We start from the raw sequence: 56,404 nt of genomic DNA, 5'->3' as shown, positions 1-56,404 counted from the left end.
GCTGCTCATGGAACAGGACCTGATCATGCGCCGCGCGCATCCCACGGACCGCCGTAAGTCGCTGGTCGAGCTGTCGGACGCTGGGCGGGCCGTGCTCGAAGCAGAGCGGGGCCGCCGGGCCGGATGGCTCGCGCGGGCTATCGAAGCCGAACTCACGGATGAGGAGCGGGCAGTCTTGGCCCGAAGCACCGCCCTGTTGGAACGACTCGCCACCCATTAGTCCAGGGAAAGGTCTCCCGATCGTCTGGACTGCCGGTAATGCTCGGCGTTGTTAATGTGCCCGCCATGAGTTCAGGGCACCCGCCCCGTAACGTTTGGCGACGAGCCTCCGAGACGGGAAAGAGCCCGCACGAGAGGTATCAGCAGGAGGTCGCAGCACTGCGAGCAAGCTCCTTGCGGCTGTTCCGCAGCGCCCTCGCGAACGTAGCGATCTTCTTCGCCCTCGTCTCCGGGTTCCTGATCTTTTCGGGCGATGTAACGCCCACGACGCTGATTCCGATGGCGTTGAGTGTCGTCGGTGGCGCCTTCGGGATCACCACCTACCTGGTGCGCGATCAACCCGTGCTCGCCCGTCGCCTGCTCGTCGCCGCGCTTGTCTTCACCGGGCTTGGGCTGGCCGGCATGATCCTGGTGCGAGTGGTGGCCGAAGCATGAGCCTCGCCGTCGGGGCCGAGCAGTTGCTGGCCCACAGGCACCGACACGTCGTACTCGCCCAGCGAGCGGGATCACGTCAGGTTCTTGACTCGTCAAATTTCCGCGCGTAAATTTTACATGCGTCAATACGTTCCGCTCGAAAGTAGGTGAAGCTTGTTGAAGTCCCTCGCTGTCGCCGCAGCCGTCGCAGGCGTGCTGGCCACCGCTTCTCCCGCCTCGGCGGCGGCAAACTCTGAAGCAGGTTACGGAATCTGGCCGCCCGGGAACTGCACGCAGGGCACGTTCTGCGGTTGGGCCAACACGGATCACCCGCCGGAGGGTCCCACCGCGCCTCAGTCCCTGGTGACCACCACAGACTGGTCCGGCAACGTCACGGTGTTCAACTTCTACAACTACACCTCCCGCAACGTCGACATCACCTGGACCGCCACGTGGTCCGGGACGGTCTACACCGGCACCCTCTGCGCCACCTCTGGTGACGGTCACCTGTACGTGCCCGTGACCGTGACGAGGGTGGTCTTCCACACGCGCAACTGCTACTGATCTTCCCCTCGGCGAATCCGATACCCATGTCCTACTGACCCCTGTGCGGAGGGGGCTGTCTCACCCACGGCCGGTGCTGTCTCGCCAACGGAGACCTCTACTGCCAATGCCTTGACCAGAGAGGTGCCGTTGGCGAGACAGCCCGAGGCAGCCCCCATCCGTACTGAATTTCGATGAGATTGTCCGAGCAAGCGACTGACTAATGAAGGTCATGTTTCTCGGCCGTGCCCGATGTGGAGGGTGACGAGCGCGGCGGCGACGACCATTCCGATCCGCCACGGGTTGAGGCTGACGTTGCGCAGCGGTCTGAACGTCACTCGGCACCGCCCGATGGTTTGAGCCACCGTTTCGGCTGCTTTTCCGAGCGGGTCAGCTCAGGTCAGGTCGAAAGCGGCGAGTGTCGCGTCGAGCGCCGCGATCTGGGCGGCCGGTGGATAGCCGTCCGGATCGGCGGACGCGAGCGCGGCGGCGCCCTCCGCCATGGCGATCAGGGCGAAGGTCGTCGTCGCCACCTGCCGGTCGGTCCAGTCGGGCGCGACGGCGGCGACAAGTCCGGAGATCCGGTCGCGCCAGGCCTGGTTGTTGGCGCGGTGCTGGGCGGTCAACTCGTCGTCGCCGACGGATGCGGCCAGGAAACCCACCCAGACAACGCTCTCGGTGGCGGTCTCCTCGTCGAGCGCGAGCCCTTGCGCGAGTACGGCACGGAGCGCGGCTGCCGGATCTGCCGCGTCCGACTCGATGGCCTCCACCCGGGCGCGGGTCCGTTCGTGCAACAGTTGGCGGGCGTGCAGGAGCAGGGCGCGGCGGTTCGGAAACCGGTGCATGACGAGCCCGGTGGTGCAGCCCGCAGCGGCGGCGACCGCCCGGATCGTGAGTCGCTCGATCCCGTGCCGGGCCAGGACGTCCCAGACCCCTCGGGACAGTTGCGCCTCCTGCGCCGGTCGATCAGCCCTCCGTGACATCAGTCCCACTCCCAAATCGTTCCGCTGCACCGGTAACATCCGTTACGGTAACAGGCGTTACCGCTGCGGTGCGCGGCGGCTGCGAGCCGATCCGGGATGGAGAAGAAGATGCGGGAAACCGAGCGGTGGATCATCGAGGCGCGGCCGTGGCACGACCCGGCCGGCACCGAGCTACGGATGCGGCAGCGGGCCGAGCTCGACGCCCGCTACGGCTGCGACGACCACGAGCCCGGGACACCGCCGTCGGAGGCCGACATCGACCTCTTCATCGTCGCGGCCGATCCGATCACCACCGAGGCCGTCGGCTGCGGCGCACTGCGCCGGCTGGACGCCACGACCGCCGAGATCAAGCGCATGTACGTCGAACCGCACGTCCGCGGCAGCGGTGTGGCGACCAGTCTGCTACGTGCCCTGGAGTCGGCTGCGGCCGAGCAGGGGTGCACGACGCTCCGGCTGGAGACCGGGACTGCTCAGCCGGACGCGCAGCGCTTCTATCGCCGGGAGGGCTACCAGGAGATCCCACAGTTCGGCGACTACATCGGCTCGACAGTGTCGATCTGCTACGAGCGGAAGCTCGGCTGACCACCACCACCTGAACACTCCCGACCGCAGCCAACCTGCTCGACCGGACGCCCCTGCCTATTCCGGGCCGGATCGATCTCCATGCGTTCAATAGACCTCCAGTTGCCGTCCAGTCCGTATTGCGAGCCTGACCCGCACACGTACCTCGGTTTACGGAGGGCAGCATGAAGCGGACAGGCAGGGTACGGAGTACAACGTCGTCGGTGGCGGGAGGCGCGGCGGCTTCCTCGACGAGGACGGGTCCGGCGGTCGAGGGGGACGCCCGACTCGATGCGGCCGGCACGATCGATCAGTCCGGACCGGACCTCAGGAGGTCACGCCGAGGGCGACGCAGGAGCGGGACACTGGTCCTGGCCATGGCACTGGCGGTGGCTGGGACACTCGGATACGCCGGACCAGCCCACGCCGGCACGCCCGGAGTCGACGGTGCGCCGAGTGCGCCGAGTCTGCCGGCCAGGCCGGCGGTGGCCGCCCCTGGAGTCTCCGGGCTGGCGCCGGACACCGCCATCCGGTCCGCTGGTCGGCGCTCCGTCGCGTCCGTACCGAGTGGCACCGGGATCACCCTCGGAGCGCCGAAGGCCGGGCCGGCCCCGCGCAGGGTCACCGGTGCCCAGGACGAGCCGCTGACCTGTGTGCCGTACATCAGCCGGCAGGTGACGCTCAACGGCACCGCCCTGGCCCGGGTCGACTACCTGGCGGAGATCGTCTGCAACTTCTACCTCGCGGGCGCCGGCCAGGCGTACCTGATCGAGCGGACCAGCGGCGCCAGGTACAACGGTTCGGTCGTCGCCGCCGCAGCACCCTTCGCCTTCTCCTCTTACTACTACGGCTACAGCCTCGGCGCGGTGCTGATCGACGGTCGCGTCTACGACGGCGCACGCCAGTTGGAAATCGGCTTCGACCTGGCACTTCAGACCAACGGGATTCCGTGGGGCGGCTGCTTCGCACTGCCCGCCGGGCAGCGCTATCTGTCCCCGTGCTACGGGCTGGGCACGCCCACCCTGTCGGTCTCGCTCGGGTCGGGAGTGTTCAGCACGGGCCTGCCGGCCTACAACCCGGCGGCCGCGATCCGGGACATCCCGGCGATCGACCTGCTCACCTTCCACGTCGGCGGGCAGTCGGATCCGGCGTCGACCGCCCGGCAGAACATCGTGGACACGGCGGCCGGGCTGCCGGCCAGTACCAGCGACTTCAGCCATGTCGGCAGGACCAGTGTGAACCTCGACCTGGACATGCTGCGGGGCATTCTCAGCCTGCATCTCACGAACGGCTTCAACTTCCGGGTGACCGCGATCGCGGGTAGCAGGCACGGGGCGAACTCCCGGCACTACGCCGGCAAGGCGTTCGACGTCGACACGATCAACGGTACCCGGGTCACCAGCACCAACCCGTTCAACCAGGCGTTCAAGGACGCCTGCCGGGCCTATGGCGCGACGGAGGTGCTGGGGCCGGGGGATGACGCCGACCACGCCACGCACATCCACTGCGCCTGGCCCCGGTAACTCGCCCCCGGCCACCCTCGGGAGATCGGTGCGGAGGACCGTCACGGCCCTCCGCACCGCCGGCGCCGGCCGACCACGCTACGGCTTGCGGCCGACCGCGCAGTACTGGTCGATGACGTGTGTCGGGGTGCTCGGATCCGGCCGCCACTCGTTCACCGACACCACGCCGGGCTCGACCAGTTCGAGACCGTCGAAGAGGCGGGCGATCCGTTCGGGGCTGCGCAGGTGGTATCGCGGGTTCGCCGAGATGTTCCAGATCCGTACGGCCTCGGTGTTCGCCTCGCTGGTGTCGCTGCCGTCGTACATCGCGAGGTAGCTGCCGGACGGCAGGGCACCCATGATCTCGTCGATGATCGACTTGGCCTCGTCGTCACTCTCGACGTGCCCGAGGATCCCCATCAGGAACAGCGCCACCGGCTTGGTCAGGTCGAGGGTCCTGGCCGCCTCGTGCAGGATCGTCCGGGTGTCCCGCAGGTCGGCGTCGATGTAGTCGGTGACACCCTCCGGACTGCTGGCGAGCAGGGCCCGGGCGTGCACCAGCACGAGGGCGTCGTTGTCGACGTAGACGATCCGGGCGTCCGGCGCGATCGACTGGGCCACCTGGTGCGTGTTGTCGGCGGTGGGTAGCCCGGTCCCGATGTCGAGGAACTGCCGTACGCCGGCCTCGCCGACGAGGTACCGCACCGCGCGGACCAGGTACGCCCGGGACAGCCGGGCGCTCTCGGCGAGTTGCGGCAGGGCCTGGATGATCTCGTCGCCGACCGCGCGGTCCACGGCGAAGTTGTCCTTGCCGCCCAACAGGTAGTTCCAGATCCGGGCCGTCTGCGGGACGGTCGTGTCCATCTTGGATGGTGTCTGCTCGCCTGTTGTCGCCGAAGTCTCTGTCACAGCCCCATCTTTCGATTCGAGTGCGAACGACGCCGTCGCGGGTCGGCACCAGGATAGCCGGGAGAACACCCCAGGCTGAGTGTGCCGGACCCGCCCCGAGCGCAACGTCCTGCCGCGCGGGGCGGGTCCGGGTCGTGGATCAGCGCCCGTGCCAGGTCACGGACGCGTACCGGCACCCCTGCCGGGCAGTGCGAAGGAGTAGAAGGTGGTGCTGGTGGCGCCGAGTCGCTGGTACCCGTTGCCCCAGTACAGCCTGCCGTCGACGATGGCCGGCCCGGCGTTCGACGCCCCCGCGCCCTGGTACTCCCAGAGCACCTCGCCGTCGTCGGCGTCCAGGGCGTACATGTAGCCGTTCAGCGAGCCGTAGTAGACCACGCCGTTCGCGGTCGTCGCCGGGCCGACCGCCAGGCCGCCGTGCGGTTCCGGTACCTGCCAGAGGATCTCCCCGGTCGCCACGTCCAGTGCGCCGAACGAGCTGTGGTCAATGGTTCGGCCGTCGGGCAGCTGGTACGGCTCCCGGTCGTAGTTGGTCTCGGCGAAGAAGATCCGTTCGCCGTCGTTGGCGGTGCCCCACTCGATGCCGCCGAGCACCGAACCCGGCCCGACCGACGCGCTCCAGATGATCTCCCCGGTCAGCGCGTCGAGCATCCAGAACTCGCCGCTCTTCTGTCCGGCCCCCACCGCCTTGCGCGGTCGCCCGTTCGGGCCGGGGATGGTGAAGAGGTGGGTGCCGTCGCTGGTGTCGTGGTCCGGGCCCGGGTTGGGGCAGTTGTTCGGCGGGAAGCCGGGGATGCAGGCGAGGTTCCACTCGTCGAACCGGGGCGGCCCGGTCGACCACCTGATTTTGCCCGTCGCCATGTCCATCGCGACTATCGAGTCCTTGGCGTTCCACGGCGGCAGGCACTCCTGCGGTGTGCCACCGTTCTCCTGGCACTCCCGGGCCGAGGCGGGGATCGAGTAGTTCTGTCCGGTGCCGACGTAGACGGTGCGGCTTCCCGGGTCGATGGTCGGGGTGCTGCCCCAGACCGACGCGCCGGAGAAGACGTCGCCGCCCGCACCCTGGTCCGGCAGGGTGTGGCTCTTCCACCGGATTTTCCCGGTGGCCGCGTTGACCGCCACCAGGCTGCCCCGGAAGGTGCAGCAGTCGTAGGCCGGGTCGCCGGCGTTGAGGAACTCCAGCGAGGAGACGCCCTGGTAGAGCACGCCCCGGTGGATGGCCGGCGACGAGGTGAGAATCGCGTCCGGGTGGGCGTCCATCGCGGCACTCCAGCGCAGCTCGCCGGTCTCGGTGTCGATCGCCAGCAGCCGGGCGCCGGCCTGGGTGCCGAGGTACACGGTGTTGCCGGCCACCACCGGGGAGGTCCGGGAGAAGGTGCCGGCGACTCCGGCGAGTTCGGCGACCGACCGGGACCAGATCACCTCCCCGGTCGCGGCGTCGACCTTCCAGAAGGTGCCGCCCCAGTCCGGGAAGTAGACGGCCCCGTCGACCACGGCGGGGGTGGCCGAGACGTCGCCGTCGGTGGTGACGCTCCAGGCGACCTCCAGGCCGCCGACCGTCGAGGGGGAGAGTTTCCGCTCGTCCGGGTTCGACCTGGTGTTGCGGATGTCGTGGCCACCCATGGACCACGACGCGTCGTGCCGGGCGCTCGCCGGTGGCGCGTGGCTGACGGGTACGAGTGCCACCACGCACGCCACGGCCAGCGCGGACGCGGTGGTGATCCGTCGAACGTCGCTCATCGCAGATCCCCTTACGAGTGAGACATATCCATAAAGACATATCTCAATAAGGCGATCGGCTCAAGTCCGTCCGTGCGCCGTGGTCCCGTCCGGCACCATCCGCTCGTGGACGTTTTCCGGGCGGGGATCGGCGAGAGTCGGGTTCAGGTGCTGCGCAGCACGACGGAGCCGGCCGGGATCTCGTGGCTGCCGGAGTCGACTCCGACGGTGGTGCTGCCCGGGCGTCCGTGCAGCTCCACGGCGCGGACGGTGGCGCGGATCGTCCCGCCGTCCGGCGTCCGGATCGCCACCGCGTCGCCGACCGCGAGGGGACCGCCGCTGTGCCGGCCCGAGAGCATCAGCAGGTTCCGGCTGTCGATGCGGTGCACCGCCTCCACCCGCAGCTCCGCCCCGGTCGGCCGGCGTCGCTCTGCCGGGCCGACCGTGGCGATGTCGTAACCGTCCGGGTACGTCTTCGCCCGCAAGCCGCCGTCGAGGTACGGCCGCTCGCGTGGTGCCGCCGCGTGCCGCAGGTACCTCGCACGTCCGGCGAGCCCGCCGGCCAGTAATGCTCGGGCCCACCACGGCGGCGGGGTCACCGAGAGCGCCTTCCGCAGTGGTGGGTCGAGCAACGCGTCGGCGACCCGCCCACCGATCGTCACCAGCGGCTTCGGCAGGTCGGCAAGCAGTCCCTTGGTCGCGGTGATGAGCCGCTGGGCGGCCGGAGTGGGTGCGAACCGTTCGGCCTCGAACCTGTCGTACCAGCTCGCGTAGCTCGCCAGATCCGGTGGAATGGCGCGGATGTTCATCCGTCGGCCGAGCTCGGCATGGAAGTGGTAGATCGCGGTGCGCTCGTGGCAGCAGAGCGGGCGCCAGGCGTACCGGTCGAGCCACCGGGTACCGACGAAGACGAAGGTACCGAGCACGTACAGGTAGTCGTCGTTGTCGATGGCGTACCTGCGGTGCAACTGGTTCAGTCGACGGGTGGCCGCCCGACCCAGCGGGTGGTCGAGGCCGTGCTCGATCAGGGTGTACATCAGGATGCCGGTGTCGTCGGCGCGGCGCTCGGTCCGGGAGGTGGTCTCGCCGGTCGCGGCCAGCAGTTCGGCGATCGACGGCACGGCGAAGGTACGCCAGAAGGCCAGCAGCAGCCCCATCCGGACGTCGAACGGGAACTCCCACAGCGCCGTGGTCCGATAGATCTCGTGGCAGTCCCGCACCGGGTCGAGTTCGCGGATCTGGCGAAGCCTGTCGAATCGGCCGGGCCGGTGCAGCATCCCGTCAGCTCCGGGCCGTCAGCTCCGCACCGGCGTACCCGGGGCGGCGGGCGCGGTGGTCACCGGTGGCAGGCGGCGCAGCGCCGACGAGACCTGGCCGAGAAACTCCAGGTCACCGGCGAGGTCGGCGCCGTCGTCCGTCGGCCCGGGGCGGCTCTCCCGGGCCGGCGTGGCGGCCGGGGGCACCGACCGCTGGTCCAGGTTGGCCGCGCGCAGCAGGGCGAGCGCGTCCCGGATCCGGATCGCCTCGCCTGTCGCGGCGGCCGTCCTGGCACCGCGACCGCCGCGACCAGCACCACCGAGACCGGAGCTGGGACTACCGGGATCGTCGGCGCCGGGACCGGCCGGCGGGGGAGTCGCGTCGGCCGGGGCCAGGTAGGGCGCGAGTGCGAGCCGGCCGTCGCGGATCTCGATGACCCGGCGGTAGAGCGCGAAGTCGAGATCGCGCAGCATCCGCAGGTCGGCCCGGCGGGACGCGGGCGGGTCGAGGGCGATCTCCGGCATCGCCTGGTACATGGCGTGCCAGAGCGGATAGAGCCGAAGGTAGGTGCGGGCCCGGTCCAACCTGTCCGCGGCGGCGGAGAGCCGCGGCCCCCAGGACGGAATCGTGAAGCCGATCGTGATCACCAGCGCCCCGAGGCAGGCGCAGAGGGTACCGAGGTTGCTCAGGGTGGTCAGCCTCGTGCCGAACCAGGCGGCGACGACGTACCCGCCCTTGCCCAGGCAGTAGCCGAGCGCGACGATCGAACCGGCCGCGACCAGCCGCAGGCCCCGGCGCAGCCACGGGCGGCCGTCGGTCCGGGCGACCCGGTTGGCGAACTGGAGGCTGCGCCAGGCGGCAACACCGAGGCCGACCGCGAAGGCGGAGACGTAGACCAGCAGGAACGTGCCGCCGACCGGGCGCGGACCGTAGACGTCGTCGAAGTCGCTCGGCGCCTCGACGGTGGCGCCGCTGTTGGCGAAGAGCACCGCCATCGCGACCAGCACCAGGCCGTAGAAGACGGCGAGCACCCTGGCCCGGGGCAGCGCCTCGGCCGGCGGCATGTGCCAGAGCATGAGCATGATCAGCGCGGTGACGCTGTATCCGACGATGCAGGAGTAGACCAGCAGCGAGGCGAGATTCGGTACCCCGAAGAAGCGGTTCACCGCCGAGTAGACGGCGGGTACGGACATGGTGAAGCCGGCTGCGGGCAGGGCGATGCAGAGGGTGAGCACCCACAGATTGAGGTTGCGGGGATTGCGGGCGAGTGCCACCACCTTGTAACCCACCGCGATCCACGCCACAGTCGCGCAGAAGAGGAAGGCGCCGCTCTTACCGTCCATCCGGCAACACTCTAGTGCTCCAGCGACTGGCCGAGCCGCTCGACCACCGGGTCGCTGGGGGTACGCGGCGCGGCCGGGCGCCACAGCCCGGCCCGCTGCCCGAGCAGCGAGGCGAGCATCTCGGCCTCCTGCTCCTCCTGGCTGCTGTAGTTGGTCCGGGCGAACATCGCCCGTACCACGCCTGGGTCGAGGTGCCGGAAGAGTTGCCGGCTGCCCTGCACGTCGTCGAGCAGGTGCAGCCGGTGCTCCAGCAGCAGGTGTGCCAGTTCGTGCAGGGCGATGTGCACCTGCTGCACCCCGGTCGCGGCGGAGGTCACCACCAGGTAGTCGGCGGTGTCGGTCGAGACGCAGAGCCCGCACGGCGCGCCGGGCGGCAGGTCGAACGCGATCAGGTGGACCGGACGCCCCCGATCGGCGCCGAAGTCGCTGATGAAGGTGTCGAGGTCGAAGGGATCCGGTACCCGGATGCCGCGTGCCAGTTGCTCACAGCGCCGGCGTACCTGCCGTAGCGTCATGGGCCCACCGTCCCTCTGCGCGGCGTGTTGTCGCCAGATCGCGACCCGCATTCACGCGCCATCATCCGCGTCCGGCCTGCCCTGTTCAAGGACGCGAATCACCCCGAGCAGTTCGGTCAGGGCATTGATGGCGGACTGTGCCTCCGGGATGACGGAGTTGCGCAGCGCCACGGTGCGGGCGCGTACCTGCTGCAACGCGGCGGCGAGGTCGAGTTCCCTGTCGACGTCGGCCGCCAGCTGGTCACTGGTGAAGTATTCCACCGGTACGCCGAAGAATTTCGCCAGCGCCCGGAGGTGGCTGAGGTTCGGGTCGCGCTTCTTTCCGGTACGCAACTGCCCGATGTAGGTGTGCGAGATCGACTCGCCCTGTGCGGTTATCGCCTCCGCCACCTCGCGCAGGCTGTACGCGCTGCCGTCGGGCTTGCGGATCCGGTCGAAGAGCCGGTCCAACCGGTCGGCCAGGGCCCCTGGACTGCGGAACTCGCCCGCCTCCTCCACCATCTGGCCTCCTCCGAAACTGGGTTCAGACGTTTACAGCATGCCATAGGGGTGTCCACACGTGTTGACGCGATCGCCTGCCTTGTGCCTATCATCGCTGCGAACGCGTGGCCGGCATCCAACGGGACAGGTGCCGGGACGCGTGGGTACGGGGAGGTGCCGTCGTCCAACGGGGGAGACGGGATCCGGTGTTTCTGCACCGGAGCCCGTCGTACGGACGGCATCCGCGGACCGCGCGCTGGGGGCGGTGGGTCCGTGAGCCCGACGGTCGACGTCGGGTGCCCGGCCGAGCAGGGGTTCGGCCGGGCACCCGACGTCAGATCCGCGGGTGCCTGACGTCAGATCCGGACCGGACGGACCCGCCGGCCCGGAGGTCGGACGCGGGCACGGGCGTGCCCGGTGCGCCGGAATTCCTCTGGCGCACCGGGCGTCGGGGGCGGATCTCGTCGGGACGGATCTCGTTGCTGCCGTCAACCTGCGGGAGCCGGCCGTCGGCGTGCGGCGACTGTCAACGTGCGGCGACTGTCAGCTGGCGGTGCAGGTGGGTGAGATCCCGGTACCGCTGCCGGTGCCCTGGAAGCCGAACTCGGTCGACTGTCCGGCGGCTATCCGGCCGTTGTAGCTGACGTTGGTGAAGGTGACCGCGCCGCTGTTGCCGCTGCGGTTGGCGTTCCAGGCGTTGGTGACGCTCGCGCCGGATGGCAGGTTCATTCCGACCGACCAGCCGTTGGTGCCGGACGAGCCGGCGGTGACCCGTACCGTGGCGACGAATCCGCCGGTCCAGGAGTTCAGCGAGACCGTGGCGGTGCAGCCGCCCGGCCCCTGCGTCGGCGGGTTCGTCGGCGGATTGGTGGGCGGGTTCGTCGGCGGGTTCGTGGGCGGGTTGGTCGGGGGGTTCGTGGGCGGGTTGGTCGGGTTGGTGCCGTCGGGTGCGACGGCTCGACCGGTGGTCGGGGAGATCATCCCGGGGCAGAGGTTGCGGTTGGCCAGGTTGGTGACGATCTGCGGCACGGCGTTGATGGTGCTCTGGTAGCCGTCGTGCATCAGGATGACGCCGCCGTCGGTGAGGTTGTTGGCGGCCTGGACGATCTGGGCCGTGCTGGCGCCGTTCCAGTCCTGGGAGTCCACGCTCCAGAGCACCTCGGTAAGGCCGAACTGGGCCTGCACCGAGCGCAGCGTGGCGTTGGTCTCGCCGTACGGCGGCCGGAACAGCCTCGGCGCGGTTCCGGTGGCCTGCTGGATGGCCTGCTGGGTCTGGCTGATCTCCGAGGTCATCTGTGCGGTGCTGAGCTGGGTCATGTGCGGGTGCGTCCAACTGTGGTTGCCGATCCACATCCCGGCCTGCTGCTGGGCGCGTACCAGTGCGGGGTTCTGCTGGGCCCGCTGGCCGATGTTGAAGAACGTGGCCCTGGCGCCGGCCGAGCGCAGTGCGTTGAGCAGCGCGTTCGTGGTGCTCGTGTTCGGACCGTCATCGTAGGTGAGCGCCACGTAGCCGTTGCAGGCGGCGGCGGCGACCGGTGGGGCGGCGATCGTGACCGCGGCGGCGCCGGCCGCGACGGCCAGGGCGGCGGCGGCGAGCATGGCGTACAGGCGGCCTCTCGGCCGGGAACGCGGACGGGGCATGAGGGCTCCTCGCTGGGGTGGCGGGTCGACTGTCGGTGGCGGTGCTGGCGCTGAAATATTTCAAGGCGTCGATCGAAATATATTCAACGGTGCCAGTCGATGTCTAGCCGCGCGGCGAGGACGCGCGAGCCGGGGTACCGGTGTGGGCAGCCGGGTGTAGAGAACTCTTGCCGGACGGGGCGATGGATGGTGGTGGGCCGTCGTGGACGGCCCGGATCAGCGGACGGCTCGGGCCGCCAGGCGGGGGAGACCGACCGGGGTACCGTCGCGGAGGATCGCCTCGGCCTCCGCCCCGCTGACCGGGCCAGCGAAGAGATAGCCCTGACCGTGGTGGCAGCCGAAGCGCCGCAACTGCTCCCGCTGCGCGACGGTCTCGATCCCCTCGGCCACCAACTCCAGCCCCAGGTTGAGCCCCATCGAGACGATCGAGCGGACCAGCTCACGGCTCTTGCCGTCGGTCGCCAGCGGTGCCACGAAGGATCGATCGATCTTGAACGCGTCGATCGTCAGGTGGTGCAACGCCTGCAACGAGGAGTACCCGGTGCCGAAGTCGTCGATGTGCAGCTGTACGCCCAGCTCGTGCAGTGCGGCCAGTTTCGTCCGCGCCGCCGGTACGTCGTGCACGATGACACCCTCGGTGATCTCGATGATCAGGGCCGCCGGGTCCAGCCCCGCCGCCCGCAGGCTCTCCTCGATGTCCTCCAGCAGGCGGGTGTGCCAGAACTGCCGGTTGGAGACGTTGACACTCATCCGCAGCCCCTCCGGTGCGGAGCCGCCCGCCCGCCAGGCGCCGAGTTGCCGGCACGCCTCGGCCAGCGCCCACCGGCCGATCAGCGGCATCAGCCCGCTCTCCTCGGCGATCGGCAGGAACTCGCCCGGTGCCACAAGTCCGCGTACCGGATGCCGCCAGCGCATCAGCGCCTCGAACGCGTGGGTACGCCCGTCGGTCAGCCGTACGATCGGCTGGTAGCGCAGTTCGAAGCCGCCGGTCTCCAGCGCCCGGCGCAGCTCCGCCTCGGTGCGCAGCCGTCCGACGACCCGATCGTGCATGGCGACGTCGAACACCGCGTGCGAGCCCTTGCGCTGCCACTTCGCCGAGTACATCGCGGTGTCGGCGTCCCGGATGACGTCCTCGGCGTGCTGGTAGCCGGTGCTGCTGCGGGAGATGCCGATGCTGGCCGAGACGACGAACTCCTCCTCGCCGAGCCGGAACGGTACGTCCAGCGCACCTCGGATCCGTTCCGCCACCGCGACCGGGTCCTCGCCGTCGCAACGGTGCCGCAGCAGTACGGCGAACTCGTCCCCGCCGAACCGGGCGGCGACCTCCGCCTCCCGGGCGCTGGCCCGGATCCGTTCGGCGACCTGGACCAGCAGCCGGTCGCCGGCCAGGTGACCCAGGCTGTCATTGACCAGCTTGAAACCGTCGAGATCGAGCAGCAGCACCGAGTAGTGCCGTTCCGGGTGCCGGGCCTGGGCGGCGACGGCCGCCTGGAGCCGGTCCAGGAAGAGGGAGCGGTTGGCCAGCCCGGTCAGCGGATCGTAGAGGGCCGCGTGCCGGAGCAGGTCCTCCTGCTCACGCAGGGACTTCAGCACCGCGTCGTGGTCGAGGGCGATGGTCAGCAGGGCCGCCCACTGGTTCATCATCTCCCGGCCGCTGGCCACCTCCGCCTCGATCGGGCCGACGACGGCGAGCATCCCCCAGTCGCTGGCGCCGATCTGCAACGGTGCCACGTAGACCATCTGGTCGGCGTCCAGGTCGGCGAGATCGACCAGCTCGGCCGGCGGGAACGACCGGGGCGGTACCGGCCCGGCCGACATCGGTACCGGCCCACGGTCCCGTTCGAACATGCTGACCAGGTCGAGCGTCCGTTCGGTGTCGTCGTCGCCCCCGGCCTGAGGGCGCGACCAGAGCCCGAGGCAGCCGCCCCGGGCGTTGGTGTCCTGGATCCAGGCCAGCGCGCGGGGGTCCTTCTCGTGGCTGCGCAGCAGGTTCTTGCTGACCGTGTAGAGCGTCTTGAGGGTGGTCTGGAACTCGTTCTCCTCGATCCGGTGCGTCCGGGACCGGCTCTGCGCCAGCGTGACAACGATCTCCTCGGTGCCGGCCCGGACCCGTTCGGCACCGGCCCGGTCGTGCTGCCCGAGCCGGTGGGCCAGGCCCAACCCGTACCGCCGGATGGAGTCCATCATCCGGACCACGCCCTCCGGATGCCGGTGGCTCAGGGCCTGTAGCCCGACCAGGGCCTGGCGCAGGTCGACCAGATCCGGGCCCGGTGCGTCGTCCGCAGCCGCGGCGAGAGCGTCGGCGACCAGGGTGCCGGCCCGGGCGATGGTGGCCCGGCGGGGCGGATCGACCTGATCCGGCAGCGCCGCGACGAGTCGGGTGACCAGGTGTTCGGCGGTCGACAGCTCGGCGTCCGGCTTCGCCACCAGCGCCCCGGGCGCCAGCGGGTCGGCGCAGCCGCACGACTCGCGGGCCTGGAACGACGTCGGTACGGAGAAGGTGCCGGCCTCGATCTCCTCCCCGCGCGCGGCGCGGAGTGCGAGTTCGGCGGCGATCCGGCCCAGGGACTCGAAGCTCTGCCGCACCGTGGAGAGGCTCGGGGTGAAGTAGACGACCCCCTCCATATCGTCGAAGCCGACCACCGCCTGCTCGCGGGGCACCTCCACGCCGGCGTCCAGAAAGGTGCGGAGCAGCCCGATCGCGTTGAGGTCGTTTCCGGCGATCACCGCCGTGGACGGCAGCCCGGCGGCCAGCATCGCCCGACCGGCCCGCTCACCGCCGCTCTCCCGGTTGTCGCCGGTGTCGAAATGCAGATCGGTACGGGGGGTTATCCCACATTCCAGCAGGGCGTCGCGATATGCCTCGTAACGTTCGCGCAGATCCCGCAGTTCCAGGTATCCGGCGAAAGCGATCTCCCGGTGGCCGTGTTCGACCAGGTGCAGGACCGCCTCGCGTACCCCGCCACGGTTGTCCGGAAGTACGACCGGGCAGGTGACGCCGGGCATCGAGTCACTGATCATGATCACGGGTTTGCCGGCGCGCTGGATCGAGGTCAGGTATCCCGGCGACGCCGAGTTCAGGATCACCACGAACGCGGAGACGTGATCCCAGGCCACGAGGTGTGGAAAGTCCGGAGGTTCGGGCGGGTCGAAGTCGAATGTGCCGGCCCCGAGCGTCTGAATGGCGATCATCCGGCCACCCGCGAGGGCGGTCGTACGCGCGATTCCGCCGAGAATGCTGCCGAAATAGTCGCAACCGACAGACATGGTGAGTACGCCGATGGTGGGGCCATCGACCACGGCCATCACCTCCTGCACCAGTCCCGCCGCGCAGGTGGCGGGGCCGGGTCGAGTCCGGTGGAAAGGTGGCTTTCCGGCAGTTTTTCCGATCAACTTCCGGAAAATTTCAGATAACCGTCGAGGAGCCTACCGGATCATGTTCGGAGTCGTCGATACGTGCAAATCCGCCGCGCGAGATCGCGGAACTGTTCCATCAGCGCTGATCGATCCGCCAGGCGGCGGCCGTCAACGCCCTGGCCAGCTTCGGTTGGCACAGCACGGGGGTGCTGTCCACGTACTGGTCGATGCCGCCGAGCGGCGGCACCCCGGCGATCTCGGGGTCGGTGATCCGGGCCAGCAGGGCGTCCGTGAACCGGTCGGCGCCGATCACCGGGTACGGCCGGTCGTGGAAGTACCGCCGGGTCGCCTCCACCGGTTCGGCCAGGCCGAGCCGGTTCTGCCACGCCCCGGCCGCCTCGTAGGCGGTGCAGAGCGCCGCCTGCCGCGCCTCCGCGTCCCCGGTCAACGCCCCCTCCAACGCGGTGGCGATGGTCGACGCCTCAGCCCGCAGCACGGCCGTCGGCTCCGCTCCCGGCCCGTCGACAGTCGACGCCGTGGCCGGCACCGCGACCGTCGGCTCCCCGGCTGACGCGGTGGTCGTCGACCCCGTGGTGAGGTCGGCGAAGGCGCTGCCCAGCCACTTCCCGTACGGCGGATACCGTCGGCCCAGCAGCAGGCAGAGTCGCATTACGTCCCGGACGAGCCGGGCCGCCAGCACCCGACTGCCCGTTTCCGACCCGGCCTCGGCGGCCCGCCCGACGAACGGCTCCTCCTGGCCGATCCGGGCCCACTGGCAGGCCAGCAGATAGCGCCAGACGTCGTCCGGATACCAGCGCAGGCGCTCCCGCAGCACGGTCAGCTCGCCGGGGTCGTCCCGGAACACCGCCCCACCGGTCACCTCGGCCAGCAGCTGCGCCGGGGTGGCGAGCCAGTCGAAGGTCCGCACCCCGAGCCGGGGATCGAAGCCCAGTTGCCCGTCACACCAGGTGCCCAACTCGGTGACCTGCACCATGTGGTCCACCGGCCCGTCGGTCGCGGCCAGCACCCGGGACCGGCCGGCGGCCCGGACGAAGTGCGTCGGCCAGCCGCCGACCCGCTTCGGCAGCCGCTCGGCCAGCAGCGTGCTGATCCGCCCGGCGTACCGGTCGAGGTCGTCGGGAGTGAGGAAGAGGGTCAGCCGGGGACCCCAGTCGTGGTCGACCGAGCGCTCGGTGTCGAAGCCGAGCACCTCCGAACCCGGCCCGAGCCGGGCTGCCGCGTAACGCAGTTTCGGGTACGCCTCGGCGAGCAGCGGACGTACCGCCTCGGTGTAGAGGAGCTGGCACAGTCGCAGCCCAGGCGTGAACGGTCCCCACATCCGATCGACCGTACGGTCGGATGTTCCGGGTCGGCCAGCGAATTGTCGTCGCCGGTGGGTTGCATCCGGTACCGGGGTACCGGCTTACCGTCGAGGGATGGCAGACCCACGAGTCACGGTAGACGTACCCGATGTCCCGCCCGGCTGGGTCCCGGCGGCCTGCACGCTGCCGACGGCGGAGCAACCGGTCCGGCTCGCCGAGTTCGAGCAGATCCTCGGCACGGCCGTCCGCTCGGTGAGCCGGACCGGACCGACCCGGCTGCGGCTGGAGTTGACCCCGACCCCGCAGTTGGCGGCGCGGGTGGCCGACCTGATGGTGCGCGAGTCCGGCTGTTGTTCCTTCTTCACCTTCCAGCTCGGCGTGACCGACGGCCGGCTGTTGTGGGATGTCGGCGTGCCCGCCGGTCAGGTCGAGGTGCTCGATGCCCTGGCCGCCCGGGCGGTGCCGGACGGCGGGCAACGGGATGCCTGACGGACTCCGCCCGGGTCAGCTCGCCGCCGCGGCCGGGGTGAACCAGCAGACCCTGCGGTACTACGAGCGGCGCGGGCTGCTCGCCGAACCGGTACGCACCCTCGGCGGGCACCGGATCTACCCGGTGGAGGCGGTGACCCTGCTCCGGGCGATCAAGACGGCGCAGCGGCTCGGCTTCAGCCTGTCGGAGGTGGCCGAACTACTCGCCGCCAGCCATTCGACGGTGCGTCACAGGTCGGATTCGGTGCTGTCGGACCGGGCCCAGGCCAAGCTCGCCGAGGTGGAACAGCGGATCGCCGAGCTGACCGCCGTCGCGGAGGCTCTCCGTGAGGCGCTCGCAGCCGGTTGCGCCGACCTGGTCGAGTGCGCCGACAGTCCACACTGTCCGTTGCCCGCGAGCACCGGGGCGGGTGCCTGACCCCGATTGGCGGTCTGGTCGACGTCACCGGGCCGGAAACTGACGACGTTGCCCGGAATCTGCCCAGGCTGTTGCCCGGCTGGGGGGCAACCCGCGCAGGGCCGAGTGACTAGCGTCGATCAGGCTCCGGTTACTGGCCGGAGCCAGCCAAAAAACGGGGAGTAGTACATGCGTCCAAGTAGCACCTTGACCGCGTTCATCGCCGCATTGGCGTTGGTGGCCACGCCAGCGCCGCCGGCCGGGGCCGCAGCTCCGGCGGAACCGACCGCCGCCGCCGTTACTTATCGGGTACTGACCTGGAACGTCGCCGGATGGACCATGCACCGTGGTTCCACCACCAACGGTATGCCCACCGTCGTCGCCAACGCCGTGCGCAACGCCGACGTCGACTTCTTCGCACTGAACGAACTCTGCTTCGGGCAGCTGCACGCGGTGCAGGACGTGCTCCGCAGCCGGGGTTGGATGACGGATCCGACGAACTTCTCCCGCTTCGAGCCAACCAACAACGGCGCGGACGGAAGCTGCAACGGCTCGCAGAGCGGCATCGCCATCTTCAGTCGTACCCCGTTCGGCAACGCCAGCCGTTTCACCCTGCCGGACGACGGACGGGTCGAGAAGCGCAAACTGATCTGCGCACCGCCGGCAAACCGTCCCACTGTCAAGTTCTGCACGACCCACATCACGCACCTGAACACGGGTGACAACGGGGTTCCCCGGGTCAACCTGCTGCAACTGAACTACGTGCGGGACCGGGTGGAGGAATTCGAGGCGGCCGGCCACACCGTGATCATCGCCGGTGACTTCAACGCCCAGCCGAATTACCAGCGGGTCGACGCGTGGTATTCGAGCAGTCTGAACCACCCCAACAATGCGAACAACTCCGGCCACTACCGGGAGTTGGACGACACCGACAGCCGTTGTCCCGGTTACGGCGAGACCACCTCGCCGCGCGGCAACACCGAAGGACCCTGCGGTACGGGCAAGAAGCTCAACCTGATCTTCGTACGCGAGAACAAGATCGCTGGCGGGTACGACGCGGACAGCGTGGAGATCTCCAACGAGTGTGGCGGACCATGCTCCGACCACCGGCACCTGTGGGGCAGCGTCACCGTCCTCGCCTGACCACCGCCGACAGCCCGGCCCTTCGCGGTGCGGCCGTCCGTTCGCTGAGCGGCGGCCCACCGCGAAGGGCGGTTGGCTGGTGCCTCGTCTTTGCGGGTTGATCGGGTGATCCGGTGCTGCCGGGTATCTCTGGGCCGGTGATCTGACGTCGGGTCGGGTGCGGGGTGGGGATATGCGCCGGGGAGACTGTCGAGTTGCCCCGCTTGTGTGCCCACCCCTCCCGGGCTGCCCGAACCCCCGGGCCGCCCGGGCGGTCGACCCGAACCGCGGCAGGCCGTCGGCAACCCCGGCTTCCGTGCCCCGCTTGTGCACCCAGCTCGACAGTCTCCGCGCCGACCACCCCCGGCTCCGCCGCCGATCGCTCACGGATTGAAACCAAGGTGCCCCACACCTGAACGATTACCCCATCAACCTGCAAAGACGAGGCACTAGCTGGCGTCGAGGTAGCGCCATTGGCCGTCCTCGCGGCCGAACCGGCTGCGCTCGTGCAGCTCGCCGGGGCGGCCCGACTGCCGGTAGTGCGCCCGGAACTCGACGATTCCGGTGCTGTCCAGCAGGCCGCCTCGGTCGGTGTAGAGGATCTCGAGCCGGGTCCAGCGAAGCGCCGGGTCCAGCGTCAGTCGGGCCGGTCGGGTGTCCGGGTGCCAGGTCCGGAGCAGGTAGCCGGCGTCGCCGACCGCGTACGCGCTGAACCGCGAGCGCATCAACGCCTCGGCGGTCGCCGCGACCGTACCGCCCCGGTGCAGGGCACCGCAGCACTCCTCGTACCCCTCCGGGGCACCACACGGACACGACCGTGTGGTATCCGCACCGCCCGCCCGGCGGGTCTTGCGTTTCGCCACCGGGTGATTGTCGCCGTCCGGCCGGTACTGCCGCAGCCGGCCCGGCAATCCGTCGTCGACTGTCGATATCCTGCCCCGGTGAGCTACCCCGTTCCGAGTCGCCCGACCCGCGCCTTCTTCGTCGACGACATCCTCCACGGGCGGGTGAACCTGGACGCCTACCCGCTTCGCTACATCCGCCTCGGCTACCCGGGCAACTCCACCGCCCGGGTGATGTACGGCACCACCCCGGTGATCGTGGAGCTGCTGGACCGGATGTTCTCGGCGGTGGAACTCCTGGAGAGCCGGGGCTGGGAGCTGGTCCTCTTCGAGGAGGGCGGGCTCTGGGCGTACCTGCGCCGCCGGTACCAGCCGGTGTCCTGAACCGCGGGGTCGGGCAGTCGGGCCGTGACCGGGCGCTGCCGCCGAAGTCACGTCGGTCGAGCGATCTCTGTCACAGACACAGGCGTTTTTCGCTGTGAGGCTTGGCCGCGACCCTGTGGGCCGGCCGTTCCGTGCCGCCCGACCGCTCGACGGCCGTCCGGCCGCCGACGGGTCGCGCCGGGCGGGGTCGGATGGACAGGAAGTGTCGTTCGTGAAGGTACTGCCGGGCTGGGCCGCGACCGGACTGGCCCTGCTCGGAGGGTTGGGATCGGCTGCGCAGAGCCTGGCCAACGCCGAGATGGGCGAGCGGGCCGGTCATCCGATCATCGGTGCGCTGGTCAACAACGCCGGAGGACTCGCGCTGGTCCTGCTCGGCCTGCTCGTGCTGCCGTCGATGCGGTCCGGCCTCGCCATGCTGCCCCGGACCGGGCTGCCCTGGTGGATGTACCTGGGCGGGCTGTGCGGGGCGTTCTTCATCGTCTCGGCGACGTACATCGTGCCGGTGCTCGGGGTGGCGGTCTACACGATCGCCCAGGTGGCTGGGAACAGCGGCGGTGGGCTCGCCGTCGACCGGACCCGGCTGGCTCCGGCGGGGCGGATGGGCATCACCCGGCCCCGGGTGGCCGGCGCCCTGCTCGGGATCGCGGCGGTGGCGTTGGCCCAGTTCGGCCGGCCGGTCGGTGAACTGGCGGTGGGGCTGGTACTGCTCGGCGTCGTCTGTGGGGTACTGGTCGCCGTACAGGGGGCCTTGAACGGCCGGATCTCCACGGTCGCCAACCCGGCAGCCGCCACCACGGTCAACTTCGTGGTGAGCAGCGCGGCGATGGTGCCGGTGGCGGCGGTGACCGGCGCGCTGGCCCAGCTCGCCACCGCCGACTGGCCGGCCGAGTGGTACCTCTACGTCGGTGGTCCGCTCGGGGTCGCGATCACCGTCGCGGTGCTGGTCGGGATCCGCTCGATCGGACTGCTCCGCACCGGCCTGGCCCTGGTCGCCGGGCAGTTGGGCGGGGCGCTCCTGCTCGACCTGCGGCCCGGCGGACCCGGTGCGAGCCTCGCGGTGCTGGTCGGGGCGGTGCTGACCCTGCTCGCGGTGGTCGTCTCCGGCCGAACGGCCCGGGGCACCCCGGCGGCCACCTGACCCGTCCTCGGCCTGGCTCCGAGCGACTCAGCCCGGCTCGGAGTGCTCCCGACCAGGCTCGGAGCTGGCCGGTCGCCGTCGGGGTCGGTCGGGGCGACGAGTGCCGGCCGGAAACAGGGTGGCAGACTGGAGGGGTGATCCAATCCGCCGTCGCCCGTGATCGCGGCACCGTCTCCGTGCGCCCGCGACGCATCCGGGTGGTCTGCTGGATCCTGGCTCCCGCGCTGGTGCTGGCGTTCTCCCTGCTCAGTATCGGACTGCACGGCTCGACCGGGTCCGGGGCGGCCACCTTCCAGCGCGGTGACCAGCTCGCCATGGTCGGGCTGGGCGTGCTGGGCGCTTTCGTGGTGCTGCTCTTCACCCGGCCGAGGGTGGAGGCGGACGCCCGGGGGGTCCGGGTACGCAACGTCTTCGGCGGCTACGACCTGCCCTGGGACGTGGTAAGCGGGGTGCGCTTCGACCGGGCCTCGGCCTGGGCCAGCCTGGAACTGCACGACGACGAAATGATCCCCGTGCTGGCGCTGCAAGCGGTGGACCGGGAGCTGGCCGTGGACGGGGTACGCGCGCTGCGCGCCCTGCACGCCGAGCACCAGCGGTCACGACCGAACCCCGGGGACCAGCAGGCACGGGCGGGCGCCGGGCAGCAGGAGTCACGGCCGGGACAGCCGGAGCCCGAGGTCGCCGAGGGGCAGCAGACGGCCGACTGATCATCCGTCGAACACCCGCCGTCCCCGGCGTGCCCGTTTTGGCGTCCTCGGCCTGACCTGCTAGTCTTTACGAGTCGACCACTGTCTGGGTTCATCCACAGGCAGTCGTGAAGCGGAGCGCCTGCTCCCACCCGAGTCACCATCAACCGGTGGCCGGGTCCGGTCACCGGTCCGGCTTTTGCCGATCCGGGTGTGCGATCGTCGATCGCCACAGGCCGGTCGAGCAGGCCCTGGCATCTGCCGGGGCCTTTCTGCTTCTGGTCGAAGACGTTAGGACCGGCCACCGCTGACGCGCGGCCGGTGAGGATCACCACGAGGAGGCCCCATCAGCGTCGAGCCACGCGTGAACGAGCAGATCCGGGCACGTGAGGTCCGACTGGTCGGCCCTGAGGGCGAGCAGGTGGGCATCGTCCCACTGGAGCGCGCCCTTCAGCTGGCCGCGGACGTCGACCTGGACCTGGTCGAGGTTGCGCCCATGGCGCGCCCGCCGGTGTGCAAGCTCATGGACTTCGGCAAGTACAAGTACGAGTCCGCACTCAAGGCGCGCGAAGCCAGGCGTAACCAGCAACAGACCGTCATCAAGGAGATGAAGCTCCGTCCGAAGATCGATCCGCACGACTACGAGACCAAGAAGGGTCACGTGGTGCGGTTCCTCAAGGCGGGCGACAAGGTCAAGGTGACGATCATGTTCCGCGGTCGCGAGCAGAGCCGACCGGAGCTGGGTTACCGGCTCCTGCGCCGACTCGAGTCCGAGATCTCGGAACTGGGGTACGTCGAGGCCGCTCCGAAGCAGGACGGCCGCAACATGATCATGGTCCTGGCTCCGCACCGGGCCACCAAGGCAGCCGCCACGGCTGCCCGGGCTGGCTCACCGCGGGAGCGGGAGGCCGGTGCCGCCGAGGCATCGCCGGTCGCCGAGGCAGCGCCCGGTCCGGCCGGACCCGCCGGAACCGCCGGCGAGTAACAGGGGAGAGACGCACCAAGATGCCGAAGATGAAGAGCCACACCGGGATGGGCAAGCGGGTCAAGGTGACCGGCAAGGGCAAGATCGTTGCCCAGCAGGCCGGGCTCCGCCACAACCTGGAGAAGAAGTCCTCCACCCGGACCCGCCGGCTCACCGGCACCGTCGAGGTGGCCAAGGCCGATTTCAAGCGAATCAAGAAGTTGCTGGCCCGCTGACGCGCGCCTCTTGACCTGAAGGAGTAGTTGAGATGGCACGCGTCAAGCGGTCAGTGAACGCCCAGAAGAAGCGCCGTACGCTGCTGGAGACCGCCAGCGGTTACCGTGGCCAGCGGTCCCGGCTCTACCGCAAGGCCAAGGAGCAGGTGCTGCACTCGATGCAGTACGCCTACCGGGACCGGCGCGACCGCAAGGGCGACTTCCGGCAGCTCTGGATCACCCGGATCAACGCGGCGGCCCGCGCCAACGGGATGACCTACAACCGGCTCATCCAGGGGCTGAAGCTGGCCGGCGTCGAGGTGGACCGGAAGATCCTGGCCGACCTCGCCGTCAACGACCCGACCGCCTTCGCGGCAATCGTCGAGGTCGCCCGCGCCGCCGTGGCGGCCGAGGGCACCGGTGGCGCGTCGGCCCAGGCCGCCTGACCACCCGCGACACCCGATCGAGGCGTCCCGCATGCAGGTGAACCCGCAGGTGGGGCGCCTCGACCATGTCCGGGCACCGGAGCAGCCGCTCTTCACCCCGCGTACCCCGAGGATCGTCGCGGCCCGGCGGCTGCACCGGCGTCGGGAACGTGACACCACCGGCCGGTTCCTGGCCGAGGGCCCGCAGGCGGTCCGGGAGGCGCTCGCCGCGCCGGGCGTACTCGTCGAACTCTTCGGTACCCCGGCCGGGCTCGACAGGTACGCCGACCTCGCCGACACCGCCGCCCGGGCCGGAGTACCCGTCTCCGGGGTGACCGAGGAGGCGCTCGGGGCGCTCACCGAGACGGTCGCCCCGCAGGGGATCGTCGCGGTCTGCGCCCGGCTCGACGTGTCGATCGGCACCGCCCTTTCCCGGCGCCCCCGGCTGGTCGCCACGCTCGCCGAGATCCGTGACCCGGGCAACGCCGGCACCGTGCTGCGCACCGCCGACGCCGCCGGAGCCGGTGCGGTGGTCTTCGCCGGGGACGCGGTCGACCCGTACAACGGCAAGTGCGTGCGGTCGTCGGCCGGCAGCCTCTTCCACCTCGACGTGGTCCGGGCGCCCGACCCGGCCGAGGTGGTCGCCGAGTTGCGCGCGGCCGGGCTGACCGTGCTGGCCGCCTCCGGATACGGCGAGACCGACCTGGATGACCTGGCCGACTCCGGTGGCCTGGCCCGGCCGACCGCCTGGCTCTTCGGCTCCGAGGCGCACGGCCTGCCGGCGGAACTGGCCGACGCGGCCGACGCCCGGGTACGCGTGCCGCTGCACGGCCGGGCCGAGAGCCTTAACCTGGCTGCCGCCGCCGCGGTCTGCCTGTACGCTTCGGCCAGAGCCCTGCGCCCCGGGGCACCGCACGCCGCGCCGAAGAGCGCATAATGGGCCCCGGGACAGCAGAACCGACCAGGGAGTTGTCGACCTGATGACCGAGTCCGCGCGGTGGTGCGTCCGCGACGCGCGACGCCACTCGTTTAGCCAGCCCGCCGGTGCCGGCGGGCGCCAGGGCTGACCTCTTCTCCTCCCTGCGTACCCTCCACACCGGCGGGCTGCGGCAAAGCCGCCCGTCCGTAGACTCTGTGGGCCGCCCCGTGAGGGCCGCCCACCGAACCTGCCGACCTGTTCAGCGCGGTGCCGACGTCCCGAGCCTTACTCGGGCACGACGGTCGCGCGGAGAGGTCGGCCGAGGATCACCGATCTGTCCACGGCGTCGCCGGTGCGCGGACCACTCGCGCGGGCGCGACGGGACATTCGACGTGGAGGCAGCGGGACCACCGCCCGCGACGCAGAGGGAGTAGCCGCACGCCATGACGTATCGCAACGACCCGTACGACCCGAAGCAGGTCGCCCTGCTCGACCCGGAGGCGCTGGCGGCGGCGGTGGCCGACGCGACGGCCGCGTTCGACGCCGCCACCGAGCCGGACGCGCTGGCCGAACTGCGCCGGGCGCACCTCGGTGACCGGGCGCCGGTCTCGCTGGCCCGCCGGGAGATCGGCGCATTGCCGCCGGCCGCGAAGTCCGACGCCGGCAAGCGGGTCAACGAGGCCCGCCGGTCGATCGAGTCCGCCTACGCGCAGCGGCTGGCGGTCGTCCAGGCGGCCCAGGCCGAACGGATCCTCGCCGAGGAGCGGGTGGATGTCACCCTCCCCTACGACCGGCGGCCGCGCGGCGCCCGGCACCCGATCAGCACCCTCTCGGAGCGGATCGGCGACCTCTTCGTCGGAATGGGCTACGAGATCGCCGAGGGTCCCGAGATCGAGCTGGAGTGGACCAACTTCGACGCGCTGAACATCCCGCCGGACCACCCGGCCCGGGGCACCATGGACACCTTCTACCTCGACGTTCCGGGGATGGTGCTGCGTACGCACACCTCGCCGGTGCAGGCCCGGACGATGCTGGCCCGCAAGCCCCCGATCTACGTCGTCTGCCCCGGCCGGGTCTACCGGACCGACGAGCTGGACGCCACGCACAGCCCGGTCTTCCACCAGGTCGAGGGGCTGGTGGTGGACGAGGGAATCACGATGGCGCACCTGCGCGGCACCCTGGACCACCTGGCCAGGGCGATGTTCGGGGCCGACGCGCGGACCAGGTGGCGCCCGCACTACTTCCCGTTCACCGAGCCGAGCGGCGAGTTCGACGTCTGGTTCGCCCAGCACCGGGACGGCCCGCGCTGGGTCGAGTGGGGCGGCTGCGGCATGGTAAACCCCCGGGTGCTGCGGGCCTGCGGCATCGACCCGGACGTCTACTCCGGATTCGCCTTCGGGATGGGCATCGAGCGGACGCTTATGTTCCGGCACGGCATCGGCGACATGCGGGACATGGCCGAGGGCGACGTACGGTTCACCCGCGCGTTCGGGGTGGAGGTGTGATCGGGATGACGAACGACGTGATGTGGCCCGACGACGCGACGGATGCGGTGGTCTGAGAGATGCGAGTTCCTGTTTCCTGGCTGCGCGAGCACGTCGACCTGCCCGCCGAGCTGAGCCCCGAGGAGCTGGACCAGGCGCTGGTCAACCTCGGCATCGAGGTCGAGTCCATCGTGGATCTGCGGAGCACCGTCACCGGCTCGCTCGTGGTCGGCGAGGTGCTGGAGATCGAGGAGCTGACCGGGTTCAAGAAGCCGATCCGGTTCTGTCGGGTCGACGTCGGCGCCGCGAACGGCACCGGCGAGCCGCAGGAGATCGTCTGCGGGGCGACCAACTTCGCCGTAGGCGACCGGGTGGTGGTGATCCTGCCCGGCGGCGTACTGCCCGGTGGGTTCGCGATCGGGGCCCGGAAGACGTACGGGCGCAACTCCAACGGGATGATCTGCTCGGTGCGGGAGCTGGGCATCGGCGACGACCACGCGGGCATCCTGGTGCTGCCCGAGGACGTGCCGGCCAAGCCCGGTGACGACGCGCGGCCGGTGGTCGGGCTGGACGACGTGGTCGTCGAGGTCGAGATCACCCCGGACCGGGGGTACGCGATGTCCGTACGCGGCCTGGCCCGGGAGCTGTCGCACGCCTTCGACGTACCGTTCCGGGATCCCGGGCTGGCGCCTGCGCCGGGGGCGACACCGGAGCCGGCGTACCCGGTCCGGGTGGTCGACACCGTCGGCTGCGACCGGTTCGCGGCCAGGGTGGTCCGGGGGATCGATCCGGCCGCCGAGTCGCCGAAGTGGATGCGGCAGCGGCTCACCCACGCCGGCATCCGGACCATCTCGCTGCCGGTGGACATCACCAACTACCTGATGCTGGAGTTGGGCCAGCCGATGCACGCCTTCGACCTGGACGCGCTCCGGGGCGAGCTGGTGGTCCGCCGGGCGGTGCCGGGGGAGCGGCTGACCACCCTGGACGGGGTCGACCGGGCACTCGACCCGGAGGATCTGGTGATCTGCGACGCCGGCCTGCCTGGCGCAGCAGCCGGGGACGGTGGAGCGGCCGGCGACGGTGGGGTGCCGATCTCGCTGGCGGCGGTGATGGGCGGCGAGACCAGCGAGGTCGCCAACAGCACAGTCAACGTGCTCTTCGAGGCGGCGCACTGGGACCCGGTGGTGGTCGGCCGGACAGCCCGCCGGCACCGGCTGTTCAGCGAGGCCGCCAAGCGCTGGGAGCGGGGTGTCGACCCGGCGCTGCCACTGGTCGCGCTGGCGCGGGCGGTCGAGCTGCTCACCAGGTACGGCGGCGGCACCGTCGGCGCCGAGGTGCTCGACGTCGACCATGTCCGGGCGCCGAACCGGATCGTGATCGACGTGGACCTGCCGGCCCGACGGGCCGGGGTGCCGTACGAGCCGGCCCGGACGGTGGCGCTGCTGGAGCGGGTCGGCTGCACGGTTGCGGTCGGCGACGGGCGGAGCGTGGCCGGCAACGGACGGGCCGGCGCCGGCAACGGCAACGGCCACGGGGGACGGCACGCCAGCGGGCCGGAGACGCTCGTGGTGACCCCGCCGACCTGGCGACCGGACCTCACCGACCCGGCGGACCTGGTCGAGGAGGTGATCCGGCTGGACGGCTACGAGCACGTGCCGTCGGTGCTGCCGGTCGCCCCGCCCGGCCGGGGGCTCACGCCGGAGCAGCGGCGGCGCCGCTCGGTGAGCCGTACCCTCGCCGAGAGCGGTTTCGTCGAGGTGCTCTCCCCGCCGTTCGTCTCCGCCGAACTCTTCGACCGGCTGGGCCTGCCCGCCGACGACCCGCGTCGCACCGCGGTACGGCTGGCCAACCCGCTGGCCGACACCGAGCCGCTGATGCGGACCACCCTGCTCGGCACCCTGCTCGGTGCGCTGCGGCGCAACCTCGGCCGGGGCCACCGGGACGTGGCGCTCTACGAGATCGGGCTGGTCTTCCTGCCCCGTCCCCGGACCGGCCCGCCGCCCGCGATGGGTGTGGAGCACCGGCCGAGTGACGAGGAGTTCCGGGCCGCCGACGCCGTCCTGCCGGACCAGCCGTGGCGGGTCGCCGCGGTGCTGGCCGGCGAGGTCGAGCCGGCCGGCTGGTGGGGGGCCGGACGTCCGGCCGGCTGGGCGGACGCCGTGCAGGCGGGCCGGAACGTGCTGGCCGCCGCCGGGATCGCCGGCGACCGGGTGGTGGTCCGGCAGGCCGGGTACGCGCCCTGGCACCCCGGCCGGTGCGCCGAGTTCCGGGTCGACGACGTGCTCGTCGGGCACGCCGGGGAACTGCATCCGGCGGTACTCGCCGAGCTGGATCTGCCGTCCCGGACCAGCGCCCTCGAACTCGACCTGGACGTGCTGCCGCCCGCCCCGGTGGTGCCGGCGCCCCGGATCTCCGGCTATCCGCCCGCGCTTATCGACGTGGCGCTGGTGCTCGACGCCGAGGTGCCGGCCGACGAGGTGGGCCGGGCGCTGGCCGAGGGTGCCGGGGAACTGCTGGAGTCGGTCCGGCTCTTCGACGTCTACTCCTCCGAGCAGTTGGGGCAGGGACGCCGGTCGCTGGCCTACAAGCTGGTGTTCCGGGCGCCGGACCGGACGCTCACCGGCGAGGAGGCGGTGGCCGCCCGGGACGCGGCGGTGGCCGAGGCGGCCCGCCGGTTCGGGGCGGTGCTCCGGGGCGCCTGAGCTGCTCTGTCCATCTCGGACGGGCATCGTGGCCGTCGCGCCCCGGCGCGGCGGCCACGGCTGTTTCCCGGCGGGGTCGGGCGGGGCACGGCGACCCCGTCCGGTTTCGCGGATCTTGTACCCTACGGTCCTGCGGATGACGTCTCGGGGTACGCCGTGCCGTGCCCGTACCGGGCGTCACTGTCCGAACAGGAAGATTGATGGTGACGCGGAACCCGACCAGGTGGCCCCTCCTGCTCAAGCGGCTCCGGATCTGGGGACCCGTGCTCGCCCTGCTGCTGGTGGTGGCCGGAGCCGGGGCGTACGTGGTGGCGGGACTGCGTCCGTCACCCACCTCGCCCGCCCGGCCGGTACTCGTCTCCAGTGGCGCCTGGGCCCCTTTCGTCGGTCCGGAACTGCCCGAGGGCGGCCCGGTCACCGAGTTGGTGGTGGAGGTGCTGAACCGCTCCGGCTACCGTCCCGAGGTCAGGTACACCTCGTGGTCACTGGCCGAGGAACAGGTCCGTTCCGGTGCCACCGTCGGGGTGTTCCCGCTGGTCGGCAGCGCGTCCCGGCGGGCCGACCTGCTGCTGTCGGACCCGCTCGTCGACTTCGAGTACGTGCTCTTCTACGACCGCCGCGCCGGCCAGCCGAAGGTCTCGTCCGCCGCCGAACTGGGCGCGCTGCGGGTCGGCGGCATCACCGGGTACGACTACTGGGACGAGTTGGAGTCCGCGGTCGGCGACTTCGTGGAGTTCCCGTCCACACTGGAGGGTTTCCGGGCGCTGGCCGCCGGCCACATAGACCTGCTCGCCGAAGGGCTGCTTTCCGGCCGGGCAGCGCTGGCCGACCCCTCGTTCAGCGGTGACGTCGGCGACTTCGGCCACCTCCAGGGCGACGACCCGCTGCTGCACTCCGTCGAGGGGCTCTATTTCATGATGGCCGACAGCGCCGAGTCGGCCACCGTGATGCGGAGGTTCAACCGGGTACTCGCCGAGCTGCGCGGCAGCGAGGAGTACGCGGAGATCGTCGCCGACCTCAACCCGTCCGCGCAACGGGAGGTCACCCTCGACCCGGTCGGCGGTACCGGACTTGTGGAGTTGCTGGACGAGCGCGGCAACCTGGTGCTGCTCGCCCCGCAGGGCACGCGGGCGCAGGTGCTGGACTGGCCGACGGAGTTCGTCGCCCGGGCCGGCCCGAGCCCGGGACGGGTCCTGGTCGAGGTGAAACTGACGAACGGGCCTGCGCAGGGGCGGGTGCTGCACGTCGACGCCCGGGCACTGCGGCTGGGAACGGTGGGCCGGTGACTCAGCTGCGGATCCTCGCCCCGGTGGTGGTCGACTTCTACGCCGTACCCGGAGCGGCGCTGCGGAATCCGGCGGCGCACGCGCGGTTCTGGGCCGAGCGCCAGCCGGCCGTCGACGCGCTGCTGCCCCGGCTGGCGGAGCGGGCCCCGGCGGACGCGGCCGGACCGCCGCCGCAGGTGGTGTTGCAGCACACCCGGCCGCGCAGTTCGCTCAACCTCTATCGGAGCATCAGCGAACACGCGGCCGAGCGGACGCTGCACGTGCTGACCGGCCGGCTCCGCCCCGAACACCTGACCGGGCGTCCCGGTGACAAACTGTGGGCGGGGACGGTGGAGATCAGTTTTCGGCTCTACGACCACGGGCTGATGTTGCTGGAGATGCTGGTAGAGGTCGATCCGTGGCTGGCCGGGCAGACCGGCCCGATGCCGGCCCGGCTCGACGCTCTGCAGGCCCGGGCGGTGGAGTCGGGAGAGCGGACGGCCCGGGAGGTCGTCCGGCGGTACCTCGATCCGGTGCTCGCGCTGCTGCGCGAGGCGGACCGGGACGAGCGGGTACTCCGGGCCGCCACCCCGGCGGACGACCCGGTGACGGCGGAGTTCGGCGAGACGCTCTGGGTGACCCGCAGCCTGGTGGTCGAACCGTCCGTGCCGGGCGCCGAGGAGATGACCCGGCACTGGATCAAGGACGTCGTCATCGCCGACGACCAGCGGCCCCCGGCGGATCGACTGCTCGACGGCGACCTCGACCACCTGGTCCGCTGGCTGAACTATCTCTTCCTGGACCGGACCGGTGCGGGGGCCCGGATGCTGCCCGGTGACCCGTTCCGGGACCAGTGGGAGGCGCTGCGCTACGCCCAGGTCTTCTACGGGGTGCTGGAGCGGATCGACGCCCGGCTGTCGAAGATCCTCGCCGACTCGGCGGCGGCCGGTTCCCGCTGGGAGTTGGACCAGCTCAGGGGGGAACTGACCGGGCTGAGCCAGCGGGCCGAGCTGATCATCATGGAGCGCCAGGACCTGTCGAAGTACCTCAAGCGGGCGGTACGGGTCGAGATGGACGCGATTCTCGACTTCTGGGACTACGAGAAACTCCTGGAGCAGCCGGTACTCTTCAAGATCGATCTCTGTGGTCGGCGGCTGGCCGAACTCGCCGCCAGGCGTACGGCCCGGTCGGCGATGTTCACCGACCTGATCCTGCTCGGCATCGCCATGACGTCGATCCTCGGTACGGCGCTCGCGGTCACCGAGTTCGGCCGGTCGATCGCCAGCGATCCGGAGATGGCCGCCTACGATCTCGGCCGTTCCTCCCTGGTCGCCTGGGTCGCCTCGCAACCGGCGGACGCGATCCTGGTCACCTCCGGGGTGGTCTCCGCACTGCTGGTCCTGGTGTACCTCTTCTTCCGGCGGGACCGCGGCGCGTGAGTTCCACCGGAAGACGGTCCGCCGGAACGCGGTCGGCCGGGGTGCTCGCCGGGCAAGGCATGCCGGCCGGATGAGGCAGGCGCTGCGCAGCCGGGCGGTCCGCACCTTCACGGTCACGCACTTCCTGCTGGAGGTCCAGTTCTGGTTCCCGATCTGGCTGATCTACCTGCTCGACCTCGGCTTTCCGCTGGCCACCGCGGTACTGGCCGACGGGGTGTTCCGGATCGTCTCGGTCGCCTGCGAGTTTCCGGTGGGTGTGCTCGCGGACCGGATCGGGCGCCGCCGGGCGTACCTGACCCTGGCCGGAGGCGCGGTGCTGACGTTCGCGGCGATCTCGCAGGTCCGTACCGTGCAGGCGCTCTTCGCCGCCTGGGTGCTCTGGGCCGTACTCTGGGCGCTCACCTCGGGAGCGGCCAGCGCCTACCTCTACGAACTCTGCCTACAGGACGAGTTGGAGATCAGTCCGTCCCGGGCCTTCGGGTTGATCCGGGCGGTCGGCAGTGGCTCGGTACTCCTCTCACTGCTCGCCGCCGGCTACCTCTACCAGGCGGATCCGACGCTGCCGTTCACCGTCACCGCCGGCCTGGCCGCCCTGGCGTTCCTGCTCGCACTGACCCTGCCGGAGATCTCCGGATCCCGGGTCGCCAGCTCGTTGTCCGGGGTCTTCGCCGACATCCGGGTCGCGGCCGCGGACGCGCGGCTGCGCCGGGCCGTGTGGCTGGGAGTGCTGCTGTTGCTCTTCGGCTGGAGCGCCCGGATCCTGTTCCAGCCGCTGGCCCTGGAACTGGGGCTCTCCGCCCAGGTCACCGGCTGGATGTACGCGGCCTTCGCCGCCGCCTCGGTGCTCGGCGGCCTGCTGGCCGGGTATGTCCCGGTGTCCCGCCGCCAGCTCGCGCTCACCGTGTCGTTCCTGCTCGTTCTCGCCACGCTGGTCGCGGTGAGCCAGGCGGAGTGGCTCGGCCCGTTCCTGTTCCTGCCGGTGATGGGCTTCGGCTACGCGCTCGGCATGACCGTGCTGGAGGTACTCACCAACGAGGTCGCCTCGCGACGGGTCCGCGCCCTGGCCTTCGGGGTGGTGGCCAGCCTGGCCGGGATCGGCATCGCGGTCGCCCGCCCCGCCCTCGGGATCCTGACCGAACGTCGCTCCACCGCCTTCGCTGCCGGGGTTTGGGCCGGCGTCGGCGTCGGACTGGTGCTGTTGGCAATCTGGCAACTCCGGAGGCTGCGGCCGGAGCCCGCCGACCCGGTACCCGCGCCCCGCACCGCCGACAACCCATCCTGACATCGACGAATGGACATCTGTCGAAGGATGCTGAAGGATCTGCCTCGCACCCGACTTCGGAGGTACGCCGGTGGAGAGTCGTCGACGGCGTGCGCTCGGATGCGGCGTGCTGCTGGTCCTGTTGCTTGCCGGTGGCTGCCGTGGGGCGGGGGTGAACACCTCGCCGCAGGCCTGTGACGACGCCCGGGGCGTGCTCGGCCAGTTCCACGGCCTGCGCGGCTCGGCGGCCCAGGCCCGGGCCGCCCAGATCGAAGCCATGGGACCCGAGCTGGCGAAGGTGGCGGAGTCGGCGGATGGTGACGTGCGGGGTGCGATCCAACGCCTCGTCGACACCATCGAGGCAGCCCAGATCGACTCCAGGGAGCCGGCCGGCGCGCTCGGGCCGAAGCTCGCCGAGTTCGACACGGCGTTCGAGGAGGTCCGGCAGGAGTTCGACGAGATCTGCGACTGAGGCGAGTCCCGCCGCCCGAAAGATCATTCAGTCCACCGCATAGACTTGCAGTCTGCTGCCGAGGGCTGTTAGCGTACCTCTGCATAGAAATGCGGAGGTGAGCATGGGAATTCGAGTCGCGGTCGCCGGTGCGAGTGGCTACGCAGGTGGCGAACTGCTCCGGCTGATCGCCGGGCACCCCGAACTCGACCTCGTCGCCGCCACCGCGCACAGCCAGGCCGGCCAGCCGGTCTCCGCCGTACACCCTCAGCTCACCGGCCTCGACCTGGTGTTCGGTCGGACCGAACCAGTGGCGCTCGCCGACGCGGACCTGGTCTTCCTGGCCCTGCCGCACGGCGAGTCGGCGGCGCTGGCGGCGGCCCTGCCGGACGGTGTCCGCCTGGTGGACCTGGGCGCGGACCACCGGCTCACCGACGCTGCCGCCTGGACCCGCTACTACGGCGGCGCCCACGCCGGTGCCTGGACCTACGGCCTGCCGGAACTGCCCGGCCAGCGGGCGGCGATCGCCGCTGCCACCCGGGTCGCCGCCACCGGCTGCTATGCGGTGGCCACCATTCTCGCCCTGGCCCCGCTGCTCGCCGCCGGGGTCGCCGCCCCGCACGACGTGGTGGTGGTCGCCGCCTCCGGCACCTCCGGTGCCGGCCGGTCCGCCAAGGCGCACCTGCTCGGCAGCGAGGTGATGGGCGACCTCTCGCCCTACAAGGTCGGCGCCCACCAGCACGTGCCGGAGATCAAGCAGGCCAGCGGGGCGACCGGGCTTTCCTTCACCCCGGTGCTGGCCCCGATGCCGCGCGGCATCCTGGCCACCGTCACCGCGCTGCCCGCCGGTGACACCCCGGCCGATCCCCGGGCGGCGCTGGCGCAGGCGTACGCGGACGCGCCGTTCGTGCACCTGCTGCCCGAGGGGCAGTGGCCGCACACCGCCGCCACCCTGGGCGGCAACTCCTGCCACCTGCAGGCGAGCGTCGACGTCGACTCCGGTCGGCTGATCGTGGTCAGCGCCATCGACAACCTCGGCAAGGGCGCCGCCGGCCAGGCGGTGCAGTGCGCCAATCTGATGCTCGGGCTGCCGGAGACCACCGGCCTCTCCGCGTACGGTGTCGCGCCGTGAGTTCTCAGCCATCAGCGGTCCGGGAAGCACCGGGCGACGAGGGAGGGTTGGCATGAGCGTCACCGCGCCCCGGGGATTCCGGGCGGCCGGCGTGGCGGCCGGACTCAAGTCCAGCGGGGACCGGGACGTCGCGCTGGTGGTCAACGACGGACCGGACGCCTCGGCGGCCGGGGTCTTCACCACCAACCGGATCAAGGCGGCGCCAGTGCTCTGGAGCCAGCAGGTGCTCACCACCGGCCTGGTCCGGGCCGTGGTGCTCAACTCCGGCGGCGCCAACGCCTGCACAGGGGCGCCCGGCTTCCAGGACACCCACGCCACCGCCGAACACGTCGCCGCCGCGATCTCCGCAGCCGCCGACGGCGCGGCGGAGGTCGGTGCCGGCGAGGTGGCGGTCTGCTCGACCGGGTTGATCGGGGAGCGGCTGCCGATGGAACGGCTGCTGCCGGGCGTGGACGCGGCGGTGGCCGGGTTGGCCACCGACGGCGGACCGGCGGCTGCCGAGGCGATCATGACCACCGACACCCGGCCCAAGACGACCGTGGTCGCCGGCACCGGCTGGACTGTCGGCGGGATGGCCAAGGGCTCCGGCATGCTCGCCCCGGCGCTGGCCACCATGCTCTGCGTGATCACCACCGACGCCGTCGCCGGGCCGGCAGTGCTCGACGAGGCACTGCGGGAAGCCTGCCGGGTCAGTTTCGAACGGGTCGACTCGGACGGCTGCCTCTCCACCAACGACACCGTGCTGCTGCTGGCCAGCGGCGCCTCCGGGATCGCACCGGGCCAGGCCGAGCTGACCGCTGCGGTCACCGAGGCGTGCCGGGACCTGGCCCGGCAACTGGTGGCCGACGCCGAGGGGGCGAGCAAGGAGGTCGCGATCGAGGTGGTCGGGGCCGCGAACGAGGACGACGCGGTCGAGGCCGGCCGGGCGGTCGCCCGGAACAACCTGGTCAAGACCGCGCTCTTCGGCAACGACCCGAACTGGGGCCGGATCCTCGCCGCCGTCGGCACCACGGCCGCCGCCTTCGAGCCCGACGGCATCGACGTGGCGGTCAACGGCATCTGGGTCTGCCGGTCCGGTGCCGCCGCCGAGGACCGGAGCAAGGTCGACCTCTCCGGCCGGCAGGTGACCATCCGGATCGACCTGCACGCCGGCCCGGCCGAGGCGACCATCTGGACGAACGACCTGTCACACGCGTACGTGCACGAGAACTCGGCGTACTCGACGTGAGCGCGAGGAACGCAGCGGAGCGGAGTCCCGCAGTCGCGATCGGAAGCGGGTTCGACGTGAGCGCGAGGAAGGCAGCGGAGCGGAGTCCCGCAGTCGCGAACAGAAGCAGGTTCGAGTGAGCGGGATGCTGACTCGCGACCTGTCCGAGGCACAGCGGAAGGCGGCCACCCTCATCGAGGCGCTGCCCTGGCTGGCCCGCTTCTCCGGCTCCACAGTCGTGGTGAAGTACGGCGGCAACGCCATGATCGAGCCGGAGTTGCAGCGGGCGTTCGCCGCCGACATGGTCTTCCTGCGCTACGCCGGGCTGAAGCCGGTGGTGGTGCACGGCGGCGGGCCGCAGATCTCCGCCATGCTGCGCCGGCTCGGCATCACCAGCGAGTTCAAGGGCGGGCTGCGGGTGACCACGCCCGAGGCGATGGACGTGGTCCGGATGGTGCTGGTCGGCCAGGTCGGCCGGGAACTGGTCGGGCTGATCAACGAGTACGGCCCGTACGCGGTCGGCCTCTCCGGCGAGGACGCGCAGCTCTTCACCGCGGTACGCCGCCCGGCGTACGTGGACGGCGAACCCGTTGACATCGGCCAGGTCGGTGACGTGGACGAGGTGAACGTCTCGGCGGTCGCCGACCTGATCTCGGCCGGCCGGATCCCGGTGATCTCCACCGTCGCGCCGGACGCCGACGGTGTGCTGCACAACCTCAACGCCGACACCGCCGCCGCCGCGCTTGCCGTCGCGCTGCGGGCCCGCAAGTTGGTGGTGCTCACCGACGTACCCGGGCTCTACGCCGACTGGCCGGACACCGACAGCCTGGTCTCGGAGATCACCATCGGTCAGCTCGCCGAGCTGTTGCCGAGGTTGGAGTCGGGGATGGTGCCGAAGATGGAGGCCTGTCTGCGGGCGGTCAGCGGTGGGGTGCCGGCGGCGCACGTGGTGGACGGGCGGGTCGCCCACTCGACCCTGCTGGAAGTTTTCACGTCGGAAGGATTCGGCACGATGGTGGTACCCGATTCCGGGGCGGTCTCGTCATGACCTCGAACCTGGTCGACCGCTGGACGCAGTCCATGATGGACAACTACGGGACCCCGCAGCTCGCCCTGGTCCGCGGCAGTGGTGCGGTAGTGGTCGACGAGGCCGGCCGGGAGTACGTCGACCTCGTCGGCGGTATCGCGGTGAACGCGCTCGGGCACGCCCACCCGGCGGTGGTCGAGGCGGTCTCCCGGCAGGTCGCCACCCTCGGGCACGTCTCCAACCTCTTCGTCGCCGAGCCGCCGGTCGCGCTCGCCGAACTGCTGCTGGCGCTCGCCGGCCGGTCCGGTCGGGTCTTCTTCGCCAACTCGGGGGCGGAGGCGAACGAGGCCGCGTTCAAGCTGTCCCGGCTCACCGGGCGCAGTCACGTGGTCGCCACCGACGGCGGCTTCCACGGCCGGACCATGGGCGCGCTGGCGCTCACCGGCCAGCCGGCCAAGGCCGACCCGTTCCGCCCGCTGCCCGGAGAGGTGACCCACGTCCCGTACGGCGACGTCGAGGCGCTCGCCGAGGCGGTCAGCGACAGGACCGCGATGGTGATCCTGGAACCGATCCAGGGCGAGAACGGCGTCGTCGTGCCCCCGCCCGGCTACATCGCGGCGGCCCGGCGGATCACCGCCGAGCACGGGGCGCTGCTGGCGCTGGACGAGGTGCAGACCGGCATCGGGCGTACCGGGCACTGGTTCGCGCACCAGGCCGACGGCATCGAGCCGGACCTGGTGACCCTGGCCAAGGGGCTCGGCGGCGGGCTGCCGATCGGCGCCTGCCTGGCCTTCGGCGGAGCAGCCGAACTGCTCCGGCCGGGCCTGCACGGCACCACCTTCGGCGGCAACCCGGTGAGCTGCGCCGCCGCGCTCGCGGTCGTCTCCACGATCGCCAACGAGGGGCTGCTCGACCACGTGAAGCGGGTCGGCGAGCGGCTCCGGCGTGGGGTCGAGGCGCTGAACCATCCGCTGGTGGCGCAGGTGCGTGGTGCCGGGCTGCTGCTCGGGATCGTGCTGCGGGCGCCGGCCGCCGCCGCGACCGCCGGGGTGCTGCGGGACGCCGGCTTCCTCACCAACCCGGTGCAGCCGGCGACGATCCGGCTGGCCCCGCCGCTGATCCTCAGCCTGGACCAGGCAGACGCCTTCCTCGCCGCCCTGCCGGCGGCCCTGGACGCGGCCACCCCCGCCCAGGAGCAGCAGACGACGACCCCGGCACAGGAGACGACGATTCCGGCGCAGGAGCAGGAGACGGCGATTCCGGCGCAGGGAACGGCCGTTCCGGCCGCCGCCGACGGGACCGGGGGTGGCCACTGATGCCCCGGCACTTCCTGCGCGACGACGACCTCAGTCCGGCCGAGCAGTCGGCGGTACTCGATCTCGCGGCCGGGATGAAGACGGATCGCTACGCCGTACGCCCGCTCGCCGGGCCCCGGGCGGTGGCGGTGCTCTTCGACAAGCCGAGCCTGCGTACCCGGCTCTCCTTCGACGTCGGCATCGCCGAGCTGGGCGGCCACCCGATAGTGGTGGACACCCAGGTGACGCACTTCGGTCGGGGCGAGTCGGTGGCCGACGCGGCTCGGGTGCTGTCCCGGTACGTCGCCGCGATCGTGCTGCGTACCTTCGGCGACGACCGGATCGTCCAGCTCGCCGAGGGTGCGACAGTGCCGGTGGTGAACGGGCTGACCGACGGTTTCCACCCCTGCCAGCTCCTGGCCGACCTGCTCACCGTCCGGGAGCACTGCGGTGGCACCGCCGGCCGGACCCTGGCGTACGTCGGGGACGCGGCGAACAACATGGCCCACTCCTACCTCCTCGGCGGCGCGACAGCCGGGATGCACGTCCGGGTCGCCGGTCCGGCCGGTTACGAACCCGATCCGGCGGTGCTGGCGCGGGCCGCCGAGATCGCCGCCAGCACCGGCGGCTCGGTACGCGCGCTGCGCGACCCGGTCGAGGCGGTCGCCGGGGCCGACGTGGTCGCCACCGACACCTGGACCTCGATGGGGCAGGAGAACGACGGCCGGGACCGGTTCACCGCCTTCCAGGCGTACCAGGTCAACCAGAGCCTGCTGGCCGGCGCCGCGCCGGAGGTTGCGGTGCTGCACTGCCTGCCCGCGCACCGGGGTGAGGAGATCACCGACGAGGTGCTCGACGGTCCGCACAGTGCGGTCTTCGACCAGGCGGAGAACCGGCTGCACGCCCAGAAGGCGCTGCTCGCCTGGCTGCTGGACCGGCACGCCGAGGAACTGGCCGCCGGGCCGGCGCAGCCGGAGGGCGAACCGTCGGCGGCCTCGATCATCGCCTCCGTGGTCGGCGAGTCGGCATGACCGGACCACTGACCAGGGCCGCCCGGCACGGCCGGATCGTCGACCTGATCCGCGAGCGGGCGATCCGCTCGCAGACCGAACTGGCCGACCTGCTCGCCGCCGACGGTGTGCAGGTCACCCAGGCCACCCTCTCCCGCGACCTGGACGAGCTGGGCGCGGTGAAGGTACGCGGTGGCGACGGACCTGCCGTCTACCTCATCCCGGAGGACGGCCAACGGCCGCTGCGGGACGCCGAGCAGGCGCCGGCCCGGCTGATCCGGCTGCTCCGCGAACTGCTCAACGGGGTCGACGCCAGCGGCAACATCGCCGTGCTGCGTACCCCACCCGGTGCCGCCCAGTACCTGGCCAGTGCGCTGGACCGGGCGGGGCTGCCGGAGGTCGTCGGCACCATCGCCGGCGACGACACCATTTTCGTCGTGGCCCGGGAGGCCACCGGTGGCGCGGCACTCGGGGAGAAGCTCTCCGCCTGGGCCGCCCGGGAAGAACATGCTGAAGGGAGCACCACACCATGAGCGAGCGCGTCGTACTGGCGTACTCCGGGGGACTGGACACCTCGGTCGCCATTCCGTACCTTGCCGAGCAGACCGGCGCCGAGGTGATCGCGGTGGCGATCGACGTCGGGCAGGGCGGCGAGGACATGGCCGCGATCCGCCAGCGGGCCCTGGACTGCGGCGCCGTCGAGTCGGTGGTGGTCGACGCCCGCGAGGAGTTCGCGGCCGACTACTGCATCCCGGCGATGCGGGCCAACGCGCTCTACATGGACCGGTATCCGCTGGTCTCGGCGCTGTCCCGGCCGCTCATCGTCAAGCACCTGGTCGAGGCGGCGAAGCACTACGGCGGCACGATCGTGTCGCACGGCTGCACCGGCAAGGGCAACGACCAGGTCCGCTTCGAGGCCGGCCTCGGCGCTCTCGCCCCCGACCTCAAGGTGATCGCGCCGGCCCGGGACTACGCCTGGACCCGGGACAAGGCGATCGCGTACGCCGAGGAGAAGGGGCTGCCGATCGACGTCACCCGCAAGTCGCCGTACTCGATCGACCAGAACCTGTGGGGGCGGGCGGTGGAGACCGGGTTCCTGGAGGACATCTGGAACGCCCCGATCGAGGACGTCTACTCCTACACCGCCGACCCGGCCCAGGTGCGCGACCCCGATCACGTCGTGATCACCTTCGACGCCGGGGTACCGGTGGCGATCGACGGCGAGACGGTCATCCCGTACCAGGCGATCCTGGAGCTGAACCGGCGGGCCGGGGCCCAGGGGGTCGGCCGGCTCGACATGGTCGAGGACCGGCTGGTCGGCATCAAGAGCCGCGAGGTGTACGAGGCACCGGGCGCGATCGCGCTGATCACCGCTCACCAGGAGCTGGAGAACGTCACCGTGGAGCGGGACGTGGCCCGGTTCAAGAAGGGCGTCGACCAGCGCTGGGGCGAGCTGGTCTACGACGGTCTCTGGTTCTCGCCGCTGAAGAACGCGCTGGACGCGTTCATCGACGACACCCAGCGGCACGTCTCCGGCGAGGTCCGGTTGGCCCTGCACGGTGGGCGGGCCGTGGTGACCGGCCGGCGTTCCGAGGCGAGTCTCTACGACTTCGGCCTGGCCACCTACGACACCGGCGACACCTTCGACCAGTCCCTGGCCAAGGGCTTCGTGCAGTTGTGGGGTCTGCCGAGCAAGATGGCGGCGGCCCGGGACGCCCGGTTGGGCGGCTCCGACCGGTGACGGCTGCGAGCGCGAGGAGTGAGCGAGCGAAGCGAGTGAGCCCCGCAGTCGCGAGCGAAAGGCAAGCTCAGCAATGATGGTCGGCGTGGACGACAAGAGCCTGACTGAGAACAGCGCCGGAACCAACCGTACGAGCCTGTGGGGTGGCCGGTTCGCCGGTGGCCCGGCCGAGGCGTTGGCCCGGCTCTCGGTCAGCGTCCAGTTCGACTGGCGGCTCGCCCCGTACGACCTGGCCGGCTCCCGGGCACACGCCCGGGTGCTGGCCGCGGCCGGCCTGCTCGACCCGGACGAGTTGGGCCGGATGCTGGCCGCGCTGGACGACCTGGAGGCGGCGGTGCGCACCGGCACCTTCCGGCCCACCGTCGAGGACGAGGACGTGCACACCGCGCTCGAACGTGGCCTGCTGGAGCGTCTCGGCACGCTCGGCGGCAAGCTGCGGGCCGGCCGGTCCCGCAACGACCAGGTCGCCACCGACCTGCGGCTCTATCTGCGCGACCACGCCCGTGGGCTGGCCGCCCGGATCGTCGGGCTGGCCGACGCGCTGGTCGAGCAGGCGGCCCGCAACCTGGAGACCCCGGCGCCGGGGATGACCCACGTGCAGCACGCCCAGCCGGTCACCTTCGGCCACTGGCTGCTGGCGCACGTCCAGCCGCTGCTGCGGGACCTGGACCGGCTGCGCGACTGGGACCACCGGGCGGCGGTGAGTCCGCTCGGCGCGGGGGCGCTGGCCGGCTCCGGGCTGCCGCTTGACCCGGTGGCGGTCTCCAAGGAGCTGGGTTTCCGGACCTCGTTCGCCAACTCGATGGACGCGGTCGCCGACCGGGACTTCGTGGCCGAGTTCCTCTTCGTCACCGCGCTGCTCGGGGTGCACCTGTCCCGGCTCGGCGAGGAGGTGGTGATGTGGACCTCGCAGGAGTTCGGCTGGGTGGAGCTGGACGACTCCTTCGCCACCGGTTCGTCGATCATGCCGCAGAAGAAGAACGCCGACGTCGCCGAGCTGGCCCGGGGCAAGTCCGGTCGGCTTATCGGCGGGCTGGTCGCCGTACTGACCATGCTCAAGGGGCTGCCGATGGCGTACGACCGGGACATGCAGGAGGACAAGGAACCGGCGTTCGACGCGATCGACACCCTCGACCTGGTGCTGCCGGCGCTGGCCGGGATGGTCTCCACGATGACCGTCCGGGTGGACCGGCTCGCCGCCGCCGCCCCGGTCGGCTTCTCGCTGGCCACCGAGGTCGCCGACTGGCTGGTCCGCAAGGGGGTGCCGTTCCGGGAGGCGCACGAGGTGACCGGCCGGCTGGTGGCGCTCTGCGTGGCCCGGGACTGCGAGCTGGACGAGGTCTCCGACGAGGATCTGGGGCTGGTCAGCGAGCATCTCGACCCCGGGGTCCGGGACGTGCTCTCGGTCCGGTCCGCGCTGGCCGCCCGGACCACGCCCGGCTCGACCGGGCCCGGACCGGTCTCCGACCAGCTCGCCGCCGCCTCCGACCAGCTCGACGGCTGGCGGCAGTGGGCGACGGAACAGGTCGTCCCGGCTGGCTGACCGAGGCGTCGCGTTCTCCCCGGCTGCCGATGCCGGCTCGTTGTGAACCTCAGGTTTACAGTGCTACCGTTCTCGCTGTAAACCTGAGGTTGTCAGCGAGGAGTGGTGTGATGTCGCGGGTACGCCGGCCGGACGGGTGGTTCGACAAGCTCTCCGAGGAGGAGTACGACAGGTTCGCCGGTCTCGTCGAGGAGTTCAGCCGGCGGCTCACCGGGCTGCTGGCCGACCATCCGTCGTTCGCCGCCCCGGAGCCCGGGCCGAAGCCCGGCGACGTCGACGACGAGCGGATCCGTCGCGCGGCGTACCTGCGGCGGGTCGGGGCCGGTCAGGCCGCGCAGGTGCTGCTCGCCGAGGTGGCCGCCGGCTGTGCCGCCGAGGACGCCTCGGACGCGGTCTGGCTCGGTGCCAGCCTCGCCGACCTGGGCGAGGTGACCGGCAGCAGTCGACAGGCCGCCCGGAAGCGCTGGCCCGAGCTGGGCCGGATCCACCGGGTCCGGCGCTGGGTGTCGGGGCACGCCGACGACCTGGAGACGGTGCTCCGGATGGTCCTCGACCAGGCATCCCGGTACACCGCACCGGAGGGTGCCACCGACACTCTCGACCGGGCGCTACGCGAGCTGGACGCCGCCCTCGTCGAGACGTTGCGTTGCCGCGACTCGGGTTCGGTGCTGGATCCCGTCACCGGGCGGCCGGTCCGGTGGCGCCGACTCGCCGACGCGGTCGACCAGCACCTTCGTACCCTGGTCGAGCTGGCCGGTGCGACGACGCCGGAGGCCGAGACGGCGCTCGCCGCCGCCCGGGGCGTCCTGGCACACCACGACGCGGTCGTGCTGGCCGCCGAGAGTTGAGCCGGATCGACCGAGCCGGTCGGCCGGATCAACCGGCTTCCGGCGGGTTGGACCGCCGGGCGCGTTCCGGTTTGCTCCGTTGCCGGGGCACGGTCCGGCCGGTCGAGCCGTCCCGGCCGGTCGAGCCGTCCCGGCCGGTCGAGCCGTCCCGGCCGGTCGAGCCGTTTCGGGCGGCGGTACCGCGGTCGGGGGCGCCGTCGGGGTGAACCGAGCGGTGGTGGCCGTTCTCCGGGCAGGGCAGCGCGGCGACCCTGACCAGGGCGTCCAGGTGACCGAGCGGGGTACCGTCGTTGGCCAGCCGCTGGCCGCTGATCCAGACCCACTGGTTGTCGTAGTACGTCGACAGGTCGAGCCGGACGAACTCGACCATGAGCCGGAGCCGGTGGCCGCCGTACCGCCAGTCCTCCTTGGCCAGGTCGAGCACGGTGCCGGGAGGTACGTTCGGCGCGGCGGACGGGACGGCGCTCATCGGAACCGCCGGGCCGGGGTGTTGCGGCGTACGCCGACGTTGGCACAGGCCGGGCAGCTCAGGCCACCACCACACTCCGCACACCAGCGGCGGGATGTTCGGTAGGTACACAGGCCGGCGATGAAACCCAACGCCATCCCGGCCAACCCTGCCGCGGTGACATACATGATGGGTCCTCCAATTCGGCGACTGAAAGTTACCTTTACGTCGCCTGTCGCAACCTGCAAGGCGGTGCGTCGAGATCCCGAACGAGTGAGCAATTGAGCATCATGAATCATCGGTTGCATGCGGCCGGGGAATCTACGTCTGGTACGTCCGGCGGCGTCACCGCTGTTGATTTGCCGATCACCGGGTGTCGGCGTTTGCTGGACCGGTGGACTACTCGTGGCTGCACGCACCTGCTGCTCAGGTGCCCGAGACCGCGCAGACGCTTCTCGGTTGGGAGATCACCGCCGGTGGTGTCCGCGTCAGGCTGACCGAGGCCGAGGCGTACGCGGGCACGGGGGAGGACCCGGCGTCGCACGCGCATCGGGGCCCGACTCCTCGTACCAGGGTCATGTTCGGGCCTGCCGGTCACGCCTACACATATTTCGTCTTCGGCGTTCACTGGTGCCTGAACGTGGTCTGCGGTGCCGAGGGGGAGGCGGCGGCCGTGTTGCTGCGCGCCGGCGAGGTCATTGACGGTCTGGACATCGCCCGGAAGCGCAGGGGGGAGGTGCCCGATCGTGACCTCGCGCGCGGGCCGGCTCGGCTGGTGGTCGCGCTCGGGATCACCGCGACCGCCAACGGCACGTCCATGATCGATGGCAACGGTCCGCTCCTGCTGACGCCGCCGACCCGCCCGGTCCCGAGGTCGGCCATCTCTGCCGGCCCACGGGTCGGGGTAGCGGCGGCACATGACGTCCCGTGGCGCTTCTGGATCACCGACGACGCCACCGTCAGCAGCTATCGGCGGCACGTGCCCCGTCGGCGGGGTGCGGGAAACTCCCCACGGATGGGGTAGTCCGGTCAGTCGACCAAGTGCTTGCGCTCCGCTGGCGTCCGCTGTCCTCCGATCCGGGCGGTCAGGGCGGTCAGGGTGGTCCGGGCGGTCAGGGTGGTCCGGGTGGGGCGGATGTTCCGGCGCCGGCCCGTGCCCCAGGCGACCAGGCCGGCGGTGACCGCCGCGACCGCGCACAGTGGCCAGAGCAGCCCGGGTGCGGTGCTGTAGACCAGGGCGCCGACCGGCGGGGCCAGGATGGTGCCGCTGGTCGCGGCCCCCATGTAGAGACCCTGGTACCGCCCGACCAGGCCGGGCGGGGCGGCGTCGAGCACGTGCGCGGTGGCCGTCGTCTTGTAGAGGATCTCCCCGCAGGTCAGCACCACCGTCGCGGCCACCAGCAGCCAGACGGCGGTGCCCAGGGTGAAGAGGCCGAAGCCGAGCCCGACCAGGCAGTAGCCGGCGCCGATCAGCACCAGTGCCGGGCGCCGGCGCAGCACCATCGTCACCGGGATCTCCAGGCAGAGGATCATCGCCGAGCCGAGCGCGATCAGGGCGGCGTAGAGGCCGACGGGCCGGCCCTGGTCCCGCAGCCAGAGCGGAAACGTCGAGTAGAGCTGCCGGTAGACCACGTCCACCACCACGACGGCCGGCAGCAGGATCAGCAGGCCACGATCGGCGCGGACCGCCCGCCACAGCGCCGGTGGCCGGTCGTGCCGGTGGTCGGGGCGCGGCGGGTCCGCCGGCAGCAGCCGCGCGGTCGCCGCCCGGACCAACAGGGTGCAGACGCCGTCGAGCACGAAGAGCCAACTGAAGCTGTACGTCGTGAGCAGCGCACCGAGTGGCGGCCCGATCACGCACCCGGCGTTGAAGGCGGCGCGGGTGATCGCCACCGCCCGCCGCCGCTCCCCGGCCGGTACGGCGAGGGCGACAAGCGCACCCTGGGCGACTCCCGAGGCGGCACCGGCGTACCCGACCAGCGGGGTGACCAGGCCGAGGGCCGCTGTCGGCAGCCAGGGGATCGCCAGGGTACCCAGCCCGGCGACCGCCGACGCGGCCAGCAGTGCCCGCCGGTGCCCGAACCGGTCACCGAACCAGCCGCCGGTGAAGTTGCCGAGCAGCATCCCCGCGCCGAGCGCCCCACTGATCAGCCCGGCCTGCCCGACCGGCAGTCCGCGTGGGCCGGTGAGGTAGAGGAAGAGGAAGAAGGCGACGAACGAGCCGGCGGCGTTGACGAACCGGCCGGCGGCGAGGGTCCAGACGACCCGGGGTACGTCACGCATCGCTGCCTCCAACCGTTCGCGGAGACAGCGTAGAACAGGTGAGTCTCTTTTGGGAACTGACTATAGGGTTGCCGGCATGGGACGCAGGACGGGCGGTGGTGATCCGGATTGCGCGATCGCGCACGCCAGCGAGGTGATCGGGGACTGGTGGAGCCTGCTGCTGCTGCGCGACGTGGCCCGGGGGCGGCACCGGTTCGAGGAGCTGCGCTCCGGCCTCGGTGTCTCCCGGAAGGTGCTCACCGAGCGGTTGCACCGGCTGGTCGAGGACGGGGTGCTCCAGCGGCACCCGTACTCCGACCGGCCGCCCCGGTACGAGTACCGGCTGACCGACCGGGGGAGGGGCGCGCTGCCGATCCTGGTCGCCCTACAGGACTGGGGCGACCGGTGGCTGCTCGGCGACGGCGGGACGACCGCCACCACCACCGGTACCGACACCGCGGAGGCGAGGCGGATCGCCGCCCTCGTCGGTACCCGGATCCCGGACCTGACCGGTTTCGACCCGGTGGCCGCGACCCCGTTCACGGTGCTGTACTGCTATCCCGGCACCGGGATGCCGGGCGGCGCCGAGATACCCGGCGCGTCGGGCTGCACCCTCGAATCCTGCACCTACCGGGACCGGCTGGACGAGTTCGCCCGGCTCGGGGCGGCGGTGCGCGGGGTGAGCACCCAGCGCCCCGCCGAGCAGGCCGCCTTCGCCGCCGCCGAGCGGATCCAGTTTCCGCTCCTCTCCGATGCCGAACTCGAACTCGCCAGCGCGCTGCGGCTGCCGACCTTCCGGGCCGGCGGCACCGTACGCCTGAAGCGGCTGACCCTGGTCGTCGACGCCGGCCGTACCGTCCGGGCGGTGCACTACCCGATCCCGGACGTCACCGGCGGGGTCGCCGAGACCCTGCGCCTGGTACGGGCGCTGGCATCCGGTACCAGCGCACCGGCGGGCGGCGATAGAACGGACAGAGCGGACATCTGACGCGCCGGGTCGGCAACCTCCACCGACCACGGGCAGGTCCCGCCGGACCGAGCCGACGTCGGCAGCATCGACGCGGGTACGGTGTGCGGAGCCGTTCGACGGGCCGACGGCGTCCCGCCCTACTCCATTTCCCCCCGAGGAGTGCAAGATCAGATGAGCGATCCGGTCCAGACCCCCGAGCAGCCGGGGCCGACGAGCCAGCGGCGTCCGACCAAGCAGGAGCGCCGGGCCGCCGCGGAGGCGGCTGCGGCCCAGCTCGCCGCGAACCGGGCCCGTGTGCAGCGGGTGGCCGGTGGGACCGTCGGAATCCTCCTGGCCGGGCTGGGTGTCGCCGCCGTCGTCGTGCTGCCGCAGGTGATGGAGGACGCGCCCAGTTCGTCGGCCGCGCCGGTGGCGAGTGCGACAACTCCGCCGGCCCCGACCGCCCCGCCGCAGTCGACCGCCCAGCCGGAGCCGACCGGCGCGCCGGAGAGCCCGGGGGCGCCGTCCCGGCCGCCGGCCGACCTTGATCCCCGGCTGGCGCAGCGGCCCACCGTCGAGGCCGGCAGCGGCGAGTTGACCAAGCTCACGGTGACTCCGCTGATCGAGGGCACCGGCCCGGCGGTACGGGCCGGTCAGACGATCACGGTCAACTACGTCGGTGTCTACTACGAGACCGGACAGGAGTTCGACGCCTCCTGGAACCGGGGCCAGCCGTACCCGACCCCGATCGGTGTCGGCGCCGTCCTCCCCGGCTGGGACCAGGGCCTGGTCGGGGTCAAGGCGGGCAGCCGGGTGCAGCTCGACATCCCGGCCGACCTCGCCTACGGCGACAACCCGACCGAAGGCCAGCCGGCCGGCCCGCTCCGGTTCGTCGTGGACATCCTGGCGGTGCAGTAGCCCGTCCGGGCAGCAACCGAACGACGGCGGCCGTGACCAGGAAGGTCACGGCCGCCGGGTACGTCTGACGCGCCCTCGACTCAGGCCGGGGTGGGCGTGGAACTCTTCTCGCTGGGCTCGGCCTCGGCGGCCGGCGCGACGGTCTCGACCGCCTCGACGCTCTCCTCGTCCCGGTGTGCCCGGTACTGCCGGATCGAGTACGCCAGCGCGAGCGCCCAGACCAGGTAGATCACCGCGTAGACGCTGTAGCGCACCCCGTCCGGCGCGTCGATCCAGTCGCTGCGCAGCAGGGTCCGGACATTCGTCACGATGATCACGCCACCGACCGCCGAGCCGAGGATCCGGGGCGGGATGTGCCGGACCAGCCAGGCGGCGATCGGTGCGGCGATCACACCGCCGAGCAGCAGCGCGAGGACCCAGGTGAAGTTGACGTTCTCGCTGCCGAGCCCGACCAGGAAGCCGAGGCTCGCGGCCACCGCGACCAGGAACTCGCTGGTGTCGATCGAGCCGATCACCTTGCGGGGCGCCATCCGGCCGCTGGCCAGGATCGCCGGGGTGCCGACCGGCCCCCAGCCACCGCCACCTGTCGAGTCGACGAAGCCGGCGACCAGGCCGAGCGGGGCCAGGAACCGCTTGCGCAGCGGCTGGCCCAGGCGGTCCCGGGGGATCCCCGCCGCGGTGAACCGGACCAGGATGTAGATCCCGAGGGTGAGCAGCAGCAGTGCCATGACCGGCGCGGCGACCTCGGTGGAGAGGCTTGACAGGAAGGTGGCACCGGCGAAGGCGCCGACCGCCCCCGGTATGCCGATCTTGGCGACCACCTTCCAGTCGACATTGCCGAACCGCCAGTGCGCGGCGCCGGAGGCGAGGGTGGTGCCGATCTCGGCCAGGTGCACGGTGGCGGACGCGGCAGCCGGGTTGGTGCCGATCGCCAGCAGCAGGGTGGTCGAGGTCACGCCGTACGCCATGCCGAGGCTGCCGTCGACGAGCTGCGCACCGAGCCCCACCAGGGCGAGGAGCAGAAGTTTTCGCACGGGCGTTCCTTCCCGGAAGGTGGTCGAGGCACCTTGTACCGACGCGGCGCTGCGCCCAATCCCCATCTAACCCATAGGGATTGTTGACCCGGTCGGCCGGCTAGTCAACCCCGTGGCGGCACCGATTGGCACCGCCACGGGTCCTCCGACCGCTCCCGGGGTTACTCCACCCGTGACCCGGCGCCGGCCGGACCGGCCCGCAGGATCAGCCGGGCCGGCAGCACGCTGGCGGCCAGGGCCAGCACCACGCATCCGGCAACCACCAGCCCGATCGTCCGACCGGGCACCACCAGCTCGACCGGTACCCCGAGCAGCTCGCTCAGGGCCGAGCGGATCGCCAGCAGCGCGACCGCCGGCACCAGCAGGCCGAGCACGGTACCGATCGCCAGCACCAACCCCGACTCGGCGGCCACCGCGCCGAGCACCTGCCGGACGGTGGCACCGGCCCGGAGCAGCAACAGCAGCTCCCTGGCCCGGTGCACGGTCGCCATCAGCAGCGTGTTGGCCAGTGCGATCGCGGTGTAGCCGGCGGAGACCCCGATCAGGATCAGCGTGGCCAGCCAGACCAGCCGGTCCTCGGCCGCGTCCCGCTCCGCCGCGTACTCCGCGACACCGACCAGCCGGGCCCCGAGTACGCCCCGGTCGGCACCGCCGTCGTCCTGCCCGGCGGTCGCCGAACTGAATACCGCCTCGGTGAGCGCCGACGGATCGTGTGCCCGCACCACCTCCCGGGGCAGCAGCAACTGCGCCGGGATGGAGCCGTCGGCTACCACCGCCACCACCCGGACCGGCCCGCGGGTGCCGTCCGGATAGCCGAGCGTCGGGGTGTCCCCCGCCGACCAGCCCAGCCGCTCGGCGAGCCCGGCGGTGACGACCGCGGTCCCCGGTCCCCGGAGGCCGGCGAAGTCCCCGGCGACCACCCGCAGTCGCCCGTTCACCCGGGCGAACCCGACCGGCTCCACCCCGGCGACGGCGACCGGCTCACCGGCAGCGGTCGGCGCACCACCGGGCGGGTCGGCGTACACGGTGCTGGGCAGCAGCGCGGTGCCGGTGACCGTGGCGACCGCCGCGTCCGACAGTCCGGGCGTACCGGCCGGGACGAGCACCGAACCGGCCCGGATGGTCGCGGCGTCCTCGCTGGCGTACGCGCCGGTCGACGTCGCCACCGAACCGGCGATCAGCACCGCGAACCCGACCGTGAGCAGCATCGGTGCCGACGTCGACGCAGTACGCCGCACCGCCGTCAGCGCGTTGCGTCGCACCAGCATCCCGGTCGCACCCCGCAGCCGCTCCAACGGCCAGGTGAGCGCGTACGTCAGCGGCGGCACCAGCACCGGGGCGAGCAGGGTCAGCCCACCGGTCAGCGCGATCGACGCGTACAGCGCGTAGTTGACGATCTCGTCCGGCCCCGCCCCGGCCAGCAGTACCGTCAACAGCAGCCCGAGGGCGGTGACGAGGATCCCGCCGATCCACCGGGAGCGGGACATCGGACGCCGGTCCACCACCGCCTCCCGTAGCGCCTCCAGTGGACGTACCCGACCGGCCCGGCGGGACGCCGACCAGACCCCGAGCAGGGCGACGACCAGCCCCACCAGATAGGCGGCGGCCGGTGGCCAGGGCCCGATCCGTACCCGGAACCCGACCGGCTGGAAACCGGCGTCGATCAGCAGGGCACCGAAGGCGGGCGCACAGGCGACCCCGAGCAGCGCCCCCACGGCCGCCGCGACGGCACCCACGGCCAGCGCCTCGGCGTACATCAGCCGGCGCAACTGTCCCGGGGTGGCGCCGACGGTACGCAGCAGCCCGAACTCGCGGCGCCGTTGGGCGACCCCGAACGCGAAGGTGGAGGCGACGACGAAGATCGAGACGAATCCGGCGAGCGCCGTCATCGCGGTCAGCACCTGCATGCCGATCCAGCGGGTGCGGGTGTCCCGGGGCGGCTCGACCTGCGCCCGGTCGGCGCCGGTCAGCACCGTGCCGTCCCGGCCGACGACGGCCTCGGCCGCCGCGCGGACAGCCGCCGGGTCGGCGTCGCCGGAGAGCACCAGACCGATCAGCCGGACGCCCCGGGCCAGTGGCGCGGCGACCGGATCGGCGAGGTAGAAGCCGGGCCCGTCCACGGTGCCGACCACCGTGTACCCGGCCGGCCCGGTCGCGGTCAACAGGGTGACCCGATCACCCGGGTCGAGCCCGAGGGCGCTGTCCAGCACCACCTCGTCCGGCCGGGCCGGTGCGCTTCCCGCCACCAGCCGGTACGGCGCGAGCGCCGCGCTCGACCAGCCGTGCCCCTGCGGGGCACCGAGCGGGGGTTCGCCGACCGGTCGGCCGTCGAGCACCGCCTGGGCGTAGAACGACCGGTCGGGTACCGCCGCGGTGACCCCGCCGATCGCGGCGAGCCGCCCGGTCAGCTCGGCGGTCCGCTCCGGCGACCACGGGCGGCGCTCGTGGAAGGTACCCGGGATCCCCTGCACGGTGGGTCCGGCGACCAGCACCGCCGCCCCGGCGTACCGGTCCGGCACCCGGGGTTGCGCGGAGACCAGGATCAGCGCGGTCATCGACATCAGCGCCACGCCGAGGCAGAGCGCGACGAACGGACCGAGCAGCCCGGTCCACCGGGCGCGCAGCGTGGCGAGGCTCAGCATGCCGGCTCCAGCCTGGTCATCCGGGCCGCGATGGTCTCCGCCGCCAGGTCGCCGCCGAGTTCGTCCACCACCCGGCCGTCGGCGAGCAGCACGACCCGGTCGGCGTAGGCGGCGGCCACCGGGTCGTGCGTCACCATCACCACCGTCTGCCGATGCTGGTCGACCAGGCCGCGCAGCAGCCGCAGGATGTCCCGGGAGGTCCGGGTGTCCAGCGCGCCGGTCGGCTCGTCGGCGAAGAGCACCGCCGGCCGGCTGATCAGGGCGCGGGCGATCGCCACCCGCTGCTGCTCGCCGCCGGAGAGTTCGTCGGGGCGGTGCCGGCCCCGCCCGGTCAGCCCGACCTCGGCCAGCGTCGCGTCCAGCTCGGCCGGATCGGACCGCCTGCCGGCCAGCCGCAGCGGCAGCGCCACGTTCTGCGCCGCGGTCAGCGCCGGCACCAGGTTGTACGACTGGAAGACGAACCCGACCCGGTCCCGGCGCAGCAGGGTCAGCGCGGTCTCGCCGAGGGTGCCGAGGTCGGTGCCGTCGATGGTGACGGTGCCGCTGGTCGGCCTGTCGAGCCCGGCGGCGCAGTGCAGCAGGGTCGACTTGCCGGAGCCGGACGGCCCCATCACGGCGGTGAAGGTGCCCCGGTCGAAGTGGACGGTCACCCCGTCCAGCGCGGCCACCCGCCCGGCCCCGGTGCCGTACGCCCGGACGACCTCCCGCAGCCGCACGGCAGCGGTCAGGTCGGTTGTTTCCGCTCGTCGTGTCATGCCGTCGAAGATCGGGCATCGGCGGCCCTCGGCACATCGGAGCGGAGCCGTCAGTTCCGGCCCGGCCCAGCGGGCTACCCCGGCGGCTCGACCCTCGCCGGGTCAGACCCGGGGATGACCCGCCCAGGGTGGACGCGACCGGGCGGGCGGCCCGCTACGGTCGACGGATGAGCGTCGTCCACCCGCGTCCGCTGCTGACCCGCCGGCTGCGCATGGTCGACCTGATCGCCCTGGACGTGCTGGCGGCGCTCGGCCTGGCGGTGGTCTGCGGGTACGCCGCCGCCGACCCGCCCGCGGCGACCGGATATCCCGATCCGCTGGTCCGGGAACCGGTCTGGCTCTCCCTGCTCTTCATGGTCGTCATCACGGCGCCGATCGCGGTACGCCGGCGCTGGCCCGTACCGGTGCTGGCGGTGGTGACGGTCAGCGCGTGCAGCTCGGTACTCGTCGAGGTGGTGCCGGTGTACGCCTCGATCTCGGTCTTCCTCGCGGTCTCCTTCGCGCTCTACCAGGTGGCGCTCGTCACCGAGCTGCGCCGCTCGGTACCGGCCCTGCTGCTGGTGCTGGCCGGTGTCGTGGTCGCGGTGTTCCCGAAGGCCTCGGACTGGGACGAGCTGATCGCCGGGCTCGGCTTCCTGATGCTGCTCGTGACCGCCACCTGGATCCTCGGCCGGGCGGTACGCGAGCGGCGCGCCTACGCCTCCCGGTCGGCGGCGGAGCTGGCCCGGCAGGCGACTGTCGACGAGCGGCTGCGGATCAGCCGGGAACTGCACGACATCGTGGCGCACAGCATGAGCGTGATCACGGTGAAGGCGGCGATCGCCAACCACGTGGCGGAGTCCCGGCCGCAGGAGGTCCGGGACGCGCTGCGGGACATCGAGGCGACCAGCCGCAGCGCGCTGGCGGAGCTGCGCCGTACCCTCGGCGTGCTGCGCAGCGGCGCACCGGGTACCCCTGTCGAGTTCGCGCCCGCGCCGGGCCTGGCCGACCTGCCGGGCCTGCTGGACCGGGCGACGGCGGCCGGGATCACCGCGGAGCTGGTGCTTGAGCTGCCCGCCGGGATGGAGCCGCCGGAGGACATCGGCCGCTCGGCGTACCGGATCGTCCAGGAGGCACTCACCAACGTGGTCAAGCACGCCGGCCCGGTGCGGTGCCGGGTCGAGGTGACCGCCGCCGATGCCGAGCTGCGGGTCGAGGTGACCAACGGGCCCGGTCGACCCGTCCGGGCGGCCGATCCGAAGGGGCAGGGCCTGATCGGCATGCGCGAGCGGGTCAACCTCTACGTGGGTACCTTCGAGTCCGGGCCGACCGCCGACGGCGGTTTCCGGGTCGCGGCCAGACTGCCGTACCCGCCGGTCGGGCGCCTGATCCCGCTGCCCGAGGCGACCTGGGTGCCAGACCCGGTGCGCGGCGGCGCGCCGTCGGCGAGGGTCGAGGCGGGGCCGGTGGCCGGTCCGGCCGGAGGGGACCGGTGACCGCCCCGCCGATCCGGGTCTTGATCGCCGACGACCAGGCGCTGCTGCGGGGCAGTTTCCGGGTGCTGCTCGAGACGACGCCGGGGCTGACCGTGGTCGGCGAGGCCGGCACGGGCGCGGCAGCGGTCGAGCTGGCCGAGCGGGAGCGCCCGGACGTGGTGCTGATGGACGTCCGGATGCCGGAGCTGGACGGCATCGAGGCGACCCGGCGGATCGGCGCGTCGCCCGCCGCCGGTCAGGTCCGGGTGCTCATCCTCACCACCTTCGACCTCGACGAGTACGTCTACGCGGCGATCCGGGCCGGCGCGAGTGGCTTCCTGCTCAAGGACGCCCCGCCGGAGGACCTGTTGACGGCGATCCGGGTGGTCGCCGCCGGTGAGGGGCTGCTCGCCCCGACTGTGACCCGTCGACTCATCGCCGAGTTCGCCCGGTTACCCGAACCGGACCGCCCGGTGGCCCGGAAGCTGACCGGGGTGACCGACCGGGAGCGGGAGGTGCTGACCCTGATCGGACGCGGTCTGTCCAACTCGGAGATCGCGGATCACCTGCGGCTCAGCCCGGCCACGGTGAAGACGCACGTCGGCCGGCTGCTCGGCAAGCTGCACGCCCGGGACCGCGCCCAGCTCGTCATCGTCGCCTACCAGACCGGTCTGGTGGTGGCCAGCCGCTGACCGGCCCGCGCCGCCCCTTTGCCGGATCGGGGCGGGCCAGCGGTCACCGGTCATCCGTCGGTCCGGCTGGACGAGTGGTCAGCGGCCGTCGGTCGGGTCCGGGCGGGCCAGCGATCACCGGCCGTCCAGGTGCAGCAGCAGGAGCTGCTCCGGGTGCAGCGGCGGAGCCTGTAGGCCGGCGTTGCCGAGGCTGCGCCCGGTGAGTCGTACCCGCTCGGTGGTCCAGGCCGGCGGCGCCGGCAGCTGCCGGGCGGAGTCGCCCGGCGCGACCGCCCGGACCAGGTAGCGGCGGTCCGGATCGAGGCCGGGCAGGCGGACCGGTCCCGGGTTGGCGGTCGTCCCGGTCGCCACCGCGACGATCGCCATGATCGCCTCGGACCGGTCCGGCGCCACCACCCCGTGCACCCAGAGTGCCGGATCCGGATGGTCCACCCGGACCACCGTCCCGCCGTGCAGCAGCTCGCGGTGCCGCTTGTAGAGCGCCACCCACCAGGCCAGTTCCCGGCGCTGCCCGGCGGTGGCGGCGGTCAGGTCCCACTCGATGCCGAAGCTGCCGAAGAGGGCGGTACCGGCCCGGAAGCCGAGATCGTGGGTACGGCCCGTGGTGTGCGACCGGGCCGCGCCGACGTGTGCGCCGATCAGTTCCGGCGGCAGCAGGAGCTGGGTCCAGCGCTGGATCGACTGCCGCTCCAGGGCGTCGATGCAGTCGCTGCCCCAGATCCGGTCGGTCCGTTCCAGGATCCCGAGGTCGACCCGGCCACCGCCGGAGGAACACGACTCGATCTCCAGCCGGGGATGCCGTTCCCGCAGCGTGTCGAGGAGCCGGTAGGTCGCCAGGGTCTGCCGGTGCACCCCGGGCCGCCCGGACGGCTGGTGACCGGCGTCGAGCAGGTCCCGGTTGTGGTCCCACTTCAGGTAGTCGATGTCGTACTCCCGGACCAGCGCGTCGAGCCGCCCGAGCAGGTACTCGTACGCCTCCGGGTGGGTCAGGTCGAGCACCTGCTGCCAGCGGGCCGGCCGGGGCAGCCGTCCACCGGTACCGAGGATCCACTCCGGATGGGCCCGGGCCAGTTCCGAGTCGGGGTTCACCATCTCCGGCTCGACCCAGAGCCCGAACTCCAGCCCCAGCCCGCGTACGTGTGCGACGAGCGGATGCAGCCCGTCCGGCCAGACGGACGGGTCGACGTACCAGTCGCCGAGCCCGGCCCGGTCGTCGCGCCGGCCCAGGAACCAGCCGTCGTCCAGGACGAACCGCTCCGCCCCGACCTCGGCGGCGGCGTCGGCCAGCGCGGTGAGCCGGTCGAGGTCGTGGTCGAAGTAGACCGCCTCCCAGGTGTTCACCACCACCGGACGGGGTCGCCGCCCCGCCCGGCCCGACCGGCGCAGGTGCGCGTGGTACCGGGCCGACATCTCGTCCAACCCCCGCCCGTACGACGCGTAGAGCCAGGGCGTCCGGTAGCGCTCGCCCGGCGCCAGCGCGATCTCTCCGGGCAGCAGCAGCTCACCGGCGGCGAGCAGCGCCTCGCCGTCCGGGGTCCGTTCGGCGTGCAGCCGGTGGTTACCGCTCCAGCCGAGGTGCACCCCCCAGACCTCGCCGGTCCGGAAGCCGAACCCGGCGGTACCGGCCACCATCAGCAGCGAGGCGTCCAGTCCCGGCTTGCCCCGGCGGCTCTCCCGGGACCGGCTGCCGACGGTGAACGGGCTCCGCTGCGGGCTGCGTTCCCGGCACCATCGCCCGGTCAGGTCGAGCAGTTCGTCGGCGTGCGGCGGCACCGGCAGCCCGAGCAGCAGCCCGTCCAGCTGGTAGGTGTCGGCGTCCGCCGGGTTGGTCAGCTCGGCGCGGAGCCGGAGCAGGCCGGCCGGATCCAGTTCGATCTCGATGACCAGCTCGAGCCGGGCGGCGTCGTCCGTGGCGGTCACCACGATCGTCGCGGGCGTCCCGGCCGGTTCGGCGCCGGTTCCGCCAGGCTCGTCGCGCACCCGCAGGTCGGTGCGGCGGAACCGGGGTGACCAGTCGCGGCCGGCGCGGTGGCCGGAGAGCCCGGGTGGCCCGAACCAGGCGTAGGTGTGCTCGGGCAGGATCCCCACCGGCCGGCCATCAGGGGTTCCCGGCCGGGACGGCCGGCGCAGCGCGGCGCCGAGACCGTCGAGGTCCGGCCCGGTGAGCGCCCCCAGGTCGGCGCCCCAGTGCAGCACCGCCGGTACTCCCGGATCGGTGGCGTCCAGCAGCAGGCTGACTCCGGCCCGGCGCAGGTGGAGCAGGCCGCCGCCGGTGGCGGGGCTCGGTGCCGGCTGGCGGGTCTGACTAGGCACGGTCACGGGGGTACGCCTCCACGGGTCCGAAGGATTGTCACGCCCTGACCGGGCTAGCGTCCCTTTGGCCGTACTGTCCCGTCAACGACGTCCCGTCCCACCACCGTCGTCCGGGGTGCTGCCGCCGGACGGGAAACCGGGTACGGGCCGACGGCCGGCATGGTGGACAATCTGCACCGTGACCGACAG

At 71.9% G+C, this 56,404-nt stretch carries 52 protein-coding genes and 1 pseudogene (2 of these 53 only partly in view); 36 read left to right on the top strand and 17 right to left on the bottom strand.

What is annotated here, in order from left to right; genetic code table 11:
* From CLT71_RS08905 to CLT71_RS37890, 3 genes are all read left to right on the top strand, one after another.
* Positions 1–220 carry the 3' portion of a MarR family transcriptional regulator gene (locus tag CLT71_RS08905; protein WP_101366692.1) on the top strand. Its footprint begins 203 nt before the window's first position, so only the last 220 of its 423 coding nucleotides appear in the window; its start codon lies off the left edge, out of view; it ends in the stop codon at positions 218–220.
* 173 nt (positions 221–393) lie between these two features.
* A complete protein-coding gene (locus tag CLT71_RS08900) occupies positions 394–654 on the top strand; it encodes a hypothetical protein (protein ID WP_101366691.1) in 261 nt (86 codons plus the stop codon).
* Between the two features lie 342 nt (positions 655–996).
* A complete protein-coding gene (locus CLT71_RS37890) occupies positions 997–1,197 on the top strand; it encodes a hypothetical protein (RefSeq protein WP_486483153.1) in 201 nt (66 codons plus the stop codon).
* Between the two features lie 374 nt (positions 1,198–1,571).
* On the opposite strand, the gene CLT71_RS08890 is transcribed toward CLT71_RS37890, so the two are convergent.
* Complete coding sequence (locus tag CLT71_RS08890) at positions 1,572–2,159, bottom strand: TetR/AcrR family transcriptional regulator (RefSeq protein ID WP_101371273.1); 588 nt, start codon at positions 2,157–2,159, stop codon at positions 1,572–1,574.
* Between the two features lie 108 nt (positions 2,160–2,267).
* Here CLT71_RS08890 and CLT71_RS08885 point away from each other — a divergent pair, with 108 nt between their 5' ends.
* Positions 2,268–2,741, top strand: coding sequence for a GNAT family N-acetyltransferase (locus tag CLT71_RS08885; RefSeq protein WP_101371272.1), 474 nt, complete (start codon positions 2,268–2,270; stop codon positions 2,739–2,741).
* Between the two features lie 368 nt (positions 2,742–3,109).
* Positions 3,110–4,243 carry a hypothetical protein gene (locus tag CLT71_RS08880; RefSeq protein ID WP_486483152.1) on the top strand — a complete coding sequence of 378 codons (1,134 nt, stop codon included), beginning with the start codon at positions 3,110–3,112 and terminating at the stop codon, positions 4,241–4,243.
* Positions 4,244–4,321: 78 nt separating this feature from the next.
* Here the strand turns inward: CLT71_RS08880 and CLT71_RS08875 are convergent, their stop codons facing one another.
* The 9 genes from CLT71_RS08875 to CLT71_RS37885 form a co-directional block, all read right to left on the bottom strand.
* Entirely contained in the window at positions 4,322–5,131 is an 810-nt protein-coding gene (locus CLT71_RS08875) for an SAM-dependent methyltransferase (protein WP_101366688.1), read from the bottom strand.
* Positions 5,132–5,287: 156 nt separating this feature from the next.
* The gene (locus CLT71_RS08870; protein WP_101366687.1) at positions 5,288–6,868 is read right to left on the bottom strand and encodes an outer membrane protein assembly factor BamB family protein; all 1,581 of its coding nucleotides are present in this window, start codon (positions 6,866–6,868) and stop codon (positions 5,288–5,290) included.
* Positions 6,869–7,011: 143 nt separating this feature from the next.
* Entirely contained in the window at positions 7,012–8,124 is a 1,113-nt protein-coding gene (locus CLT71_RS08865) for an oxygenase MpaB family protein (protein ID WP_101366686.1), read from the bottom strand.
* A gap of 18 nt (positions 8,125–8,142) precedes the next feature.
* Complete coding sequence (locus tag CLT71_RS08860) at positions 8,143–9,447, bottom strand: MAB_1171c family putative transporter (protein WP_101366685.1); 1,305 nt, start codon at positions 9,445–9,447, stop codon at positions 8,143–8,145.
* Between the two features lie 11 nt (positions 9,448–9,458).
* Entirely contained in the window at positions 9,459–9,962 is a 504-nt protein-coding gene (locus CLT71_RS08855; protein WP_143743417.1) for a hypothetical protein, read from the bottom strand.
* Between the two features lie 51 nt (positions 9,963–10,013).
* Positions 10,014–10,463 (bottom strand): helix-turn-helix domain-containing protein, encoded by a 450-nt coding sequence (locus CLT71_RS08850; RefSeq protein WP_101366683.1) that lies wholly within the window; start codon positions 10,461–10,463, stop codon positions 10,014–10,016.
* Positions 10,464–10,985: 522 nt separating this feature from the next.
* Positions 10,986–12,083 (bottom strand): polysaccharide deacetylase family protein, encoded by a 1,098-nt coding sequence (locus tag CLT71_RS08845; RefSeq protein WP_101366682.1) that lies wholly within the window; start codon positions 12,081–12,083, stop codon positions 10,986–10,988.
* Between the two features lie 216 nt (positions 12,084–12,299).
* Positions 12,300–15,383, bottom strand: coding sequence for an EAL domain-containing protein (locus CLT71_RS08840; RefSeq protein WP_158242205.1), 3,084 nt, complete (start codon positions 15,381–15,383; stop codon positions 12,300–12,302).
* Between the two features lie 193 nt (positions 15,384–15,576).
* Positions 15,577–16,779 (bottom strand): DUF4037 domain-containing protein, encoded by a 1,203-nt coding sequence (locus CLT71_RS37885; RefSeq protein WP_101366680.1) that lies wholly within the window; start codon positions 16,777–16,779, stop codon positions 15,577–15,579.
* A gap of 97 nt (positions 16,780–16,876) precedes the next feature.
* Between CLT71_RS37885 and CLT71_RS08830 the strand changes: the two genes are divergently transcribed.
* From CLT71_RS08830 to CLT71_RS08820, 3 genes are all read left to right on the top strand, one after another.
* The gene (locus tag CLT71_RS08830) at positions 16,877–17,251 is read left to right on the top strand and encodes a hypothetical protein (protein WP_101366679.1); all 375 of its coding nucleotides are present in this window, start codon (positions 16,877–16,879) and stop codon (positions 17,249–17,251) included.
* Positions 17,244–17,669 carry a MerR family transcriptional regulator gene (locus CLT71_RS08825; protein WP_101366678.1) on the top strand — a complete coding sequence of 142 codons (426 nt, stop codon included), beginning with the start codon at positions 17,244–17,246 and terminating at the stop codon, positions 17,667–17,669. Before CLT71_RS08830 ends, CLT71_RS08825 begins: the two co-directional genes overlap by 8 nt.
* A 168-nt stretch (positions 17,670–17,837) precedes the next feature.
* Positions 17,838–18,791, top strand: a complete 954-nt coding sequence (locus tag CLT71_RS08820) for an endonuclease/exonuclease/phosphatase family protein (protein ID WP_101366677.1) — start codon at positions 17,838–17,840, stop codon at positions 18,789–18,791.
* Between the two features lie 428 nt (positions 18,792–19,219).
* Here the strand turns inward: CLT71_RS08820 and CLT71_RS08815 are convergent, their stop codons facing one another.
* The gene (locus CLT71_RS08815) at positions 19,220–19,633 is read right to left on the bottom strand and encodes a YchJ family metal-binding protein (RefSeq protein ID WP_101371271.1); all 414 of its coding nucleotides are present in this window, start codon (positions 19,631–19,633) and stop codon (positions 19,220–19,222) included.
* A 78-nt stretch (positions 19,634–19,711) separates the two neighbouring features.
* On the opposite strand from CLT71_RS08815, the gene CLT71_RS08810 reads away from it, so the two are divergent.
* The 22 genes and pseudogenes from CLT71_RS08810 (at position 19,712) to CLT71_RS08705 (ending at position 42,748) form a co-directional block, all read left to right on the top strand.
* Positions 19,712–19,996: a hypothetical protein gene (locus tag CLT71_RS08810; protein ID WP_101366676.1), complete on the top strand. Its 285-nt coding sequence runs from the start codon at positions 19,712–19,714 to the stop codon at positions 19,994–19,996.
* A 202-nt stretch (positions 19,997–20,198) separates the two neighbouring features.
* The gene (locus tag CLT71_RS08805) at positions 20,199–21,134 is read left to right on the top strand and encodes a DMT family transporter (protein WP_486483151.1); all 936 of its coding nucleotides are present in this window, start codon (positions 20,199–20,201) and stop codon (positions 21,132–21,134) included.
* Positions 21,135–21,271: 137 nt separating this feature from the next.
* Positions 21,272–21,724 (top strand): annotated as a pseudogene (locus CLT71_RS08800) (PH domain-containing protein); the annotation flags it as partial.
* Positions 21,725–22,184: 460 nt separating this feature from the next.
* Entirely contained in the window at positions 22,185–22,805 is a 621-nt protein-coding gene (gene infC, locus CLT71_RS08795; RefSeq protein ID WP_101366675.1) for a translation initiation factor IF-3, read from the top strand.
* A 20-nt stretch (positions 22,806–22,825) separates the two neighbouring features.
* A complete protein-coding gene (rpmI, locus tag CLT71_RS08790; RefSeq protein ID WP_101366674.1) occupies positions 22,826–23,020 on the top strand; it encodes a 50S ribosomal protein L35 in 195 nt (64 codons plus the stop codon).
* A 32-nt stretch (positions 23,021–23,052) separates the two neighbouring features.
* The gene (gene rplT / locus CLT71_RS08785) at positions 23,053–23,445 is read left to right on the top strand and encodes a 50S ribosomal protein L20 (protein ID WP_101366673.1); all 393 of its coding nucleotides are present in this window, start codon (positions 23,053–23,055) and stop codon (positions 23,443–23,445) included.
* 31 nt (positions 23,446–23,476) lie between these two features.
* Complete coding sequence (locus CLT71_RS08780) at positions 23,477–24,361, top strand: TrmH family RNA methyltransferase (RefSeq protein WP_101366672.1); 885 nt, start codon at positions 23,477–23,479, stop codon at positions 24,359–24,361.
* A 425-nt stretch (positions 24,362–24,786) separates the two neighbouring features.
* Positions 24,787–25,848: a phenylalanine--tRNA ligase subunit alpha gene (gene pheS / locus CLT71_RS08775; RefSeq protein WP_101366671.1), complete on the top strand. Its 1,062-nt coding sequence runs from the start codon at positions 24,787–24,789 to the stop codon at positions 25,846–25,848.
* Between the two features lie 59 nt (positions 25,849–25,907).
* The gene (locus CLT71_RS08770) at positions 25,908–28,529 is read left to right on the top strand and encodes a phenylalanine--tRNA ligase subunit beta (RefSeq protein ID WP_101366670.1); all 2,622 of its coding nucleotides are present in this window, start codon (positions 25,908–25,910) and stop codon (positions 28,527–28,529) included.
* 200 nt (positions 28,530–28,729) lie between these two features.
* The gene (locus CLT71_RS08765; RefSeq protein WP_101366669.1) at positions 28,730–29,815 is read left to right on the top strand and encodes a type 2 periplasmic-binding domain-containing protein; all 1,086 of its coding nucleotides are present in this window, start codon (positions 28,730–28,732) and stop codon (positions 29,813–29,815) included.
* Complete coding sequence (locus CLT71_RS08760) at positions 29,812–31,233, top strand: hypothetical protein (protein WP_101366668.1); 1,422 nt, start codon at positions 29,812–29,814, stop codon at positions 31,231–31,233. Before CLT71_RS08765 ends, CLT71_RS08760 begins: the two co-directional genes overlap by 4 nt.
* A 70-nt stretch (positions 31,234–31,303) precedes the next feature.
* A complete protein-coding gene (locus CLT71_RS08755; protein ID WP_101366667.1) occupies positions 31,304–32,515 on the top strand; it encodes an MFS transporter in 1,212 nt (403 codons plus the stop codon).
* A gap of 70 nt (positions 32,516–32,585) precedes the next feature.
* Entirely contained in the window at positions 32,586–32,966 is a 381-nt protein-coding gene (locus CLT71_RS08750; RefSeq protein WP_143743415.1) for a hypothetical protein, read from the top strand.
* A 103-nt stretch (positions 32,967–33,069) separates the two neighbouring features.
* Complete coding sequence (argC, locus tag CLT71_RS08745) at positions 33,070–34,077, top strand: N-acetyl-gamma-glutamyl-phosphate reductase (protein ID WP_101366665.1); 1,008 nt, start codon at positions 33,070–33,072, stop codon at positions 34,075–34,077.
* Positions 34,078–34,129: 52 nt separating this feature from the next.
* The gene (gene argJ / locus CLT71_RS08740; protein WP_101366664.1) at positions 34,130–35,305 is read left to right on the top strand and encodes a bifunctional glutamate N-acetyltransferase/amino-acid acetyltransferase ArgJ; all 1,176 of its coding nucleotides are present in this window, start codon (positions 34,130–34,132) and stop codon (positions 35,303–35,305) included.
* A gap of 124 nt (positions 35,306–35,429) precedes the next feature.
* A complete protein-coding gene (argB, locus tag CLT71_RS08735; protein ID WP_101366663.1) occupies positions 35,430–36,332 on the top strand; it encodes an acetylglutamate kinase in 903 nt (300 codons plus the stop codon).
* Positions 36,329–37,627, top strand: a complete 1,299-nt coding sequence (locus CLT71_RS08730; RefSeq protein WP_101366662.1) for an acetylornithine transaminase — start codon at positions 36,329–36,331, stop codon at positions 37,625–37,627. The genes argB and CLT71_RS08730 overlap by 4 nt, the downstream gene beginning before the upstream one ends.
* Positions 37,627–38,637, top strand: a complete 1,011-nt coding sequence (gene argF, locus CLT71_RS08725) for an ornithine carbamoyltransferase (protein WP_101366661.1) — start codon at positions 37,627–37,629, stop codon at positions 38,635–38,637. The genes CLT71_RS08730 and argF overlap by 1 nt, the downstream gene beginning before the upstream one ends.
* Positions 38,634–39,149 carry an arginine repressor gene (locus CLT71_RS08720; RefSeq protein WP_101366660.1) on the top strand — a complete coding sequence of 172 codons (516 nt, stop codon included), beginning with the start codon at positions 38,634–38,636 and terminating at the stop codon, positions 39,147–39,149. Before argF ends, CLT71_RS08720 begins: the two co-directional genes overlap by 4 nt.
* Positions 39,146–40,357 carry an argininosuccinate synthase gene (locus CLT71_RS08715; protein ID WP_101366659.1) on the top strand — a complete coding sequence of 404 codons (1,212 nt, stop codon included), beginning with the start codon at positions 39,146–39,148 and terminating at the stop codon, positions 40,355–40,357. Before CLT71_RS08720 ends, CLT71_RS08715 begins: the two co-directional genes overlap by 4 nt.
* A gap of 76 nt (positions 40,358–40,433) precedes the next feature.
* Positions 40,434–41,900 carry an argininosuccinate lyase gene (gene argH, locus CLT71_RS08710; RefSeq protein ID WP_101371268.1) on the top strand — a complete coding sequence of 489 codons (1,467 nt, stop codon included), beginning with the start codon at positions 40,434–40,436 and terminating at the stop codon, positions 41,898–41,900.
* Positions 41,901–42,010: 110 nt separating this feature from the next.
* The gene (locus CLT71_RS08705; RefSeq protein WP_101366658.1) at positions 42,011–42,748 is read left to right on the top strand and encodes a hypothetical protein; all 738 of its coding nucleotides are present in this window, start codon (positions 42,011–42,013) and stop codon (positions 42,746–42,748) included.
* Positions 42,749–42,776: 28 nt separating this feature from the next.
* Here the strand turns inward: CLT71_RS08705 and CLT71_RS08700 are convergent, their stop codons facing one another.
* Positions 42,777–43,217 carry a hypothetical protein gene (locus CLT71_RS08700; RefSeq protein WP_101366657.1) on the bottom strand — a complete coding sequence of 147 codons (441 nt, stop codon included), beginning with the start codon at positions 43,215–43,217 and terminating at the stop codon, positions 42,777–42,779.
* A gap of 373 nt (positions 43,218–43,590) precedes the next feature.
* Between CLT71_RS08700 and CLT71_RS08695 the strand changes: the two genes are divergently transcribed.
* Positions 43,591–44,220 (top strand): DNA-3-methyladenine glycosylase, encoded by a 630-nt coding sequence (locus tag CLT71_RS08695; RefSeq protein WP_101366656.1) that lies wholly within the window; start codon positions 43,591–43,593, stop codon positions 44,218–44,220.
* 5 nt (positions 44,221–44,225) lie between these two features.
* On the opposite strand, the gene CLT71_RS08690 is transcribed toward CLT71_RS08695, so the two are convergent.
* The gene (locus CLT71_RS08690; protein ID WP_101366655.1) at positions 44,226–45,479 is read right to left on the bottom strand and encodes an MFS transporter; all 1,254 of its coding nucleotides are present in this window, start codon (positions 45,477–45,479) and stop codon (positions 44,226–44,228) included.
* 76 nt (positions 45,480–45,555) lie between these two features.
* Here CLT71_RS08690 and CLT71_RS08685 point away from each other — a divergent pair, with 76 nt between their 5' ends.
* Both CLT71_RS08685 and CLT71_RS08680 read left to right on the top strand, forming a co-directional pair.
* The gene (locus CLT71_RS08685) at positions 45,556–46,446 is read left to right on the top strand and encodes a winged helix-turn-helix transcriptional regulator (RefSeq protein ID WP_101366654.1); all 891 of its coding nucleotides are present in this window, start codon (positions 45,556–45,558) and stop codon (positions 46,444–46,446) included.
* Between the two features lie 153 nt (positions 46,447–46,599).
* Positions 46,600–47,325 (top strand): FKBP-type peptidyl-prolyl cis-trans isomerase, encoded by a 726-nt coding sequence (locus tag CLT71_RS08680; protein WP_101366653.1) that lies wholly within the window; start codon positions 46,600–46,602, stop codon positions 47,323–47,325.
* Between the two features lie 80 nt (positions 47,326–47,405).
* On the opposite strand, the gene CLT71_RS08675 is transcribed toward CLT71_RS08680, so the two are convergent.
* The 3 genes from CLT71_RS08675 to CLT71_RS08665 form a co-directional block, all read right to left on the bottom strand.
* Positions 47,406–48,359 (bottom strand): sulfite exporter TauE/SafE family protein, encoded by a 954-nt coding sequence (locus CLT71_RS08675; RefSeq protein WP_101366652.1) that lies wholly within the window; start codon positions 48,357–48,359, stop codon positions 47,406–47,408.
* A gap of 161 nt (positions 48,360–48,520) precedes the next feature.
* Complete coding sequence (locus CLT71_RS08670) at positions 48,521–51,001, bottom strand: FtsX-like permease family protein (protein ID WP_101366651.1); 2,481 nt, start codon at positions 50,999–51,001, stop codon at positions 48,521–48,523.
* Positions 50,995–51,756, bottom strand: a complete 762-nt coding sequence (locus CLT71_RS08665) for an ABC transporter ATP-binding protein (protein ID WP_101366650.1) — start codon at positions 51,754–51,756, stop codon at positions 50,995–50,997. Before CLT71_RS08665 ends, CLT71_RS08670 begins: the two co-directional genes overlap by 7 nt.
* Before the next feature lie 167 nt (positions 51,757–51,923).
* On the opposite strand from CLT71_RS08665, the gene CLT71_RS08660 reads away from it, so the two are divergent.
* Together CLT71_RS08660 and CLT71_RS08655 are read left to right on the top strand one after the other, a co-directional pair.
* Positions 51,924–53,231, top strand: coding sequence for a sensor histidine kinase (locus CLT71_RS08660; protein ID WP_199187557.1), 1,308 nt, complete (start codon positions 51,924–51,926; stop codon positions 53,229–53,231).
* Positions 53,228–53,902 (top strand): response regulator transcription factor, encoded by a 675-nt coding sequence (locus CLT71_RS08655; RefSeq protein ID WP_101366649.1) that lies wholly within the window; start codon positions 53,228–53,230, stop codon positions 53,900–53,902. Before CLT71_RS08660 ends, CLT71_RS08655 begins: the two co-directional genes overlap by 4 nt.
* A gap of 114 nt (positions 53,903–54,016) precedes the next feature.
* Here CLT71_RS08655 and CLT71_RS08650 read toward each other — a convergent pair whose 3' ends face one another.
* Complete coding sequence (locus tag CLT71_RS08650) at positions 54,017–56,221, bottom strand: alpha-galactosidase (protein ID WP_486483150.1); 2,205 nt, start codon at positions 56,219–56,221, stop codon at positions 54,017–54,019.
* A gap of 172 nt (positions 56,222–56,393) precedes the next feature.
* Between CLT71_RS08650 and tyrS the strand changes: the two genes are divergently transcribed.
* Positions 56,394–56,404, top strand: the beginning of a protein-coding gene (tyrS, locus tag CLT71_RS08645) for a tyrosine--tRNA ligase (protein ID WP_101366648.1). 1,291 nt of this gene lie beyond the right edge of the window; the window shows 11 of its 1,302 coding nt (coding positions 1–11); the start codon lies at positions 56,394–56,396; the stop codon falls past the right edge of the window.

The organism is Plantactinospora sp. CNZ320 (assembly GCF_002846275.1).
Note: the sequence above shows the minus strand (reverse complement) of the source record. Positions and strands in the feature narration are given on the sequence as shown.

Excerpts from the sequence above, each read along its gene's own strand:
- CLT71_RS08685 (WP_101366654.1), top strand. The coding sequence starts at position 45,556 with ATGGGACGCAGGACGGGCGGTGGTGATCCGGATTGCGCGATCGCGCAC.
- argC (WP_101366665.1), top strand. The coding sequence starts at position 33,070 with ATGGGAATTCGAGTCGCGGTCGCCGGTGCGAGTGGCTACGCAGGTGGC.
- CLT71_RS08680 (WP_101366653.1), top strand. The coding sequence starts at position 46,600 with ATGAGCGATCCGGTCCAGACCCCCGAGCAGCCGGGGCCGACGAGCCAG.
- CLT71_RS08820 (WP_101366677.1), top strand. The coding sequence starts at position 17,838 with ATGCGTCCAAGTAGCACCTTGACCGCGTTCATCGCCGCATTGGCGTTG.
- CLT71_RS08870 (WP_101366687.1), bottom strand. The coding sequence starts at position 6,868 with ATGAGCGACGTTCGACGGATCACCACCGCGTCCGCGCTGGCCGTGGCG.
- CLT71_RS08670 (WP_101366651.1), bottom strand. The coding sequence starts at position 51,001 with ATGCTGAGCCTCGCCACGCTGCGCGCCCGGTGGACCGGGCTGCTCGGT.
- CLT71_RS37885 (WP_101366680.1), bottom strand. The coding sequence starts at position 16,779 with ATGTGGGGACCGTTCACGCCTGGGCTGCGACTGTGCCAGCTCCTCTAC.
- rplT (WP_101366673.1), top strand. The coding sequence starts at position 23,053 with ATGGCACGCGTCAAGCGGTCAGTGAACGCCCAGAAGAAGCGCCGTACG.
- CLT71_RS08660 (WP_199187557.1), top strand. The coding sequence starts at position 51,924 with ATGAGCGTCGTCCACCCGCGTCCGCTGCTGACCCGCCGGCTGCGCATG.
- CLT71_RS08700 (WP_101366657.1), bottom strand. The coding sequence starts at position 43,217 with ATGAGCGCCGTCCCGTCCGCCGCGCCGAACGTACCTCCCGGCACCGTG.
- CLT71_RS08830 (WP_101366679.1), top strand. The coding sequence starts at position 16,877 with ATGGCAGACCCACGAGTCACGGTAGACGTACCCGATGTCCCGCCCGGC.
- CLT71_RS08850 (WP_101366683.1), bottom strand. The coding sequence starts at position 10,463 with ATGGTGGAGGAGGCGGGCGAGTTCCGCAGTCCAGGGGCCCTGGCCGAC.
- CLT71_RS08720 (WP_101366660.1), top strand. The coding sequence starts at position 38,634 with ATGACCGGACCACTGACCAGGGCCGCCCGGCACGGCCGGATCGTCGAC.
- argJ (WP_101366664.1), top strand. The coding sequence starts at position 34,130 with ATGAGCGTCACCGCGCCCCGGGGATTCCGGGCGGCCGGCGTGGCGGCC.
- CLT71_RS08765 (WP_101366669.1), top strand. The coding sequence starts at position 28,730 with ATGGTGACGCGGAACCCGACCAGGTGGCCCCTCCTGCTCAAGCGGCTC.
- argF (WP_101366661.1), top strand. The coding sequence starts at position 37,627 with ATGCCCCGGCACTTCCTGCGCGACGACGACCTCAGTCCGGCCGAGCAG.
- CLT71_RS08665 (WP_101366650.1), bottom strand. The coding sequence starts at position 51,756 with ATGACACGACGAGCGGAAACAACCGACCTGACCGCTGCCGTGCGGCTG.
- rpmI (WP_101366674.1), top strand. The coding sequence starts at position 22,826 with ATGCCGAAGATGAAGAGCCACACCGGGATGGGCAAGCGGGTCAAGGTG.
- CLT71_RS08865 (WP_101366686.1), bottom strand. The coding sequence starts at position 8,124 with ATGCTGCACCGGCCCGGCCGATTCGACAGGCTTCGCCAGATCCGCGAA.
- CLT71_RS08780 (WP_101366672.1), top strand. The coding sequence starts at position 23,477 with ATGCAGGTGAACCCGCAGGTGGGGCGCCTCGACCATGTCCGGGCACCG.
- argH (WP_101371268.1), top strand. The coding sequence starts at position 40,434 with ATGGTCGGCGTGGACGACAAGAGCCTGACTGAGAACAGCGCCGGAACC.
- CLT71_RS08845 (WP_101366682.1), bottom strand. The coding sequence starts at position 12,083 with ATGCCCCGTCCGCGTTCCCGGCCGAGAGGCCGCCTGTACGCCATGCTC.
- CLT71_RS08855 (WP_143743417.1), bottom strand. The coding sequence starts at position 9,962 with ATGACGCTACGGCAGGTACGCCGGCGCTGTGAGCAACTGGCACGCGGC.
- CLT71_RS08860 (WP_101366685.1), bottom strand. The coding sequence starts at position 9,447 with ATGGACGGTAAGAGCGGCGCCTTCCTCTTCTGCGCGACTGTGGCGTGG.
- CLT71_RS08890 (WP_101371273.1), bottom strand. The coding sequence starts at position 2,159 with ATGTCACGGAGGGCTGATCGACCGGCGCAGGAGGCGCAACTGTCCCGA.
- CLT71_RS08690 (WP_101366655.1), bottom strand. The coding sequence starts at position 45,479 with ATGCGTGACGTACCCCGGGTCGTCTGGACCCTCGCCGCCGGCCGGTTC.
- argB (WP_101366663.1), top strand. The coding sequence starts at position 35,430 with ATGCTGACTCGCGACCTGTCCGAGGCACAGCGGAAGGCGGCCACCCTC.
- CLT71_RS08755 (WP_101366667.1), top strand. The coding sequence starts at position 31,304 with ATGAGGCAGGCGCTGCGCAGCCGGGCGGTCCGCACCTTCACGGTCACG.
- CLT71_RS08885 (WP_101371272.1), top strand. The coding sequence starts at position 2,268 with ATGCGGGAAACCGAGCGGTGGATCATCGAGGCGCGGCCGTGGCACGAC.
- CLT71_RS08715 (WP_101366659.1), top strand. The coding sequence starts at position 39,146 with ATGAGCGAGCGCGTCGTACTGGCGTACTCCGGGGGACTGGACACCTCG.
- CLT71_RS08730 (WP_101366662.1), top strand. The coding sequence starts at position 36,329 with ATGACCTCGAACCTGGTCGACCGCTGGACGCAGTCCATGATGGACAAC.
- CLT71_RS08825 (WP_101366678.1), top strand. The coding sequence starts at position 17,244 with ATGCCTGACGGACTCCGCCCGGGTCAGCTCGCCGCCGCGGCCGGGGTG.
- pheS (WP_101366671.1), top strand. The coding sequence starts at position 24,787 with ATGACGTATCGCAACGACCCGTACGACCCGAAGCAGGTCGCCCTGCTC.
- CLT71_RS08705 (WP_101366658.1), top strand. The coding sequence starts at position 42,011 with ATGTCGCGGGTACGCCGGCCGGACGGGTGGTTCGACAAGCTCTCCGAG.
- CLT71_RS08770 (WP_101366670.1), top strand. The coding sequence starts at position 25,908 with ATGCGAGTTCCTGTTTCCTGGCTGCGCGAGCACGTCGACCTGCCCGCC.